Here is a 53,752-nt window from a genome sequence, read left to right as displayed (position 1 = left end):
TCCGCGCGGGGGTCGGTGACCCGTTCCCGGGCCACGCCCAGGAAGCCCATCGACGAATCCACCCCGACGACGCTCGCCGGTTCGGCCAGGGTCAACACCGCACCGGTCAGTGCGCCGGTGCCGCAGCCCACGTCGAGCCACTTCGCGCTGGGGCGTACGCCGAGCCAGGGCACGAAGACCGCGGCGACCACCCGGCTCCATCGGCCCACATAGGCCTCGTACGCGTCGCCCGCCGACCACACGTCCGTCATGACTGCCGACAGTACGCCTGCGTACCGGATCGTGAGAATCTCCGCTGTGGACGCAACTTATGGGAGCGCTTCCAGCGTCCTTCGCTCATGAAGCTCACGAAAGTGATCCCCTACGTCGCACTGCTGTCGGTGCTGGCGGTGTCCGCCTGCGGCGGCGATGACAAGCCCACGGCCGAACCCTCCGGTCCCCGGGCCGGCGGCAACTGCGAGGAGGCCGCCGCGGCCGGGCGGCCGGTCCACTTCGGCGGAGACGAGAGCGCCGACCTCTACGGTCTCGTCTTCGGCGACGGGCCGACCGGCATCGTCATCTCGCACATGAACGGCGGCGACGTCTGCCAAGGCATGCCGTACGCGAAGGAGCTGGCCGGGCGGGGCTACCGGGCGCTGGTCTTCGACTTCGCCGGGTTCGGCGCGTCGCCCGGATCGGCGGCCGTCCCGCAGGCGCGCCAGGTCGTCGCGGCCGCCACGTTCCTCCGCAAGGACGGGGCCTCCGCCATCGTCCTGATCGGCGGGTCGATGGGGGCGACCGCATCGGTGGCCGCCGCGCCGCAGCTGACCCCGCCGCCGAAGGCGGTGGTGAGCCTGTCCGCTCCGACCTCGTTCGGCGCGGACAACGCGTTGCCGGCCGCGGCCAAGCTCACGAGCCCGGTGTTCTACACCGCCGGCGAGTACGAGAGCAGCTTCGCCGACGCCGCCAAGCAGCTCTACGACGCCACGCCCACCAGCGTGCCGCGTACGCTGCTGCTCGGGGAGGCCTCGGCGAACCACGGGCTGTGGCTGACGGATCCGACGGTCGGCGTCCGGCCGCTGCGGGCGAAGATCGCCGAATTCTTGACGGTGAATGCCCCGGCCACCTGATGGTATAAGGGAACGATGGCCGAGGCCCGCCGTGATCCGCCCATCGGGCTGATCTTCGTCCTCACCGGACTGCTGCTCGTCGCGATCGGCACGTTCGCGTTGCCGTGGGCGGCGCCGGCGGAGCCCGCCGTGACCGTGACCTACGCCGACCTGATGTCACAGGCGATCGACGTCGCCGTGCAGACCTTCGCCGACCTGTACTTCTCGGTGCTGGGGCTGCTGCTGATGCTGCTGGTCGCGGTCTTCGGCGTACGCGGGACCTGGCCGTCGCGTTACGGCCAGCGCCGGCGGGTGCATCGGACGCTGGCCGCGATGGCGTGTGCCGTCGCGGTCAGCGCCCTCCTCACGGCGATCGCCGAGGTCGGCCGGCCCGGAATCGGAGCGGGGCTCGCCGCGACCGGCTACGTCTTCGTGGCGGTCGGCGTCATCGTCGGGCCGAGCCGACGGCGGACGACGCCGCGCCCACCCCGTCCGCCCCGCCCACCCCGTCCGCCGCGCGAACCCCGCCTGCCGCGGCCGCCTCATGCTCGGGCGCCGGAGGCTGACCCCCCGCTGGATCAGGGTTCTCGGTCGAATCTTGGAGAAAGATTCGACCCGGATCCCTGATCCAGCGCCGAAGAGCGCCGCGCCGAAGGGGCGGAGCGGGCGGAGGGGCGGAGCGGACGGAGAGGCGGAGCGGGCGGAGGGGCCTAGGAGGCGGTGGCCGCCGTCCGGGCTTCGGTGACCTGGCGGGCGATCTCGTCGGCCCCGGAGTCCCGGGCCAGCGTCTCAGCGTCGTCCAGGATGGACAGAGCGTCGTCGCGGCGGCCGTCGCCGAGCGCCAGGTAGGCCAGGCCGACCATGTTCGCCGCCACGCCGGACAGGAAGCCGAGTTCGCGGCGCAGCGCGGAGGACTGCTCCAGGAACTCCCGGGCCTCCGCGACCCGGCCCTGGGCGTGTGCGACGACGCCGAGGTGGCGCAGGGCGTACGACTGGGTCAGCTTGTCGCCCGTCGCCCTGGCCAGCTCCAATGACCGCTCGAACAGCGGTACGGCCGCCGCGCCGTCGTCCCGGACGACCTGATGGACGATGCCGATCCAGAACAGCGCCTCGCCTTCCCCGCGCTGGTCGCCGAGGGCGGCGTGCCGCGCCGCGGCCTGCTCGAACAGCACCATTTCCCGGGGATCCTCGACCCGGTCGGCGAAGAACCGCACGTTCAGCAGGCGTCCGCGCGCGAGTGCGGTGTCGGCCTCCAGACTGTCGAGGGCGCGCTCGGCGGCGGCGAGATCACCGACATCCCCGGCGAAGGTGCCCTTTTCGTACGCGATTCGAGCCTGGTCGAGCCGGTGATCAACGGTCATGGGCCCACGGTAGCCGGGCGGGGTGCTCCGGTCCTCCTTAGACTGTCCGGATGAGCGTGCGGATCGTGAAGCGCCCCGACCTCGGGGTGAGCGTGGTCGAGGTCGCCGGGGAGCTGGACATCGACAGCGCGCCCGCGTTCCGGGAGTGCCTGTCCGGTCTGGTCGGCGACGGCGTCGCCCGCATCGTGGTGGACGTTCGCCGACTCCGGTTCTGCGACTCGATCGGTCTGTCGGCGCTGGTCACGACGCAACAGGCGTGCGTCGCCCAAGGCGGCTTCCTCCGCCTCGCCGGCGCCGACCAGACGCTGCTCCGGCTGCTGCTCATCGTCGGGCTGTCCGACTACGTCCAGTCGTACGCCACGGTGGAGGCCGCCTCGTCGGGTGATCCCGTGGTGCGGGCGTACGCCGAGCACGCCCGCACCACCGAGGCCACCGCCTGACCGACTCGGCGCGAGCTGACGCGTCGGAAAAAGTTGACGCGTCGGGATTCTCCGACGTATCGTCGGACCGTGCCCGCCGACGTCTTCAGCGCTCTCGCCAACCCGGTCCGCCGCCAGATCCTGGAGGTGCTCCGGGAGGGCCCGCGACCGGTCAACGAGCTGGCCGCCCGGTTCGAGCTCGGCCGACCGGCCGTCTCCGAGCACCTGCAGGTGCTGCGGCAGGCGGAGTTGGTCCGCGAGGAGCCACGCGGGCGTCAGCGGTTCTATCACCTGCGACCGGAGCGGCTCGCCGAAGTCGGCGACTGGCTCCACCCGTTCGAGCACTACTGGCGTGGGCGCCTGCGTGCCCTGCGCGACCTTCTGGATGAGGAAACATCATGACCGACACCGCTACCGTCGCGATCGAATGCGACGAGTTCCTGCCCCACCCGCCGGCCGCCGTGTGGCGGGCGCTGACCGAGCCCGAGCTGTTCGCCCGCTGGTGGGTGCCCGGCGACGTGCGGCCGATCGTCGGCCACCGGTTCACCCTCGACATGGGCTCCTGGGGCGAGCAGCGCTGCGAGGTCGCCGCGGTCGAGCCGGAGCGCCTACTGCGTATCCAGTTCGCCGAAGGCGTCCTCGACACCACGCTGACCTGGCGGCTCGTCCCGGAGGGGACCGGCACCCGGCTCTTCTTCGAGCACGCCGGATTCGACCTGGACTCGCCGCTCGGGCGGCAGGCGTACGAGGGAATGGGCCGGGGCTGGCCCAAGGTGATCGCCCGGATCGCCCCGGCCCTCGCGAGCGTCTAGCTCAACACCGCCAAGCCACGGCGCTGGATCAGGGTTCCAGGTCGAATCTTGACCCATGATTCGACCTGGAACCCTGATCCAGCGCGCAAAAGGCCGGCGCCGTAAGCAAGCGACGGCGGCTCAGCGGACGCGGGCGGCGGCCGCGACCAGGTTGGTCAGCGCCGCCTCCACCTGGGCGTACGTCCGGGTCTTGAGCCCACAGTCGGGATTGGCCCAGACCCGTTCGGCCGGTAGGACCCCCAGGATTCTGCGCAGGTGCTCCTCGACCTCGGCGACGTCCGGTACGCGAGGCGAGTGGATGTCGTACACCCCGGGACCGAGTCCGCGGCCGTAGTCGGCGACCCCTGGTGCGGACAGGAGCGTACCGCCGGATCGGGCCGACTCGATCGTGGTGACGTCGGCGTCGAGGGCGTCGATCGCGGCCAGCACCTCACTGGCGTTCGAGTAGCACAGGTGCGTGTGGATTTGCGTCGTGTCGGACGCCCCGGCCGTCGCCCACCGGTACGCCCCGACCGACCATTCGAGGTACTCCGGCTGGGCGGCGTGCCGCAGGGGCAGCAGTTCTCGCAGGGCGGGCTCGTCCACCTGGATGATGCCGATCCCGGCCGCCTCCAGATCCTCGACCTCGCCCCGTAGCGCGTCGGCGACCTGCCAGACGACGTCTCGCAGCGGGATGTCCCGGCGGACGAAGGACCAGGCCACGATGGTCACCGGCCCGGTGAGCATCCCCTTGACCGGCCGGTCCGTCAGGGACTGGGCGTAGGTCGCCCAGCGTACGGTGATCGGCTCGGCCCGCTTGACGTCGGCGTGGATGATCGGCGGCCGGGTGCAGCGGGACCCGTACGACTGCACCCAGCCGTTCCGGGTCACCGCGCAGCCGTCGAGGTGCTCGGCGAAGTACTGCACCATGTCGTTGCGTTCGGGTTCGCCGTGGACGAGGACGTCCAGCCCGAGCCGTTCCTGCAGCCGGATGACGTGCTCGATCTCGGCGCGTACGCGGGTCTCGTACTCGGCCTCGTCCAGCGTGCCGGCGACGAGTGCCGCGCGCGCAGCCCGGAGATCGCCCGTCTGCGGGAACGATCCGATCGTCGTGGTGGGCACCGGCGGCAAACCGAGCCTGGCCTGCGCCTTCGCGCGTACCGCATAAGGAGAACGAGCCGCGGCCGCCGTGACTCCGAAACCGGCCGGGATCGGCGCGGACACCGGTCCCGCGAGCAGCGACCCGCGCGAGAGGGCGACGATCTCGCGGACCTTCTGCTCGGCGAAGGCGAGCCGGTCGCGCAGATCTGGATCGAGGTCGGTCTCCGCCTCGACGTCGTACGGGACGTGCAGGAGCGGGCAGGAGCTGCCGATCACGACCTGGGCGGCGTGCGGGCGCAACCGTTCGACGAGGGTGAGCACGTCCGGCGACGTACGCCACACGTCCCGCCCGGACACGACGCCCGCGACGACGGTCTTGCCTTCGAGCAGCCCCAGGTCGGGCAGTCCGCCCCGGACGAGGTCGAGGGCGATTCCGTCCACGGCGGACAGTGCGGGCAGCGCCTCGCCCAGGTCGCCGAAGTACCCCGCGACCAGGATCTTCGGCGTGGACGCAGCGAGCCGGTCGTACGCCCGCCGCACCGCTGCGAGCTGTTCGGCGGTCAGGTCGGTGACCAGCGCCGGCTCGTCGAGCTGCACCCAGGTGGCGCCCGCCTCGGCGAGCGCCTCCAGCACCGTGCCGTAGACCGTGAGCAGGTCGTCGAGCCGGTCGAGCGGCGTGAAGCCGGCGGGCGCTCCCGGAGCGGCCTGCGCCAGCAGCAGGAAGGTGATCGGGCCGAGCAGGACCGGCCGCGTGTCCACGCCGAGGGCGAGCGCCTCGCGGTACTCGGCCACCGGTTTGTCCGAGGCCGGCCGGAACGGGCTGGTCGCGTCGATCTCCGGCACCAGGTAGTGATAGTTGGTGTCGAACCACTTCGTCATCCGCAGGGGCGGCAGTTCCTGTGTGCCCCGGGCCATCGCGAAGTACCGGTCCAGCTCCGGCAGGTGACGGTAGCGCTCCGGTACGGCGTCGACGAGCGCCGCCGTGTCCAGCACGTGGTCGTAGAGCGAGAACGTGTTCGACGGGATGCCCTCCAGGCCCAGCTCCCGCAGGCGCAGCCAGGTCTCGGCCCGCAGCTGCGCCGCCGTCTCCAGCAGACGATCGGATGAGCCGTCCCAATAGGACTCCAGAGCGCGTTTGAGCTCGCGGCGAGGGCCGATGCGGGGATAGCCGAGGACGGTCGAGGGCGGGAAGTCAGTCATGCCGTCACAGATAGCCCGCTCGCCGCCACCGTCGCCGGGCCGATTCGCTTCGCTTATGGGGGCCGATGGCGCTCTTTGGCGCTGGACGCTGCGCTCTTTGGCGCTGGATCAGGGTCCTGGGTCGAATCTTGCGGCAAGATTCGACCGCGATCGCTGATCCAGCGCAAGAAGGCGGGGGAGCGGGAGGGCATACTGGGGCGTGCCCGCCGACCCGACGCTTCGCGACATCCGGTGCTTCACCGTGGTCGCGCGCCGGGCCGGGTTCTCCGCAGCCGCCGCCGAACTCGGGATCTCCCAACCCGCCGTCAGTCAGGCCATCGCTCGCCTGGAGAGCGCGCTCGGGGTGACTCTGCTGAGCCGGACCTCCGGCGTGGCCCTCACCGAGGCCGGCCGCGCCCTGCTCGCTCGTGCCGAGGCGGTGCTGGAGCAGGCCGGCCTGCTCGTCTCGGAGGCGGCGCGGCTCGCGACGCCGGACGCCGACGCTATTCGTCTCGCTTATGCGCCGCTCGTCGGCGGGCTCGCCGCCAAGATCGCCCGGCGGCTGCGCGACCGCAAGCCCGGCGTACCGGTGACGCTGGTCCCGGCGCACTGGGCGGCGGCCACCGCTGCCCTCACCGCGGGCACGGTCGGTGCGGCCCTCATGACCACGCCGTTTCCGCCTGGTCTGGCCTCCGCGGCCCGCTTCCGGATGCCCGTGACCCACGTCGCGGTCCGGGCGGGGGAGCGGCTCGCGACGGCTTCAGGGGTACGCGTGGCGCAGCTCTTCGGTCAGGAGCTGCTCATTCCCCGCATGCTGTGGTCGGCGATGCTGGCCGCCTTCCCCGGAGTCCACCAGCCCCGGGTGACCGTCGTGGACGACGACCTGTACGCGGGCTGCGACCTCGTCGCGGCCGGACGCGGAGTGCTGCCGGTCCCGCGCCTGCTGGCCGAGACCGTACGCCGGCCGGACGTGGTCTTCGTGCCGTTCGAGCCGCGCCTGCACTTCACGTACGCCCTGGTCTGGTCACCGTCGCGGGTGACGCCGGAGCTGGTGGCCCTGATCCAGGCGAGCCAGGAGGCCTTGCGCACCTTCCTCGCCTGAGGTCTTCCCGGACGGGCGCCCGTCAGGTGAGGACCTTCGTCAGGAAGCCGTCGAGTTTGCCGCGTAGCCGGTCGACCTGTTCCTCGACGGACAGCGTTTCGTCCAGCCGCCCGCCGGTGTGCGGCTTCTTGAGTCCGCGTACGTAGAGGGAGCAGGCCAGGTCGGTGCAGATGTAGAGGCCGACGGAGTTGCCTTGGCGTCCGGCGACTCCGGCCTTCCGCGCGGTCATCAGCGAAACGCCGTTGCCCGGATGCGTCGTCAGGCACAGCGAGCACATGCTGCGATGCAGCAGCCCGCGTTTCTGGGCGGCGAGCCGCAGAGCCACCCCGATGAGCTGCCCGCCCGGCTCGTCCGATTCGCCGGGTACGGCGGCCAGGGTCGGCTCGGTGACGAGGTACGCCCGGTCCGGCGCGGAGATGTCGGGCCAGGCCAGGAAGTCGAGGTCGGCCCAGGCCCGGTCGCCCAGATCGCGGGGGAGCGAGAGGCGTGCCGCCTCGCCTTTGGTGCAGTTGACGAAGGACGAGCGGATCTCCGCCTCGACGAGTGATCTCATAGGTCTACCGTATGATGCTAGGCAACTGACTTATCCCTCTAGGTTACCGGGAGCGTCGAGTGCCGCGAGCGGGTCTGAGCACGGAACGGGTCGTCCTGGCCGCCGCCGACCTCGCCGACGAGGTCGGCTTCGAGGCGGTGTCCGTCTCGGCGCTCGCCCGAGGGTTCGGCGTCAAGGACGCCAGCCTCTACTCACACGTCAAGAACCTGCAGGATCTGCGGGAACGGGTCGCGTTGAAGGCCAGCGAGGAGTTCGCCGACCGGATCGCGGCGGCGGTGGCCGGCCGAGCCGGGCGGGACGCGCTGGCCGCGTTCGCCGGGGCGTACCGGGACTTCGCGGTGCACCACCCCGGCCGGTACGCCGCCTCGCAGATGCCGCTCGAACCGGCCGTCCTCGAACGATCGTCCGGCCCCCGCCGGCTCATCGAGGCGACCGCCGCCGTCCTCCGGGCGTACGCACTGCCGGAACCGGACCAGACCGACGCGGTCCGGCTGCTGCGCAGCTTCTTCCACGGCTTCGCCGATCTGGAGGCGTCCGGGGCGTTCCACCATCCTCGGGGGCTCGACGACTCATGGGCGCGCATCGTCGACTCCCTGCACTTCCTGCTGGAGAAGTGGCCTCAGCGTGCGGACTAGCGGCGCAGTTCGTCGCGGTGCTCCCGCATCGAGGTCACCATCAGGCTCAGAAACCGGTGCACCGTCGCGAGATCCTCGTCGGTGAACTGCTTCATGACTTCTTCCGTACGCCGGGCCAGCGGCCGGAAGAACTCCCGGGCGACGGCGGCGCCGGGTTCGGCGTACCGGAGGAAGATCTTGCGGCGGTCGGCGGTGTCGCGATCGCGGTAGACGTGACCGGCCGCTTCCAGCCGGTCGATCACTCCGGTGACCGAGCCGGACGAGAAGTTCAGCTCCTCCCGGAGCGCGCCCGGGGTGATGGGCTGCCCGCTGAGTTCCGCTTCCATGATCAGGATCAGCGCGTGCAGGTCGGCGTTGCCCAGCTGATTCCGGGCGGCGAACGCGTCTCCGATGTGCTGCGAATGCGCCGAGTAGAGCCGCAGTTCGCTGATGATTTCGCTGATCAGCCTGGCCCGGGGGTCGTCGGCCCGCTGGAACACGCTGTCCGTCACGCCGGTCATGATAACCGCAGCTAACGGGCATCTCGCCAACCGAGAGATCAGCGCGGCGGGCGGATCATCCGCAGCGGGCCGCGCGGCCGCAGGGTCAATCCGGCCTGCGGCGTCGGGTCGCCGCTCACTTGGGTGAGGCGGCCGGTCAGGCACGGCCGGAGCGCGGCGCTCAGCATCGCGCGGGCCAGGTGGGCGCCCAGGCAGGTACGCCGTCCCGCGCTGAACGGCAGGAAACCCCAGGCCGGCCGGGCGGGCCCGGTGGCGGTGAATCGTTCGGGCCGGAACGCGCCGGGATCGGGCCACAGCTCGGGATCCCGGTGTGTCAGGTAAGGCGAGTAGAGCACCAGCGTCCCGGCCGGGATGCCGGCTCCCGCTACGGAGACGTCGGCCGCGGCGACCCGGCTGCCGATCCAGCCCGCCGGGTAGAGCCGCAGCACTTCGTCGAGCACGGCCGGCAGGGCGTCGGGCGTACGCCACTCGGGTGCGCCCGCCAGCTGCCAAGCCGCCCAGGCCAGGGTATGCGTCGTGGTGTCGTATCCGGCCGCGAGAGCGACTCGGATCTCCTCGACCGCGTCGGGCAGCCCGGCGAGGGCGGCGGCCAGCGTACCGGGCGGGGGATCGGCCAGGACGGCGGCGATGTGCTCGTCGACCCGGCGGAAGAGCCGGGGGCGAGGCAGCAGGGGATGCGGCATCGGCCGGTGCAACGGGACCAGGAAGGAGCGGAGCAGCCGGTCGGGGACCCGGCCGCCGAAGAAGGCGGCGTTGAGCAGGCGCCGCACGACGTCTGCGGCCCACTCCAGCGCCTCGAACTCGGCCGGGGGCGCGTACCGGGCGGCCACCTCGTCGAGCTGCCCGAGCAGGGCTGCGAGCGACCGGTTGTGGAAGTGCGGGTTGAGGGCTCGCCGCCGTTCGTCGTGCTCGGGGACGTCGGCATGCACGACTCCGCCGGACAGATACGGGGTCAGCCCGCTCAGGCTGCCCGCCGCGCGGAAGGCGGCGAGGTCGCCGAGGACCGCCCGATTCCACTCCGGACGGTAGCCCACGATGCCGCGCCGCCACAGGCGTAGCTCGAACACCGGCGCCGTGGCGGCCCGTTCGGTCAGCAGCGGGATCGGGTCGCGAGTCCAGCGCCACAGGTCGCCGATCACGGGTAGGTGCGGCCTTTCCAGCGAGCTTTCCGGCGCAGCGCGATCGCGTACACCGGCAGCGCCGCGAGCGGCGTGATCGGCACGAGCGCGGCTTCGGCGTACGCCCCGCGACCGGTCTTGGCGTTGGCGAGCAGCCGTTCGGTCAGACCCAGTACGGCCGCCGCTCGCCAGGCCGGTCCCCGTCGCCACAGCAGCCACGGCGCGGCGTACGCGAGGACGTGGAAGCCGGCGCTCGCGACGAGGACGGCGTCGCTGCCCAGATGGGCGGCCCGCAGACTCTTGCCCAGCCCGGCGACGGCCTGCCGGTAGCCGTCGTACATCCGGGCCTGGATCAGCTCCCCGCCCAGCGCGAGACCGAGTTTCAGCCCGAACCGGCGGGCCCGGCGGGCCAGGGCCACGTCCTCGACGATCCGGTCGTGGACGGCCTCGTGCCCGCCGAGGACCGCGTACGCCGTCCGCGTGAACGCCAGCAGCTGGCCGTTGGCGGTGGCGGCGGCGGGGATCGGCCGGTCGAGCAGCCGATGCGGCAGGAAGGCCAGCAGCGTCTCGTCGATCAGCGGCACCAGGAGGCGTTCGCCGAGGGTGCCGGTCAGCTGCCGGGGGAACACCGAGAAGACGTCGGCCCGCTGCCGTCGCAGTTCGTGCCGGACGGCGTCGAGCGCGCCCGGCTGCAGCACCACGTCGGCGTCGCAGAAGACGAGCAGATCCCCGGTCGCCGCCTGGCCAAGCTGGTGGCAGGCCCAGTTCTTGCCGATCCAGCCGTCCGGGCGCGGTTCGCCCGGCACCAGGCGCAGCCGTGGATCGGCGTGCGCCCGGACGACGTCGGCGGTGCCGTCGGTGGAGCCGTCGTCGAGGATCAGGATCTCGTCGGCGGGTTGCGCCAGGAGCCCGGGGAGCAGCCGGGGCAGTCGCAGCGCCTCGTCCCGGGCGGGTACGAGCAGCGAAATCCGCGGTGCGCTGTGGACGGACCTGACCGGCCGGCCCGGAGCGGGAGCCGGCGACGAAGCCGGTCGCAGGATGGGGAACATGGCGGTGTTGGCGACGAGGCCGGCCGTCTTCACCAGGTGGTAGGCGGCGATCGCCGCGCTCAGGATCACCATCGCAACCGCCTGGTCACCGCGTCGATGCGTTCGTCCCAGCTCCGCCGGCCGAGCAGGACGGGCCGGAACCCGGCCAATCCGGCTCGTGGATCGGCGACCGCGAGCTGCCGGTCCAGCGTGGACAGATCGTCGTGCAGCGTCCGGGCCAGGGAGCCGGTCAGGACGCCGACCTCGCCGGCCGGGTCCACCGCCGTGATCGACACGTACGCCTCCGGCGCCTGATGGCCGCGGAGCACCACCCGGACCGCGACGGCGGCCAGCGGCACCCCAGTGCGGTGGGCGTACCAGGCGGCGCCGTCGGCCAGCGGGCCGAGCGGACCCGGCGGGCGCAGCTCGCCTTCGGGGTAGACGATCAGCACCCGGCCCCCGGCCAGCTGACGCAGCCCCGTACGCAGCTCCCGTGAACCGAACACGCCCAGCCGCCGCGCGAAGGCGTACCGCTGGATGGTGTCCTGAAGCATGACGAGGCCGGCGGTTCGCCGCGCCCGCCGCAGCACCGCGGCCGCCACGAAGGGGTCCCACCAGCTGTGGTGGTTCGCGGCCCAGACGAACGCGCCGGCCGGCAGCCGGCCGCGCAGCCAGACGCCGCGCAGACCCCCGCGGACCAGCCGGTCGAACCCCGTGGTCAGCACACCGGCGACCGGGTCAGCCATGATCGCGCTCCGCCCGTAGCGTCTGCCGCCGCCACAGCAGCAAGGTCAAGGTGACCAGCGCGAACCCGAAGCCGAAGTCCTCGACCGGGATGTGCCAGGGAAACCGCACCCCGGAGGTCTCGGCCGCGCTGTAGCGGACGATCGGCCGGCCGGCCCGGGTGAGCCAGCCGTCGACCGGGATCTGGAAGGCCAGCGCGATCGCCAAGGTGATCCAGTAGCGCGCCTGCCCGAACAGGCCGGTCCGGAAGACCAACAGCTCCAGTCCGACGACGGCGGCCGGGGCGGCGACGGCGGCGATCGTGTACTCAGCGGCCACGCCGGATCACCTGCCGGGAACCGATCACTTCGTAGGTGAGCACCGCGCAGATCGGTACCACCAGGAAGAAGATCCACTCCTCGAGCGGTAGGCCGAGCAGGCGCACCCCGGTGACCTGATCGGTGCTCCACCACCAGTGGCCGCGGCGGGCGGCCAGCAGATCCCAGGCCGCGAAGACCACGACGACCGGTGCGAGGGTGAGCGCCAGCCGGGCCGGTCGCCGATAGACCCGCGCGCCGAGCACGACCTCCAGCGGCAGCGTGATCACCACACAGGCGGCGAGGGCGGCGGCGTACTGCCAGCGGTCCATCACATCGGCTCCGGTTCGGGCGCCAGCGAACCCTCGTAACGCAGCGCCCGGCGCTCGGCCTCCGGCAGCCGCCAGGGCTGATGCACCGCCTTCCCGGTGACGCCCGCCAGCTCGGGCACCCACCGGCGGACGTAGTCCCCCTCCGGATCGAACCGTTCGGCCTGGCGTACCGGGTTGAACCGCCGATACGGCTTGGTGTCGTTGCCCGTCCCGGCCACCCACTGCCAATTCCCGTTGTTGTCGGCCACGTCGGCGTCCAGCAGCAGGCTCGCGTACCACGCGGCGCCCGCGCGCCAGTCCAGGCCCAGCTGCTTGGTCAGGAAAGAAGCCGTGATCAGGCGCGCGCGATTGTGCATCCAGCCCTCGGCCGCGAGCTGCCGCATGCCCGCGTCCACGATCGGCACGCCGGTGCGCCCCGCACGCCACGCGTCCAGGGCGCTCTGGTCGTCGGCCCACTGCTCGTCGGCGTTCCGGCGATACGCCTTGTGGGGCAGCTCGGGAAAGTAGGCCAGCACCTGGTGATAGAAGTCGCGCCAGCACACCTGCCGCACGTACGCCTCGACGCCGCCTGCTTGATCGGCCACGGCGACTGGGGACACGCAGCCGAAATGCAGATAAGGGCTCATCCGGCTCGTCCGGTCGGCGGCCAGATCGTCGTGGATCTCGGCGTACTCGGCGGCGCTCCGGAGCCAGGCGGACAGACGGGCGCGGCCCTCGGTCTCTCCGCCGGGCATCAGGCCGGTCGCCGGGCCGCCGGCCGGAAGCCGTCCGGGCGTGATGCCGTCCGGGAGGCGTACCCGGTGGGGTGCGGGTAGCTCCGGCCGCCGGTGGAAGCCTTGCCACGCACGCCAGTACGGCGTGAAGACGCGGTAGTGATCACCGCCGCCGGAGGGTCGCAGCGCGCCGGGTGGCACCACCGTGACGGAGTCGAAGACCTTCAGCGACAATCGTTCCTCCGCACAGGCTCGGCGAAGCCGTTGTTCTCGGGCAGCCGCGAAGCCGCTCACGTCGGCGGCGAGGCTGATGCCGAACGCCCCGGTCTCCCGGGCGAGCTTGACCGCCTCGGTGACCGGATCGCCCTCGCGGAGCACGAGGTCGCCACCCCGGTGACGGAGTGATTCGCGGAGGTCGGCGAGGCTCTCGGCGAGGAACCGCCGCCGGTTCGGCGAGCCGGGCACGCCCGGATCGGCGACGAACAGCGGGACCACCTCGTCGGCGACCTCGCAGGCGGCGTGCAGCGCGGGATTGTCGGCGACCCGAAGGTCCCGGGTGAACAGCACGACGGCGGTACGCATCAGGCCCCCAGGGCGATCGAGCGAGGCGTCAGGCTGACACCCCGGCCGGTGGGAGTCAGCAGGCTCCGTGCGGTGACGAGTACCCGCCGATGGCGGGGAACCACCGCCCGGCGGGCGAACACGTCGAATCCCTGCCGCTCGATCTCGCCGAGGATGCCCGAGTAGAGGTGGAACGCCGTGCGAATGCACGCCTGGGCGGCCGGGGCCAGCATCGGTACGCCCGGCGCCGCCAGCGCGTAGTGCCGGCGAGCGCGCCCGGCCTCGAAGCGGATCAACGCCCTGACACGGTCGCCGCTGTGGCCGTCGGCCAGCGCCTGCTCCAGGTCCGACTCGGTGACGCCGAACCGATCGAGGTCTTCCTTCGGCAGATAGATCCGGCCCCGTTCGAGGTCCTCGCCGACGTCGCGGAGGAAGTTGGTGAGCTGGAAGGCCAGGCCCAGCTGGCGGGCGGGTTCCCGGGCCGCCGCCGGATCGGCCGGGCGCAGGATCGGCAGCATCATCGTGCCGATCACCGCCGCCGAGCCCTCCATGTACTCCAGCAGGTCGGCGTAGGTGCCGTAGGCAGTGACGTCGAGGTCCATCTCCATGCTGCGCAGGAACGACGCGAAGTCCGACCGGTCCATGTCGTGGACGGCGATGGTGTGCAGCACGGCAGGCAGGATCGGATCGTCGACGGGCGCGCCGGACAGGCCCGTCGCGAACGCCGTGCCCCAGGCGCGCAAGCGGCTGGCCCGTTCGGCGATGCCCAGCTCGGGCGTGGAGTCGACGATCTCGTCGGCGTAGCGGGTGAAGCCGTAGAGCGCGTGGACGTGCGGACGCAGCTCGGCCGGCAGCAGTTTCGTCGCCAGGTAGTAGGTCCGGCCGTGCCGCCGATGGAGCTTGCGGCACTCCTCGTACGCGGCGGCGAGGCGCTCGTCCACGATCTTCCCCTCTCGGCGGCGTACCCTCATGCTAATTCGACGCAAGAATCGACGCAACCTGCCGCGTCGGTTAGCCTCAAAGGGTGGCCGACACGACTCTGACCCTGACCGTCCCGCGACCTGCCGGTCCGCCGGGACCCGCCGCGCTCGCCGACGCCGTCGACGACCGGCTCGCCACGTTCGTCGCTGCCGAGGCGGCTGCGCTGGTCGCCCTCGATCCCCGGCTCGACCTGCTCGCCGCGACCGCGCGCGACGCCGTCCTGAGCGGCGGCAAACGGCTGCGGCCGCTGTTCGCGTACTGGGGGTGGCGGGCGTGCGGCGGCCGGGAGCCGGTGGAGCAGGTGCTTCCGGCCCTGGCCGCGCTCGAACTGCTGCACGCCTTCGCCCTCGTGCACGACGACGTCATGGACCGTTCCGAGACCCGGCGCGGCCGGCCCACGGCGCATCGGGCACTGGCGACCGCACACGGCCGGGCCGGTTTGACGGGCGACGCCGACCGGTTCGGCGACTCGATCGCCGTCCTCGTGGGCGATCTCTGCCTCGTCTGGGCGGATCGGCTCATGGCCCAGGCGTTGGTTCCGCCGGCCGCGCTGGCCGCCGCCCGGCGGGCGTACGACCTCATGCGGGTCGAGGCGATCGCCGGGCAGTATCTGGACGTGCTGGGCGAACACTCTCCGGTGTGGACGGTCGACCGGGCGCTGCGAGTGGCCCGGCTCAAGACGGCCGGATACACCGTCGTCCGGCCACTGCACTACGGCGGCAGTCTGGCGGGCCGGCTCGACTCCTCGGTCGCGGCGGCCTTCACCCGCTTCGGTACGCGTGTCGGGGAAGCGTTCCAGCTTCGCGACGACCTGCTCGGCGCGTTCGGCGACCCGGTGCACACGGGCAAGCCCGCCGGTGACGACCTGGTCCAGGGCAAGCCGACCGTCCTGCTGCAGCTAGCGCGGGCCACGGCGAACGTTCGCCGCCGGACTGAGCTCGATGCGCTGGTAAGCCGATTCAGGAGCGGGCCGCCGCCGGACTCCGCCGAGGTCCAGCGGCTCGGCGAGCTGATCCGGAGCACGGGAGCGCCGGAACGGGTCCGCGAGATGATCGCCGACCGGGTCGCCGAGGGCATCCGAGCGCTGGACACCGCCCCGATCGCCGACGACGCCCGGACCGCGCTCACCTCGCTGGCCGGTGCGGCCGCCTGGCGGTCGTCGTGAGCGCCGGGCGGATGTCCGGCCCGACGGATCGGGTAGTAGTCGTGGGGGCCGGGCTCGGCGGGCTGGCCTGCGCTCTCCACCTGGCCGGCGCGGGCCGCCAGGTGACGGTCCTAGAGAAGGCCGACCGGCCCGGCGGACGGGCCGGGCGGCTGTCGGTGGCCGGGTTCGACTTCGACACCGGCCCCACGGTGCTCACCATGCCCGACCTGATCGCCGAGGCGCTGGCGGCAGTGGGGGAGGACCTGCCGCGCTGGCTCACCCTGACCCCGCTCGACCCGGCGTACCGGGCGTGGTTCGCCGATGGCTCCCGGCTCGACGTGATCGCCGATCCCGACCGGATGGCCGACGAGATCGCCCGGGTCTGCGGCGTACGCGAGGCCGACGGCTACCGCCGCTTCGCCGCGTACGCCCGGCGACTGTGGGAGTTGCAACGGGCGGACTTCATCGACCGTAACTTCGACGGGCCGCGCGACCTGGTGACGCTCAACCTCCTCCGGCTACTCGGGCAAGGGGCGTTCGGCGGCCTCCAGCACCGCATCGACCGCTTCTTCCGCGACGACCGCACCCGGCGCGTCTTCTCCTTCCAGGCGATGTATGCCGGGCTCGCGCCGCAGGACGCCCGCGCGTTGTACGCCGTCATCGCGTACCTGGACACCGTCGCCGGGGTGTACTACCCGGCTGGGGGAATGCACGCCGTGCCGCTCGCGCTCGCCGGAGCGGCCGAGAAGCACGGCGTCGAGTTCCACTACGAGGCGGAGGCGACCAGCGTGGAGGTGCGCAACGGCCGGGCGGTCGCCGTGCGTACCGCGGACGGCCGGCGCTTCCCGGCCGACGCCGTCGTCCTCAACCCCGACACCGAGGCCGCCTTCGGTCTGCTGCCCGGCCGGGGACCCCGGCGGGCCCAGCGGTATTCGCCGTCGTGCGTCGTGCTGCACATCGGCTCCCGGCGGGCGTATCCGGAGACCGCCCACCACAACATCCACTTCGGACAGGCGTGGCGGCGTACCTTCGCCGAGGTGATTCGCCGGGGCGAGCTGATGAGCGACCCGTCGCTGCTGGTCACCAACCCCACCCGGACCGATCCGACGGCGGCGCCCGCCGGGCGAGAGACCTATTACGTGCTGGCCCCGGCGCCCAACCTGACGACGGGTCCGTTCGACTGGCGGGGCGGCCTGGCCGACCGGTACGCCGACGAGCTGATCGACGTTCTCGAAGCGCGCGGGTATGCCGGATTCGGCGACGCGGTGGTGACCCGGCACGTCGTGACCCCCGCCGACTGGGCGGCCGGCGGACTGGCCGCCGGAACCCCGTTCGCCGCCGCGCATACGCTGCGCCAGACCGGCCCGTTCCGATCGCCGAACCGGCATCCCGGTCTGGCCAATGTGGTGTTCGCCGGGTCGGGGACGACTCCCGGCGTCGGGGTGCCGATGGTGCTGATCTCCGGCAAGCTCGCCGCCCAGCGGATCGTCGGGGCCGATCGGCGGGGTCAATCCGGGTGATCGGCCCGTTCGGCGGTGCTGGCGATGTTGCGGGCCATCCCGCCGAAGATGACCGTGTGGAAGGGCGAGATCGCCCGCCAGTAGAGATGCCCGGACAGCCCGCGGGGGAGGAAGATCGCCCGTTGCCGGTAGACGCTGTCCGGGCCGGTGTCGTCGACGGCCATCTCCAGCCAGGCTCGGCCGGGCAGCAGCATCTCGGCGCGCAACCGCAGCAGCCGACCCGGTTCGATCTCCTCCACCCGCCAGAAGTCCAGTGCCTCGCCGACGTACAGCTCGGCCGGATCACGCCGCCCCCGGCGCAGCCCGACGCCGCCGAGCGCCCGGTCGAGCCAGCCCCGGACCGACCAGGCCAGCGGGAACGAGTACCAGCCGGTCTCGCCGCCGATGCCGGTGACCACCCGCCACAGCGCGGTCGACGACGCGTGCACCGGACGCTCGCGGCGGTCGACGTACGCCGTCCCGCCGGACCAGTCCGGGTCGGTGGGCAGGGGTTCGGCGGGAGCGCGCGTCCACTCGGCGGTCGACCAGCGGGTCTCCACGTCGGCGTCGCGTACCTTCGTCAGGGCGAGCCGAACCGCCTCGTCGAAACCCTTCAGCCCGCCGGGCGGGTCGGGCACGTAGCCGGCGATGTCGTGCTCCCGGCAGACGGCCTCGTGGATCAGGCTCTCGACCAGCGGCTTGGCGATCGCACCCGGCACCGGGGTCACCAGACCCACCCATTGCGAGCTGAGCCAGGGCGACAGCGTACGCACCGGCAGAATGAGGCGGGGCGGCAGTTTCGCGACGCGGGCGTACCGGCGCATCATCTCGGCGTAGGTGAGCACGTCCGGCCCGCCGATGTCGAAGGACCGGCTGACCTCGTCAGGGACGGTCGCCCAGCCGATCAGGTAGTGCAGCACGTCGCGGACGGCGATGGGCTGCAGCCGGTTGCCGACCCAGCGCGGGGTCACCATCACCGGCAGCCGCTCGGTCAGGTAGCGCAGCATCTCGAAGGAGGCGGAGCCGGAACCGAGGATGACCGCGGCACGCAGCACCACAGTCGGCACACCGGTCGAGCCCAGGACCGTGGCGACCTCCGACCGGGACCGCAGGTGTGCCGAGGCGTCCTCGTCGCCGGTGATTTCGGGACCGCCGAGATACACGATGCGGCGTACGCCCGCCGCCGCGGCCGCCTCGGCGAAGGCCCGTGCGGCCCGGCGGTCGCGGTCCTCGAAGTCCCGGGTGCCGAGCGAGTGCACGAGGTAGTACGCGATGTCGACGCCGTCGAAGACGTCGGTCAGCGAGCCGTCGCCGAGGAGGTCTCCCTCGACGACTTCGGCGTGGCGCGCCCAGGGGACGTCGCGCAGGCGGGCGCCGGACCGCGTGAGGCACCGGACCTCGTGGCCGGCCTCCAGGAGTCTCGGTGCCAGCCGGCCGCCGATGTAGCCGGTGGCCCCGGTGACCAGGCATCGCATACCCTTGACGGTACCAGTTGCATCGAAGTTTGCATCGTAAAATGGGAGCCCTGGCCTGCGTCACGGGCGGCCGGGCGGCCACTAGGCTTCTCGTGCGCGAGTGCCCGATTCGGCGGAAGGGAAACGACGATGGCGGAGGAGGCGTTGACGGCGAGCGAAGCCGCCCGGCTCGTCGGCGTCGCCGTCACGACCCTGCGGACCTGGGACCGCCGCTACGGGCTCGGGCCGCTCGGGCACGACGCCGGCAAGCACCGGCGCTACGGACCCGAGGACCTGCGGCGGCTAGCCGAGATGCAGCGCCTCGTCGGGCAGGGGGTGCCACCGGCGCGGGCCGCCGCCTGGGTGCTCGGCCGGACCATCCCGGCCGCCCGGCGTGACGGAGGTGGGTACGCGGTCGCGGTCGGCTCGGCCGGTCCGGCCGTCCGGGGGCTGACCCGGGCCGCACTGCGGCTCGACAGCGCGGAGCTGCGGCAGGTCATCGCCGAGACGCTGAACCGGGACGGGGTCGTCACGGCGTGGACGGAGTTGCTCGCGCCCGCCCTGATCCACATCGGACGTAAGCACGCCGCGACCGAGGCGCTGGTCGAGGTCGAGCATTTGATGTCGCGCGAGGTGTCCGTCGGGCTGGCCCAGGTCGAGCGGCCGGTCGGGGCGGCGCGCGTACTGCTCACGTGCACCGACGAGGAGCAGCACAGTCTGGCGCTGGAAGCCCTGGCGGCGGCGCTCGCCGAGGCGGGTGTGCCGAGCCGGCTGCTCGGCGCTCGGGTTCCGCCGTCGGCACTGCGCGAGGCGTTGCGCCGAGCCGGACCGGACATCGTGGTCCTCTGGTCGCAGACGGCGGCCACTGCCCACTTAGGACAGATAGCCGACGCCCTGGACGCCCGTCCGGCGCCCAAACTGGTGCTCGCCGCCGGACCGGGCTGGGCCGAGACGGAGCTGCCCGAGACGGTTCAGCGTCCCGACAGCCTGGCTGAGGCGGTCGACCTCGTGACCGGGCGTCACCCCACGGCCGCGTCACCGAGCGGCGTACGCCGATAGCGGATCTCGTGCCGGTGCCGTTCGCCGGTGACGAATCCGGCGTCGCGTAACACGGCCAGATGCTCGGAGACGGTCCCGGCGGCCAGTGCGTGCCGGTGGGCCAGGACGGTGGTGCTCGCCGGGGCGCCGAGGTCGGCCAGCAGAGCGGCGCGGGTCTTGCCCACGAGCCGGCCGAGCGCCGCCTGCCGATCCGTGGCGAGCGGCTGCCAGAGACCGCCGAGTCCCCGGGCCGGGTAGATGACGGTGGGCTGCCACGGCGGGTCGACGATGGCGACGACCTGGTCCCACTTGAACGCGCTCGGCACCAGGATCAGGCCCTCGCCCTGGAGGTCCCGGTGGTCGTCGTCGCCGTACTCCCGGGTCAAGACGCCGTTGCCCCAGCGCAGCCGGGGATGCAGCTCGGCGAACAGCCGGTCGAGGCCGCCTTCGGCCAGCCGCCGGGTCTGGAAGCTCACGTCGGCGTCGAGCAGTCCGCGTACCTGCGGCCACACCGGTTCGACGAGCACTTCCCAGGCCTGCCGGACCAGCTCGACCAGCATCGGCAGGACGCGCGCCGGGTCGCCCAGCAGCAGCCGCCCGGTCGGCGACTCCGCCGCGCCCGGGGTGTCCGCCAGCGACCTCCGCAGCTCTCGGCGTATCTGCTGATGATCAGTGGCGGCGACGGCCTGCAGCTCGTCGGCGAACCTGGCCTGCGGGCCGATCGGTGGCGGCGAGAGGAAGTCGGGCGTGTAGCCGCGGCGGGGCAGGAGCAGTAGGAGTGGGCGCAGGTCGAGGCCCTGCTTGTCGACGGTCGCGAGCCAGCGGCGATGCGGACCGGGGTCTTCGCGCGAGGAGAGCAGGCGGACCGCGGAGACCGTCTCGAACATCGGCGAGACGGCGAACCGGCAGCGCAGCAGGTCGTCCGGGCTGAACCGGAACGTGACCGCCACCCTGACCTCCCCGAGACATTCGGCACTCGCCGAATCACTAGCGCCGACTCTAGCCCGCCCCGCACAGTGATCACCGCACAGACGACAGCGAGGAGAACGACATGGACCGGGACTGGGAACAGCGCAGCGACGCCCTCTGGGCGGACTTCAACGCCGCGCCGGACACGTGGGACGAGGAGGAGTTCCGCGCCCGCGTCGGCGACCTGGCCGACGAGCTGGGACCCGGCCACCCGGTCGCGGCCTTCGAACGGGCCTGCGCGTGGGACTCGACGGGGCACTCCGACCGGGCCGTCCCGTTGTACCGCGAGGCGCTGCAGCTGGGGATTGACGGCATCCGGCGGCGGCGCTCGGTGATCCAGATGTCGAGCTCGCTGCGCAACACGGGACACGCCGACGAGAGCGTCCGGCTGCTGACCGAAGAGCGTGCGCAGGGCTCCGACGAGCTGGACGATGCGGTCGTCGCGACGCTCGCACTGGCGCTGACCAGCGTCGGCCGGGAGCGCGAAGCGGTGTCGCTGGCGGTCGGAGCGCTCGCCAAGCACCTGCCGCGCTATCAACGATCCATGGCGAATTACGCCCGGCTGCTGGTCGAGCCGGACGAGGACTGACCTACAACCAGCCGCGGCCTTCGTTGCCACGCAGGCTGCTGCTCCACAGGCGATCCTCCCGGCCGCCGCCCGCCCGCGCGGCGGCGTCGGCCGGGACCCGCTTGCCGTTGATCCGGGCCAGCGGCAGCGGTCCCTGCCCACCTCGGCCGTCGCCGGCGAGGATCAGGACGATCGGCAACCCGGAGCCGTCGGGGTCGACGCCGATGATGCGGCCGTACGCCTCGGCGCCGTGGTCGGCGAGCGCGACTTCGTCGCCGACGAACAGCCAGGTGCCGTCGAGGTCCCAGGAGGGGACCGGAGGTCTGTCGTTCTCGGGCATCACAGCGCTCCCGTCAGAGTCCCCGCGCCGATGTAGATCACCGACTGTCGCGCCTCGCTGACTGTAAGTAGACCATTGGGACGCGGCTGTGAATAGCATCAGGACTGTGAGTTGCGTTGCGCCGCCCGAGGCTTGGGCGCCGGATCAGGGTTCTCGGTCGAATCTTGGCCCAAGATTCGACCCGGAACCCTGATCCAGCGCTGGCGCGTCAGCGCTGGCGTGTCTTGCGGACGGCACGGCGTCCAGGTGGGCCCGCCAGTCCAGGATCATGGGCAGCGGCCGCCGCCGGCACCAGTCGGTCACGCCGGCCTTGGTCGCGGGGCGGATCTCCATGTCGGAGGATGCTGCCAGATCTTGGCGGAACCGCCCACAAGGCGAGAGATATTTCCGTACGGTGATGCAATGACTGAAATGTCCTCTAGCAAGCGGGCCTGGTCGGAAGGCGGCATGGTGTTCGCCGCCTGCATGATGGTTCTGCTGGGCGTCATGCAGTTCTTCCAGGGCCTCGCCGCGGTCATCAAGGACTCGTTCTACGTGGTCGCGCCGAACTACGTGTACGAGCTGGACACCACGGCCTGGGGCTGGATCCACCTGATCATGGGCGCTCTCGTCGCGATCACCGGTTTCTTCCTGTTCACCGGGGCCGACTGGGCGCGCGGCGTCGGCATCGCCCTCGCGGTGCTCTCCGCGATCTCGCAGTTCTTCTTCCTGCCGTACTACCCGATCTGGGCGCTGGTCATCATCGCGCTGGACGTCTTCGTGATCTGGGCGCTGACCGTCGCACCGCGGCCAACCGTCTGAGACGGATGGACCTGGTCGCCCGGATCTTCGAGTACATCGGCGTCGGCGTCCTCTGCGCCGGTCTGCTGTGGTCGGTCGTCGTCGCGGCGGGCGCCTGGCGGCGCGAGGGCGGGACGGCGGCGTACCAGAAGGTGCGGGCGACCTTCGGCGGAGTGCTGCTGCTCGGCCTGGAGATCCTGGTCGCCGCCGACCTCATCCGGACTGTCGCCGTGGCGCCCACTTTGGAGAACGTCGCCGTGCTCGGCGTGATCGTGCTGATCCGGACCTTCCTCAGCTTCTCGCTGCAGATCGAGATCGAGGGCCGGGTGCCGTGGAAACGGTCGGCCGGCCGCACCGACGTCAGGCTGTGAGCACGGAATCCAGCCACGGGCGCAGCACGGGCAGAACGTTGGCGGCCTGCATCGCGCCGGTGTGGTCGAGCCCGTCGAGGACACGGACGTCCCAACCCGCTGCGGACAGGTCGTCGCCCCGGCGGAGCAGCGGCCCGGCGATGTCCACGGTCACCCCGCCCCACTTCGGCCCGTACGCGATGACGTCGGCCGAGCCGGCGAAGCACAGCCGCGGCATCGACAGCTCGACGGCGGTGTCGGAGAAGGACTGCAATGCCTCGTAGAGCACGACGAATTGGCCGGTCTGCTCCGGCGAGAGGGTCATCTCCGCCGAGTCCCAGACCGAGTCGGCCGGACCCGTCCACGACGACGGGTCGACCGCGAGATCATGGGTCGCCTTCGTCACCGTCAGCATCGGCGCGTACGGGCCGTCGAGGGGCGGGAAGCCGCCCATGACCAGGGCGGTGAGCCGGTCGGTCCGCAGGGCGAGCTGGAGCCCGGCGAGGGCGAGCCAGGAGTAGCCGTAATAGGCGAACCGCTCCACCCCGGCGGCGTCGGCCACGTCGAGAAGGTCCTGCGCGAGCCGGTCCGGAGTCAGGTCGGTGGGGTGGGCGAGCCGGTGCCCCTCGTAGTCGAACGCCACGACGCGGTAGGCGTCGGCGAGGCCGGCGATGAGATCGCGGCCGTTGGCCGGATTGACGCCCCAGGCCCGCATCTCGTCGGCCTTCGCTCCCTCGATCGGCTCCGGATTGACCGGTAGCAGGAGGGCGGGGCCGGTTCCGTGCACCTCGTACGCGACCATGGCAAGATCTCCTTATCCTGTAAGCTGTTCCAGATTAGTTTACGGCGTAAGGAGATGCAAGTGGGCGTCTACGCAAGTCAGGGCGATCCGGCCTGGTCTATCTCCGCGCTGTGGCGGGACCGGCCGGCTCCGCGTACGCAGCCGGGGCCGAAACGCGCCTTGAGCCTGGCGGAGATCGTCCGGGTGGCGACCGAGATCGCCGACCGGGACGGGCTGGCCGGGCTGTCGATGCGGGCGGTCGGCGAGCGCCTCGGCCGGACGGCGATGTCGCTCTACACCTATGTCCCCGGCAAGAACGAACTCGTCGACGTGATGTACGACGGGGCGCACGCGGAGCTGCCGGTCGCCTACGACCTGGCGGACGGCTGGCGGACCGCGATCACGGCCTGGGCCGGTGACCTGCTGGAGTTCCATCTGCGGCATCCGTGGACGGTGGAGGTCTCGTTCGCCCGGCCGGTGCTCGGCCCGCACGAGCAGGTGGTGCTGGAGAACCTGGCGGGCCTGCTCCGCGCGACCGGATTGCCCGCCGATCGGGTCCGCCCGCTGGTGACCGCACTCTTCCACCTCGTCCGGGGCAGTGCCCAGACGATCACGGAGGCGCGCAAGGCGGCCGAGATCACCGGTACGCCCGACGAGCAGTGGTGGTCGGCGCGCAGCGCGCGGCTCCTCGAGGAGGTGCCCGACTTCGCCAGGCGGTTCCCCGAGTCGGTCTGGCTCAGCACCCGGGAAGCCACCGGCGACGCCCAGCCGTACTCGCTGGAGGCGACCGCCCGGGAAGCCTTCGCAGGTGGGCTGGACCTGCTGCTCAACGGCCTTTCTGCCGCGATCGGAGCCGATCATCCGTCAGACTCGGGAGCATGTTCACCCGGCTGATGGAGTACTGGACGCTCGTCATGCCCCCGCTGGCGATCGTCGTCCTGGCGGGGGTGTGGCACCGCGATCTGCCGCCGTTCGCCGTCGCCGTGGCCGCGCTGGTGCTGGCCGGAGCCGTGCTCGCCGCGGTGCACCACGCCGAGGTGATCGCGCACCGGGTGGGCGAGCCGTTCGGGTCGCTCGTCCTGGCCGTGGCGGTGACGATCATCGAGGTCGGGCTGATCGTGTCCCTGATGATCGGGGGCGGCGAGAAGAACGCCGCGTTGGCCCGCGACACCGTGTTCGCCGCGGTGATGATCACCTGCAACGGCATCTTCGGGCTCTGCCTGCTCGTCGGGGCACTGCGGCGGCGGGTCGCGGTCTTCAACCCCGAGGGCACCGGCGCCGCCCTGGCCAGCGTCGCGACCGTCGCCACCCTGAGCCTGGTCGAGCCGACCTTCACCACCAGCGCCCCCGGCCCGCAGTTCTCGACGCCGCAGCTCGTCTTCGCCGCGGTGTCGGCCCTTCTCCTGTACGCCCTGTTCGTCACGACGCAGACGGTCCGGCACCGGGACTACTTCCTGCCGATCACCTCCAAGGGCGAGGTCATCGACGAGGAGACGCACGCCGATCCGCCCTCGGTCCGGCAGACCTGGCTGAGCCTCGGTCTGCTGCTGGTCGCCCTGGTGGCCGTGGTCGGCCTGGCGAAGTCCATCTCGCCCGCGATCGAATCCGGCGTCGCCCAGGCAGGCCTGCCCGCCTCGGTGGTGGGCGTCGTCATCGCCATGCTCGTCCTGCTGCCCGAAAGCATCGCCGCCGTCCGGGCGGCCCGGCGGGACCGCGTACAGACCAGCCTCAACCTGGCCCTCGGCTCGGCGATGGCCAGCATCGGGCTGACCATCCCGGCGGTCGCGGTCGCGTCGTTCTGGCTGAACGACCGGCTGGTGCTCGGGCTCGGCTCGACGCACATCGTGCTGCTCGCCTTGACCGTCATCGTCGGGACGCTCACCGTCATCCCCGGCCGGGCGACTCCCCTGCAGGGCGGCGTGCACCTGTCGATCCTGGCCGCGTACCTGGTCCTGGCGGTATCGCCCTGACTCGCGCTGCGGTGCCAACATCGCGCATGCGCATATGTATGCCTCATGTAGGTGGTATGTACTCCGGGCTGCGAGCGTTGTCGGTGATCGCCCACACCGACGAGGAGGATCGATGCTCGGAAGAAAGCTCGGCGCCACCCTGGCCGTGGTGCCCGCCGTCGTCACGGCAGTCGTGTTCGCCGTGAGCTCGCCGGCTGCCGCCGCCTGTAGCACCCACTCGTGGTCTGACAAGGACCCCGCGGACGCGAACGAGTACACCGAGGAGTCCGCGCCGTTGCGTACGGGCCCGTACGAGGACTGCTCGGCCATCACGACGCTGCCGACGTCGACGGCGCTCAACTACCACTGCTTCGTCACGAACAGCTACGGCAACACGTGGACCCACGTCAAGGTGAAGGGCCGGGACCTCTCCGGCTGGATCTGGGACAACCACCTGAAGAACAACGGCAGCCCCTACCGCTGCTAGTCCGTCCCGCCGAGAGCGCGGACGGGCGAATCCCGTCCGCGCTTTCGCCCGGCAGGTGGGCGATCGCGCCGAACGCGGCCACAATCGAGGGAACTGATCGCTAAGGAGCTGCCCTCATGACCGCAGGCGAAGCCGCCGTCGAGCCCCGCCGGTCCTCGCGCGCCCTCTTCTTCGTATCGGCGCTGGTCGTCGTGCTGGCGCTGTTGTTCGGCGTACCGTGGTGGACCCTGATCGCCGCGCCCGGCTGGTCGACTCCGGTCGAGGTGCTGGGCAGCGTCGTCTTCGTCGTCGCGCTCGCGGCGTTCCCCGGCTTCATGTTCCTCGGGCACGGCCGGGGCCGCGACTGGGCCGCCCGCGCCGGCGACGTCATGCTCGGCGTGATCTGGGTGCTCTTCACCTGGTCCGTCCTCGGGACGCTGCTGCGCGGGGCGCTGGCGCTCGGTGGGATCGACGGCCAGGTGGGCGCACGGCTGGCGGCCGGGTCGGTCGCGGCCGTCTCGCTCCTGCTCCTCCTCTACGGCTACGCCGAAGCGATGCGGGTGCCCCGGGTGCGCCGCGTCGACGTGACGATTCCGCGGCTCGGCGCCGGTTTCGACGGGACCCGGGTCGTCTTGATCACCGACACCCACTACGGCCCGATCAACCGGGCACGCTGGTCGGCCAAGGTCACCGACGCCGTCAACGCGCTGGAGCCGGACGTCGTCTGCCACACCGGCGACATCGCCGACGGCACCGCCGAGGCGCGGCGGGAGCAGTCTGAGCCGCTGGGCCGGATTCGCGCCGCGCTCGCCCGGACTTACGTCACCGGCAACCACGAGTACTACAGCCAGGCCCAAGGCTGGGTCGAACGGATGCGGGAGCTGGGCTGGGAGGCCCTGCGCAACCGGCATGTCGTCGTCGAACGGGGCGGTGACCGGCTCGTCGTCGCGGGCGTGGACGACGTCACCGCCGCCGGCTCCGGGCTGCCCGGCCATGGCGAGGACCTCGGCGCCGCCCTGACCGGGGCCGACCCGGCGCTGCCGGTGCTGCTGCTCGCGCACCAGCCCAAGCAGATCCGGCACGCCGTCGAGCACGGCGTCGATCTGCAGCTGTCGGGCCACACCCACGGCGGCCAGATCTGGCCGTTCCACTACCTCGTCCGGGTCGACCAGCCCGCGGTCGCCGGGCTGAGCCGGCACGGCGAGCGTACGCAGCTCTACACCAGCCGGGGCACCGGCTTCTGGGGGCCGCCGTTCCGGGTGTTCGCGCCGAGCGAGATCACTCTGCTCACCCTTCGTTCGGGGAACTAGGGCCGAGCAGGTCCCACTTGTTCCCGGCGATGTCACGGAACACCGCGACGCGCCCGTACGCCTCGTCGCGTGGCTGCGTGAGGAACTCGACGCCGGCGGCCGTCATGTGGGCGTACGCCGAGTCGAAGTCGTCGACGCGCAGGAAGAACCCCACGCGCCCGGCGACCTGATCGCCCACGGCGGCGGACTGTCGTTCGCCGTCGGCCTGGGCGAGCAGGATACCCGTACGCGCGCCCGGCGGGCGTACCACGACCCAGCGCTTCGGCCGACCGTCGTTTGTGGTCGACGGGACGTCTTCGACGAGGTCGAAACCGAGGACGTCCACGAAAAAGCGGATGGCCGCGTCGTACTCCGCGACGATGATCGTGATCAACTCGACATGCATCGTGACAGCATAGAAACCGAGTTGCCGATGGTCGTTAGAGTGCACCGCATGTCAACACCCACCATCGAGGTCAGCGACCTGCGAAAGGCGTACGGCGAGGTGAAGGCCGTCGACGGGGTCTCGTTCGAGGTCCGGTCCGGCGAGTTCTTCGGCATCCTCGGCCCGAACGGCGCTGGCAAGACCACCACTCTGGAGATGATCGAGGGTCTCCGGGAGCCGGACTCGGGCCGGATCGCCGTCCTCGGCGAGAGCCCGTGGCCGCGCAATCCGAAGCTGTTGCCGCGCATCGGCGTACAGCTGCAGGCGAGCGCGTTCTTCGAGCGGCTCACCGCACGCGAGCAGATCCGGACCTTCGCCTCGCTGTACGGCGTATCGGCGAAGCAGGCCGACGAGTGGCTGGCGATCGTGGGTCTGGAGGACATGGGCGACCTCCGGCACGAGAAGTTGTCGGGCGGGCAGCAGCAGCGGCTGTCGATCGCCTGCGCGCTGGCCCACGGTCCGGACGTGGTGTTCCTCGACGAGCCGACGTCGGGCCTGGATCCGCAGGCGCGCCGCAATCTGTGGGACGTCCTGCGCGACATCAATCAGCAGGGCCGCACGGTCGTGCTGACGACGCACTATCTGGACGAGGCCGAGTCGCTCTGCGACCGGGTCGCCATCATGGACCACGGCCAGATCCTCCAATCAGGCCCGCCCGCGGTGCTGGTACGCGAGCTGGACGCGCCGACCCGGATCGCCATCGAGAGCGGCACGATCTCCCTGGTCGACGCCCAGGCGCTGGCGAACGGCGCCGATCTGGACGACGACGGCGTCTCGCTGACCTTCGCCACCCGGCAGCCGGCCCCGATCCTCGCGGCGCTCGCCGAGCGCGACGCTCTCCGCGGGCTCTCGGTACGCGGCGCGACCCTCGAAGACGTCTTCCTCAACCTGACCGGACGGGAGTACCGCGCGTGACCAGTTTCGTCAGCCTGTCCAAGGCGATGGCGCTCGGCTTCGTGCGCGACAAGACCGCCACCTTCTTCACCATCCTGTTCCCGCTGATGTTCCTCATCGTCTTCGGCGCGCTGTTCAAGGACGCCGGGACGTCGAAGACCGACGTGCTCCAGGTCGGCTCGGTCGCGGTGCTGGATCAGATCCCGGCCGAGGGTCGTGCCGACCTGGATCAAGTCCTCAAGATCACGAAGACCGACGACCTGGCCACCGCGCTGGAGAAGGTTCGCGCCGGCGACTCCGACGCTGCCATCGAGCAGCAGGGCGGGAAGGTCGTCGTGCACTACTCGGCGGCCGACCAGGTCAAGGCGGCGACCGTACGCGGGATCATGGAGAGCATCGTCCAGCAGGGCAACCTGGCCATGGCCGGGGTCACGACGCCCCCGCTGTCCTTGTCGGCCGAGCCGGTCGAGGACAAGTCGATGAAGACGATCCAGTACATGACGCCGGGCCTGCTCGGCTGGGCGATCGCCAGCGGCGCGACCTTCGGGGCGGCCTTGACGCTGGTGTCCTGGCGGCAGAAGAAGATCCTGCGGCGGCTGCGCCTCTCGCCGGTCTCGGTCGGCTCCATCGTGACCGCCCGGGTCGGCGTCAGCATCGGCATCGCACTGCTGCAGTCGGCGATCTTCATCGGGGTCGCCCTGCTACCGGCCTTCGGCTTACAACTGTCGTCCTACTGGTGGGCGTTCATTCCCATCATGATCGCGGGCACCCTGGCCTTCCTCTCGATCGGCCTGCTCGCCGGCGCGGTGTCCAAGACGCCCGAGGCGGCCAGCGCCATCGCCAACCTGATCGTGCTGCCGATGGCCTTCCTGTCGGGCTCGTTCTTCCCCCTCGACAGCGCGCCCGGCTGGCTGAAGACGGTGTCGAACTTCCTGCCGCTCAAGCACCTGGTCACCTCGATGCAGGACGTGATGGTCCGGGGCCAGTCGCCCTCGGTGACGCTGCCCGCGATCGGCATCCTGCTCGGCTTCACCGTGGTGGTGACCGGCGCGGCCGCCCTGCTCTTCAAGTGGGACGACGTCTAGTGGGACGATGTCTGACGTGCTGACGTACTACGACGACCAGTCCGGTGAGCGGATCTCGCTGTCGGCCGCCGACCTCGGGGTCTGGGCCGCGCGTACGGCGGATCTGCTCACCGGCGAGTGCCGGCTGCGTAAGGGCGACCGGGCGGGCGTACTGCTCCCGCCGCACTGGCTGACCGCCGTCGTGCTGCTCGGAACCTGGTCGGCCGGGATCAGCGTGGACTATCGCGGGTACGCGACCGCCGGGCTCGGTGAGCCCGGCGGCCCCTATGACGTCGTGTTCGCCTCGCCGGACCGCATCCGCAGCATCCTCGAGGACGTGCCCGACGCGAACTGGCGCTTCGCCGTCGGCGACGTCGGCGAAGCGGTTCCGGAGGGCTACCTCGACTTCGTCGCGCTGGCCGAGCAGCGCGACGCGGTGACGCCGGCCTATCAGGAGATCCTCGGCAGCGACGCCGCGAGCGTCGACGGGACGACCTACGGGGCGTGGGAGGAACTGGCCCGGGGCACGGCGGAGGCGATGGGCGTCCGGCCGGGCGACCGGGTGCTGATCGACGCGGCCGAGCACGACCATCCGGTGAAGTGGCTACTGGCCCCGATGACGGTCGGCGCGTCCGTCGTCCTGTGTGCGAACCTCGACCCGGCCCTGGTCGCGAGCCGGGTCGAGGCCGAGGGGATCACCCGGGTGCTCGGAACCGCACCGGCGACGTCCCGTCTCTGATCAGCTCGCGGGGCGTACCGGTGCCGTCGGCGGGGACGGCGAAGATCGCGCCGCCGCGGGCGTACGCCACCGTCGCGGGATCGAGCCAGACCGCCTGGTCGTCCACGCCGTGCGGCTCGGCCAGGGTCACCGTCCGCAGGCTGCTCAGCTCCATGACCGCCAGCCGCCAAGGTGCTCCGGAGGCGGCGTCGTCGCGTCGCTTGTAGACGATCCGAGTGCCGTCCGGCGACAGCGACGGGCATTCGACGCCGGTGGTCAGGGTATGCGCCTCCCATTGTGCGTAGTCGCCTCGGACGAGATACGTCCGGCCGCGGGTCGACGCCGTCGCGTAGAAGGTCGTGTCGTCGGCGGCGAACGTGACGCCCCAGTAGTTCACGTCGGGGGAGTGGTACCGCCGTCCATCGATGAACAGATGGATGTTCTCCATGTTCACGACGGCGTACCCGGTGCGGGTGTCCAGGATGCCGGTCCAGGTGGAGAAGCCGCTCGCCCGGTAGGAGTCGCCGGTCACGAACACGGTCCACGAGATCATCCGGCCGCTACGAGACACCTGGGCCCGGCTCGGGATCCCGGCCAGGTGGATCCGCCGGGTCTCGTGCAGGTCGCGGTCGAGGATCAGCGCGGTCGTCGTCGGCAGGCCCGCCCCCGCGTCCCCGGTCAGGCAGATCGCGCTGGTCGCGGCGGCCGCGAAGCGGTCGCAGCGCAGGCCGAGCGGCTCGCGGTCGCCGCTCGGGTCGGTTGTGCGTACCGAGGAGACCCGGCCCGCCGAGTCGCGGAAGTAGATCCGGTCCTCGGCCAGCGCCACCGGAGCGGTCGCGGGGGCGGCGGGCTGCCGGACGCTCACGGCGTAACCGGTCGCCGCGCCCGCGAGCACCAGCGCGACCGCCGCCGTCAGCCAGGCCCGCCTCATCGCAACACCCGGGCCGCGCCCGCGATCGCGGCTGTCAGACCGATCGCCATCACCAGGAGCGCGGTCCGCTCACCCCACGCGGTCCACAACGCGCCGACCGCGAGCGAGGAGACGAACCGCGCGGCCGCCTGCGCCGTCTGGATCACCGCCAATCCAGTGGTACGCCCATCGGCGGGCAACCGCGGAGCCGCCAGCGCCATGAGCACGCCGTCGGTGGCCGCGTAGAAGAGCCCGTGGAGGGCCAGCACACCGACGAGCGCGGCCGCTGCTTTCGGCGTACCAGCCAGGAGAAGCGTGGCGGCGACCAGGGCGAGATGCCCACCGAGCAGGACCCGGACGCGGCGGGTGTCGGCCAGGCGGCCGAGCGGCACCGCGAACAGCAGGTAGACCGCGGCCGTGCCGAGGGGCAGCAGCGGGAAGTACCGGATCGGCACCGCGCCGGAGCGTTGCAGCATTAGGTAGACGAAGAAGTCGCTGACGGTGAAGAGCCCGAGCCCGGCGGCGGCCAGGCAGACCCGCCGCAGCGACCGGTCACGCAAGACCGCCCACATCGGCGGCGGCGCATCCATCCGCTGTGGACTGTCGCGCACATGCAGGACCAGTACGCCGACGCCGAACACGGCGACGCAGAAGCTCACGCCGAACACCGCCCGATACGAGCCGCCGGTCGCGGCCAGGACGGCGAGCGCGGCCAGCGGACCGAGCAGCGCGCCCAGCGTGTCCATCGCCCGATGGACGCCGAACGCCGTCCCCTGCCGTTCCGGTGGCACCGCTCGGGCGATCATGGCGTCCCGGGGCGCGGTACGCAGGCCCTTGCCGGTGCGATCTGCGACGATCGCCGCGGCCAGCGGCCCGACCGCGGCCCCGGCGACCAGTACGCCGACCTTCGCGACGGCGGACAGCGCGTAGCCGAAGACGGCGACCGGCTTGGCCCGCCACCGGTCGGAGATCCGGCCGCCGATCGGCCGGAGCACCGCCGTGACGCCGAAGGACAGCGCGTCGGCCAGGCCGAGCTGCAGCGGGGTGAGACCGAGCGTGAGTGCGAGATAGAGCGGCAGTACCGCGGTCACCATCTCCGACGAGACGTCGGTGACGAGGCTGACCGCGCCGAGGGCGACCACGGTGGCCGGGACGGCGCGCAGCGCACGCCGTCCCGGTGCCGGGAGATCCCGGTCGACGGTGACGTACATCAGTGGCAGGTGTACGTCGGGCTGGTGTCCTTGACCGTGCCGTCGGTCCCGATCAACTGCCACGAGAAGGTCGTGTCGGTGAACGAGAGCTTCAGCACGCCGAAGGTGCCGGAGAGGCGCTTCTGGCTGTTCGGCTGCACGTTGACGATGTCGTACGGCGAGGCCCCGCCCATGCCGCCGAGCACCTCGACGAGGCCGAACGGGTCGGCGGCCGCCGTCGGGCTCTGCGGGCCGAACCGCTCGTAGTGGTGATCGTGACCGTTGAGGACCAGGTCGGCGTGGGCGGCGTACAGCAGTTGCCAGGCCTGCCGGCTGACCGGGTCGTTGCCGTGCTCGCCCGAACTGAACAGCGGATGATGCCAGTACGCCGCGACGCAGCCCTTCGTCGTGGCGGCCAGGTCGTTCTGCAGCCAGGTCAGCTGGGCCGAATCGGTCAGCGTGTTGGAGTCGAGCGCGATGAAATGCCAGTTGCCGTAGTCGTAGCTGTAGTACGGCTTGCCCTGCGGGTACGCGGTGCTCCCGAAGTAGGACTTGTAGCCGGCCATGGACCCGGCCGGGTCGTAGGTCTCGTGGTTGCCGGGCGCGGGATGCATCTTGGGCTTGAAGACGCCCCAGGTCTTGTCGAAGTAGTTCTGGAAGTCCGACAGGCGGGCGTCGTCGTACTGGTTGTCGCCCATCGTGAGGACGAACGCCGGGTTCATCGCCGTCACCAGGGCGGCCGTCTTCGGGTGCTGGCACGAACTGCTGGACGCGGTGCACTGCTCGGCGATGTCCCCGGCGGCGGCCACGGTGAACGGGGTTCCCGGGCTGGTCGTCGGACTCGGGCTGCCGGTCGGGCTCGCGCTGCCGGTCGGGCTCGCGCTGCCGGTCGGGCTCGGGCTGCCGGTTGTCGCGACGGTGAGCTTGTCGACGTTCGGGCCGCCCGTGCTCGCCGTGGCGGTCGCGCGTACGGTGTTGGTCCCGGCGTTGAGCGTGGCAGTGACGGACTGCGTCGTCCAGGTGTCCCAGTTCGCGGTGGGGTTGAAGGCCACGCCGGTCGCCACGGTCGCCCCGTTGACCGCGAAGTCGAGCGGACGGTTCGCGGTGGTGCCGTTGGCGTACCGGACGGTGAGGGTCGCCGGTCCGGCGGCGGAGGCGCTGACCGTCCACTGTATCCAGCCACCGGCGACGTTCACGTAGTCCACGAAACCGGTGCCGGTGAAACCGGTGTGATTGGCGGCGACCGCCGCCTGCGACAGGGACGCGTCCTCGGCCTGGTAGTCGGCGCTGCTCTGCCCGCCCGGCCCGTAGACCTCGAACTCGAACAGGGAATACCCGTACGCGGTGCCGCGCTGGGTTCCGTACATCCGCACATACCTGGCGGTGGCCGATAGTCCGGTGTGATCGTCGGTGCCGCCGTTCTGCCCGGACACCGACGTGATCGTGGTCCACGTGGTGGCGTCGGCCGACGCCTCCAGCCGATACGCCGACGCGTACGCGGCCTCCCAGACCAGCCGGACCCGGGAGATCGGCACAGCGGAACCGAGATCGACCCGGATCCACTGCGGATCGGAACCCTCGGCGCTCGCCCAGCGAGAGGCGGCGTCCCCGTCGACCGCGTACTGAGCGGCGTACGCGGACGACTCGACCGACGACGCCGCGGTCGGCTTGTTGCGGGACAGGAGGACGTCGGCGGCCGACGCCCGCTGGGCGACGATCGCCAGGGACGCGGCCAGCAGAGCGGCGGCCAAGGCTGCGAGATGTCGTTTCGACGGCACGGTGGGCTCCTCGGATAGGGAGAGTCACCGGCCGGGACAGTTCACACTGAGCGCGTCACGTGGTTGGAGTACGCCGCGCCAAGCCGCTTCGTTTGCACGAGTCTCGATGTCTGGGGGTTCGTTGTCAAGGTCTGGGCCGGAACTGTTGAGGCGCTGGATCAGGGTTCCCGGTCGAATCATGGTCCAAGATTCGACCGAGAACCCTGATCCAGCGCGCTGGCTGGGTGGCGTGGGGGCGGGTTAGAAGCGCTTGGCCAGGTCGGTGACGGCGGCGCGGGCCAGGTCTCGGCCGGCGGCGGCGTCGGCGGTGACGAGGTTGGGGCGGAAGGCGACCTCGGCGATGTCGGAGATCCCGGCCCACTCGAGCCAGTCGTGGAGGAACGGCTGCTGGTGATCGGTGCCGAAGGCGCGGCCGCGGCCCTCGCCGTACACCGCGCCCGTGTAGATCACGGCGGCCTTCTTCCCGGTGAGCAGCCCGGTGTAACCGGTGACCGGGTCGAAGGAGAAGGCCATCCCGGGCTGGCTCACGACGTCGATGAACTGCTTGAGGATGTAGGGCACCCCGCTGTTCCACATCGGAACGGTGAACAGATACCGGTCGTACGCGTCGAATCGCTGGAACGCGTCGCGGGCGGCGTCCCAGGCGGCGGCCTGGTCGCCGGTCGGCGTGCCGCCGCCGAAGATGGTCATCTTGGCGTGCGCGGCGGCCGGTCCGAAGTGCGGCAGCGAGCCGTCCCAGAGGTCCCAGGCGTCGATCTCGGCACCGGGGTTCGCGTCGCGGTAGGTCGTCAGGAACGTCTCGCCGAGGGCGAGCGACTCGGACCGGTCGCCCCGGGGCGAGGCGGAGATGTGCAGCAGCTTGCTCACGGAAACCCTCCTCAGATGCGGACCGCAGTCCGATTGCTCCGTGAACTGTAGCGGACTGTGGTCCGGATCGCCCAGGGGTGTGCGACGCAGGTCACGTTCCTGCGATGCAGATCGATGCTTGTGCCGCCGACGGCGTGCGTCCACACTGGACGCCTCGGAGGTGGCAGATGCGCGCGATCGCGGTGACGGCGCTGGGCGGACCAGAGGTCCTGCACGTCGTGGACTTGCCGGACCCGGTCGCCGGCCCGGGTCAGGTGCTGGTCCGGGTGCGGGCGGCGTGCGTACAGCCGGCCGACGCGGCGGCGCGAACCGGTCGGATCCCGGGCGGCCCGGTGCCGCCGCCCTTCGTGCCGGGCTGGGACTTCGCCGGTGATGTGGTCGCCGTGGGCGCCGCGGACGGCCGGTTCCACGTCGGCGACCGCGTCGTCGGCCTCGTGCCCTGGCACCTCACTCGCGGCGCACCCGGCGCCTATGCCCAGCTCCTGGCAGCCGACGTCGACTGGCTCACCGAACTGCCCACCGCGCTCGACTATGCGACCGCGGCGACCCTGCCGCTCAACGCGCAGACCGCGAGCCAGGCCGTGCGTCTGCTCGCGGGCGACGGTCCGCTGCTGGTGGTGGGCGCGAGCGGCGGGGTGGGCGGCTTCGCGGTCCAGCTCGCCCACCAGGCCGGCCGGCGCGTCCTGGCCGTGGCCAACGATCATGATCAAGATTGGGTACGCGAGATCGGCGCGGACGAGGTCGTCGCCCGGTCAGCGGGGCCGGCGGCGGTCGGTCAGGTGCCTGCGGTGTTCGACGCGGTCCCGGTCGGCGAGGCGGCGGCGAACGCCACCAAGGACGGCGGAGTGCTCGTGACGACCCGGCTGGCCGAGCCGATCGACCCGGCGCGGGGCGTACGCCGGCAGGTCGTGCTGATCCGCCCGGACCAGCGGACGCTGCGCGACCTGGTGACGGCGGCGGCCGTCGGGCGGCTGCGTACGCGGGTGGCGGCGACGATCCCGTTCGAACGGGCGGCCGAGGCGCACCGGATCATGGCGACCGGTGGGCTGCCCGGCAAGGTCGTGCTCACCTTCTAGCCAGCCGCTCCAGCGTCCGCGCGTTGTCGATCGCGGCGGCGCCCGGATCGTTGTTGAAGTAGACGTAAACGGTCTGCTCGTCGAACGCGTCCTCGATCCGGCCGAGCCACGACTTCAGCGCCGTACGCCCGTAGTGCGGCCGGGGATCGGCCCGTCCCTCGTGCAGCCGCAGATAGCCGAAGTCGGCCGTACGCCACAGCGGCGTGACCGGGCGGCCACGGCGATCCGCCCAACTCAGGGCGGCGTTGTGCTTCTCGAGAACCCGCCGGATGTCGTCGGTCCACCACGACGCGTGCCGAGGCTCGACGGCGACCCGTACGTCCTTGGGGAACCGCCGCAGCGTCTCGGCGAGCGCTTCGGCGTCGGCCCGGAGTGTCGGCGGCAGTTGCAGCAGGACCGGACCGAGCCGGTCGCCGAGTGCGTCCGCCCGGCCCAGGAACCGGGCGACCGGCTCGGCCGGCTCGTTCAGCCGCTTGATGTGGGTCAGATAGCGGCTCATCTTCACCGCGACGCAGAACCCGTCCGGCGTACGCGCTCGCCACTGCTCGAAGGTCGACCGCTCGGGCAGCCGGTAGAACGCGTTGTTGACCTCCACGGTGGCGAACTGCCCGGCGTAGTACTCCAGCCAGCGGGCCTGCGCGAGGCCCTCCGGGTAGAACCGGCCCCGCCAGTCCCGGTACTGCCAGCCCGACGTCCCGATGAGGAGCACGACCCCTGCGTACCCCTGAAGCGGCGGGATAAGCCGCGGTTACCGGCGTCCGCCGCCGAACGCCCAGCGTCGCTGCAGCGGATAGTTGATCAAAGGGAACACCACGATGACGATGCCCTGTGCCAGCAGCACGGGCGCGCCGGCCACCTCGACGAGCAGGGGCATGGTGACCAGACCGAAGACCAGCGCCCAGAGGCAGGTCGCGTAGAACCGCAGGAATTGGGCGAACCCGCCCTGCCGGGCTTGGTAGACGCCGTGCTGATAGATCGGATATGCCGTGACGGTGGTGAGGAAGTTCGCGACCGTCAGCGTCACCAGGTAATGGACGTGGTGGCCGACGAGCAGGAACAACCCGGAGAAGTACGCGTATGAGATGACGGCGGTGATCCCGCCCGCGAGCAGGTAGCGCACGCGGGGGTCGTTCAGCAGCGTGACCGCGAGCCGCCCGATCCCGGGCACCCGCTCGAGCCAGGCGGGAATCCACGGATGCCGGTCAGGTGCCGGTGGCGCGGCCGCGATCGGCCGGCTGGTCTGGGTCAAGGGTTCCTCGCTCAGCGGACGACCGTGCGCTCGGCTTCGCGAGGCGACGGGGCCGGAGTCAGGCCGACCCGGTCGCGGATCACGTAGGTGGGCCGGCCCATGCCGTGCGAATGGATGCGCCCGACATACTCGCCGAGCACGCCGATCGCGATCATCTGCACCGAGGCGAAGATGGCGACCACGGTCGCGATGGTGGTGAACCCGGCGACGGTGGTGTTCCCGGCGAAGTACAGCCACAGCAGCCGGCCGACGAGGACGAGGCCGCCCAGGCCGACGAGGAACCCGACATACGTGACGATCCGCAGCGGTCGCACCGAGTAGCCCACGGCGATGTCGATCGCCCGGGCGATCAGCGTACGCAGCGTGTAGCCGGATTCGCCCTCCTGCCGGTGCTCCATCCGGACCTCGACGCCCACGATCCGCGTCGTGGTCCAGGACAACGCCACGTCGATGGACAGGTGCGGGCCGGTGATGAGGTCGAACCCGCTGCGCAGGAAGGACCGGAAGGCCCGGAACGCGCTGAGGTTACGGGCGTCCGGTACGCCGAGCCCGACGGTCAGGGCCGCCTTGAGCCCCCGGGATCCGATGTTGCGCCCGGCCTTGTGCTCTTCCTCGACGGAGACGCCGTAAACCAGGTCTACGTCGTCCTGCAACGCCGTGAGCAGCTTGGGGATCTCCTCCGGCGGGTGCTGGAGGTCGTCGTCCATCGTGACGATCACGTCGAACCGGGCGGCCCGTACGCCCGCGACGATCGCGTTGTGCTGACCGTAGTTGCGGGCGAGCCGGATCGCGCGGGTGTGCTCGTGCAGCTGGGCGAGGTCGGCCGCGACCTGCCAGGTGTTGTCGGGGCTGCCGTCCACGACGAGGATGATCTCGTAGCCGCCGGGCTGCTGGGCCAGGACCGGATGGAGGCGCTCGACCAGGGCGGGGAGCGTCTTCTCCGACCGGTAGCACGGGATGACGACAGATACGGACATGTAACAACCTTTCGCGGCGCAGCGCGCCAACACCCTACTCCCCAGACGGCGGATCCGGCGAAATGACCGCTCGATCGCCGGGGAGTCGTCAGCGGACGCGGAACTCCAGGACCGCCTCGGTGATCCGCTCCAGCTCCGCCGGACGCATCCCGGCGAACAGCGGCAGGCGCAGCAGTCGGTCGGCGGTCGCGTCGGTGACCGGGCAGCCCGCCTCGGGCGCCCGGCCGTACTGAACGCCGGCCGGCGCCGAGTGCAACGGCTGATAGTGGAAGGTGGCCTGAACGCCCCGCTCCTTCAAATGCCCGAGCATGGCCTGCCGATTGTCGAGGTCCGGCAGCAGCAGGTAGTAGAGGTGCGCCGGGTGCACCCGGTCGCCGGGGACCGTGGGCTGGGCGATGCTCTGCTCGCGGGCCCAGCCGGCCAGCTCGGCGTGGTAGTGGTTCCAGACCGCCATGCGCTGCGTCTGGATCTCCTTGAACTCCTCCAGCTGCGCGCACAGGAACGCCGCGAGCAGGTCGGAGGGCAGGTAACTGGAGCCGACGTCGATCCACCGGTATTTGTCGACCATGCCGCGGAAGAACTGGCCCCGATTGGTGCCCTTCTCCCGGATGATCTCCGCGCGATCGTGGAACTCGGGGTCGCCGAAGACCAGCGCGCCGCCCTCGCCGCAGTGGACGTTCTTCGTCTCGTGGAAGCTCTGCGTGGCCATCGCGCTGAGCGAACCCAGCGGCCGCCCGTGATAGGTGCCGCCCAGGCCGTGCGCGTTGTCCTCGATCACCACCAGGCCGTGCCGACGGGCGATGTCGCCGATCACGTCCATCTCGCAGGCCACCCCGGCGTAGTGGACGACGACGATCGCCTTCGTCCGCTCCGTGATCGCCGCCTCGATCAGACGCTCGTCGATGTTGAGGGTGTCCGGGCGGCAGTCCACGAAGACCGGGACCGCGCCGCGCAGGGCGTACGCGTTGGCGGTCGAGCAGAACGTGAACGAGGGCAGGATCACCTCGTCGCCCGGCCGCAGATCGAGCAGGAGGGCCGACATCTCCAGCGCATGCGTGCACGAGGTCGTCAGCAGGGCCGACGAGACCCCGACGATCTCGGTCAGCAGCGCCGACGCCCGCTTGGTGAACGGGCCGTCGCCAGACAGCGGCCCGTGGGTCATCGCTTCGGTCATGTACGCCGTCTCATGTCCGGTGATGAACGGCCGGTTGAACGGGATCGGCGACGGGATCTCCTGCACGGGAATGGACCCTAGCAACAATCTGGGCGAGGTGAGAGGTAGCATCCACCGTTGTTTGATCTGACAGGGAGACGAGGATGCTTGTCGAGGCGACCGTAGCCGATCTCGCCCTGATCAGGACCTGGCGTAATCATCCGCGCGTCCGGGACACCCACTTCTACACCCGGGAGATCACCGCCGAGCAGCATCTCGGCTGGTGGGCGTCGGTGGAGCGGGGCGACCGCAAGGTTCTCGTGTTCCACTACGGCGATCGGCCGGCCGGAGTCGTTCATTTCGGGCATTTCGACCCGGAGGAGGGGTCGGCCCACTGGGGTTTCTTCCTCGACATCGAGGGCCTGGAGGAGCGCCGGGAGCTGCTCGGCGCCTGGCTCCAGCTCGAACAGGAGGCCGTGGACTACGCCTTCGACGTGCTCGGACTCACCTGGCTGCGCGGCGAGACGCTCACCGACAACACGGTCGTCCGCCAGCTGCACAAGCGGTTCGGCTTCACGGAGAGCCCGGTCTTCGAACGAGAGGTCGACGGCGTGACCCACCAGGCCGTCATGACGGAGATGCACGCCGACGCTCGATCGGCCCGTCGCCGGTGAGCCCGGCCATCACCGGCGTGGCGCGATCCGCGCGACGCCTGCCGGTCTCTGGCTGGCTGCCCGCCGCCCTGACCGCGGTGTTCGCCGTGGCGGTGCTGAAGGCGTACTCGGTCCCGCTGGCCGACGTGGCCGCGTTCGGCGGCTACCTGGTCGTGGTCGTGGCCCTGCCCGGCCTCCTCCTGTGGCGGGCTCTGCGGGCCAAGGCCGGTCCGATCGCGCTCGACGTCGCCGCCGGTCTCGCGCTGGGCTACCCCCTGAGTGTCTTCATCTACGTCGCCGCCCGGGCAGCCGGCGTACCGCAGCTCGCAGTCGTGCCGTCGATCCTGGTAGTGGCGGCTTTCGTGCTCGTGCCCAGGCTGCGCCGTCACTGGCGCGGATCGGGCGAGCGGGCTCCTCTGTGGTGGTCCTGGGCGCTGTCCGCCTTCGTCGTCCTCCTTTTCTGCTGGAGCGCGATCGACTTCTTCCGGCGCAACGGGCTCCGCTGGCCGGGCAACAGCCAGCCCTATCAGGACATGGTCTTCCACCTCGCGCTGGCCGCCGAGTTCAAGCACCACTTCCCGGCGATGATCCCCTATGTCGTGGACGAGCCGCTGCACTATCACTGGTACTTCCACGCCCACCTGGCCGCGGCGAGCTGGGGAAGCGGCGTCGAGCTGGAGACACTGCTGTACCGGCTGGGTCTCATGCCGGTGCTGGCAGGATTCGTCGTGCTGACGGCGTACACCGCCCGGGCGGTCGTCAAGACCTGGTGGTCGGGGCCGGTCGCGGTGTTCTTCACGCTGCTCGGGTCGGCCTGGTACAACACCGTCAACAGCGGGTGGATGCTGGTCAACCTCTGGATCAGCCCGACCCAGGTCTTCGCGGCGATGATCTTCGGCGCGTTGGCGTACCTGGTGGTCGACATCCTGCCGCGCGCCGCGACCAAGCGGGAGTGGCTGCTGTTCGTGCTCTTGGCGGCCGGCGTCGCCGGGGCGAAGGCGACCTTCGTGCCGATGCTGCTCGCCGCGGGCGCGTTCGTCGCCGCGGTCGGCCTGGTCTTCCGCCGGCGGCTCGATCGCACGGCGCTGATCGCCACCGGCCTGACCGCGGCGGTCTTCGTCGCGGCCATGCTGCTGTTGTTCCGGGGCGGCTCCGCGGGGATGCGGATCGAGCCGTTCGCGTTGCGCGGGCTGCATGAGTCCTACCTCGCGATGGCCCTCCGGCTTGCCGTCGGGTGGCTCGGCGTCTGGGCCGGCGTACTGGGCCTCGTGGTGGTGGGGCGCCGGCTGCTGGACCGCGCGGTCCTGTTCTGCCTCGGGTTGGGGCTGGCGGCGATCGTGGTCGTGATGCTGACGTCCCAGCCCGGCGGCAGCCAGATGTATTTCATGTCGTCGGCCAAGCCGTACCTGGTGATAGCCGCTCTCGCCGGGGTCGCCGCGCTGCTGGGTGAACCGGCCCGCTGGTGGCGGAAGGCACTGGCCTTCGTACTTCTCGCGGTGATGCTCGGCGGCGCGTTGACGATCGTGAACGTGTACACCAAGCCGATCGAGGAGACGGCGGCAACCGGCGCCCGGGGCTATCCTCGCCGCGGCGGCCAGATTCCGGGCGGTGGCGTCGAGGCCATGCGCTGGCTGCGCGACCACTCCTCCCCGGACGACTTGATCGCGACGAACGTCCACTGCTTGCCGGTCACGAGCCCGCCCTGCGACAGCCGCAGCTTCTGGGTGGCGGCGTACGCCGAGCGCCGCGTGCTCGTCGAGGGCTGGGTCTACACCGACTCGGCGATGAAGATGGCGGGCAAGCGGAAGGATTACCAGCGGGCGCCCTATTGGAGTCCGGAGATCCTCGCCGCCAACGACCGGGCCTTCACCGCGCCCACTGGTGAGACGGTCGACGTGCTGCGCGACGAGTACGGCGTCCGGTGGCTCGCCGTGGATCGCCGGGTGCCGGCCGACATCATCGGTCTGGCCGCGGTCGCCGACCTGCGGTTCGCCGACCGGAACTGCCTCGTATTCGAGATCCGGCGGTAGCGACGCCGGATCTCGGTCCGCCGCTGGATCAGCCCGGGCGATGGGCGCGCATCATCAGGGAGACGCCCGGCAGCGAGCCGACCGGCAGGAAGCGTTCCGCCTTGATGATCGCGCCGAGGCCCAGGTTCACCACCGGGGACACCGCCGTCACGTCGCCTACCGTGTCGTCCACCGCGGCAGTCTTGCGCCGCAGCTTGACCACCGGTCGCAGCAGCACGTTCCAGCTGCGCAGGGAGTCGATGGTCAGGCCCGCGCCGGAGATCAGCTCGGTGAGCGTCTCCCGCGTGTACCGCCGGAAATGATGGCTGGCCTCGTCGTACGCCGACCAGAGCGCCATGTCGCACGGGACGGCGATCAGGGCGGTGCCACCGGGCCGGAGAACGCGGAAGATCTCCGCGGCCGCCTCGCGATCCTGCTCGATGTGCTCGAGGACGTCGAAGGCCACGAACAGATCCTGCGACTGGTCGTCCAGCGGCAGCTGGGTGGCGTCGGCCTGCAGCGCGTTCAGCCCGCGCTCCTTGGCGATGCGTACGCCCGCCTCGGTGTATTCGGTCGCGAGCACGTCCCAGCCGAGCTCCTTGAGCACCAACGAGTTGCCGCCCCCGCCGGCGCCGATCTCCACGGCTTTTCCTGGCCGCAGGTCCCGAACCTCCTTGGCGATGATCGCCCGGCGTTCGCGGTACCACCAGTGCCTGTCCTCAGCTTGCGTGAACGCGATCACTTCTGCGTCTTGCACCGGTACCCTCCGTCTGACCGCTTTGTCGCCAGCACGCCATGGTAGTGACGAACGGCGCTCTCGGGAAGGCGGCGGTGCCGTCGCGGGGCCGATTACCTGGTGGACGGTGTACGCCACTAAGGTGGTCGGGTGACTTCTACGATCCTTGTGACCGGCGGAGCCGGGTTCGTCGGCGGCAACCTGATCAAGCTCCTGCTGACCGAGCGCCCGGACGCCCAGATCATCTCCGTGGACAACTACTTCACGGGGTCGGTCGAGAAGCACGTCACCGACGCGAGGGTCCGCTACCTGACCGGGTCGACGGTCGACATCCGCAAGATCTGGGCCGAGCAGGGTCTGTCCGGCCCGGACACGGTCTTCCACCTCGGTGAGTACTCCCGGATCGTGCAGTCCTTCGACGACATCGACCTCACCTGGGAGTTCAACCTCCACGGGACCAAGGAGGTCGTGAAGTTCGCCCACGAGCACGGCGCGAAGCTGGTGTACGCCGGGTCCAGCTCGAAGTTCGGCAACGACGGGGCGGACGAGAACCTCAACCCGTACGCCTGGACCAAGGCGAAGAACATCGAGTACATCAAGAACTTCGCGGCCTGGTACGGGCTGGACTTCGCGATCACGTACTTCTACAACGCGTACGGGCCGATGCACATCACCGAGGGGCGCTACGCGACCGTCATCGGCATCTTCGAGCGGCAGTACCTCGCGGGCGAGCCGCTGACCGTCGTCGAGCCCGGCACGCAGACCCGCGACTTCACTCACGTGGACGACATCGTCCGGGGTGTCGTGCTGGCGGCCGAGAAGGGCTCCGGTGACGGCTACCTGCTCGGCACCGGGCGGGAGTGGCCGCTGCTGGAGGTCGCGCGCATGTTCGGCGCCGAGATCGAGATGGTGCCCGCGCTGCGCGGCGAGCGTACGCGGGGCCGGGCCGACACCAGCAAGGCGGCCACGCTGGGCTGGGAGCCGACGGTGAAGCTGAACGAGTACATCGCGGACTTCGTCGCCCGCCACCCGCGCGGCTGAGCCGGGACCGCGGCTAATCGAGCAGGTCGCGCAGTTTCAGCACGGTGTTCCAGTTCCGGGCGGTCGCGACCAGCCCGGGCAGCCGCTTCTTCCACCAGCCCGGCGTGAGCTTGGTGTTGGCCTGCCCGTTGGGGTGCCACGAGTGGATCTCCCGCTCGCCGGCCAGCACCACCTCCGGGGCGTACGCGGCGGTGTCGTCGTCGGCGAAGAGCTTCGCGTCGGGCTTGCCGTTGAGGAAGGTGACGAGCTGGTAGGAGGGCTTGTCGGCGATCCCGGCCAGGGGATTGGCGGCCACGATGCGGTCCAGGTCGGCCCGGGTCACCACGACGCAGCCGATCACCCGGCCGTAGCGCTCCTCGAGGGCCTGCTCGATCTGCCCGGCGAGCTTCTCCGGGGTTCCCTTCGGGGCGTCGAAGACGGCGTTGCCGCTCTGGAGCAGGGTCTTCACGTTCGTGAAGCCGAGACCTTCGAGCAGCGTCCGGAGGTCGGCCATCGCGACCTTGTTGCTGCCGCCGACGTTGATGCCCCGCAGGAGGACCGCGAACTTCGCCATGGACGCGATCATCCCACGCGCACCCGGTGTCACCCCTATGGCCTACGGTGGGGTCATGCGACTGGCGACCTGGAACGTCAATTCGGTCAATGCCCGCCTGCCGCGGTTGCTCGAGTGGCTGGAGTCCGTCCACCCCGACGTCGTCTGCCTGCAGGAGACGAAGACGGCCGAGTTCCCGGTCGCCGAGGTGGAAAAGCTCGGCTACGAGACGGCCGCCCACGGGCTGAGCCGGTGGAACGGGGTCGCCGTGCTGTCGCGGGTCGGCCTGGCCGACGTGTCGGTCGGCTTCCCCGGCGAGCCGGGCTTCCCCGACCCGGAGGCCCGCGCGCTCGGCGCGACCTGCGGCGGCGTACGGGTGTGGTCGGTCTACGTGCCGAACGGGCGGACCCCCGACGACCCGCATTACGCGTACAAGCTGACCTGGCTGGCGGCGCTGCGGTCCGCACTCGGCGACGAACTGGGACAGCACGCGGAGCTCGCGGTGTGCGGTGACTTCAACGTGGCGCCGACCGACGCGGACGTCTGGGATCCCGCGCAGTTCATCGGCGCGACCCATGTGACGCCGCCGGAGCGCGACGCGCTACGGCAGCTGCTCGACCTCGGCCTGCACGACATCGTGCCCAAGCCGATGAAAGGACCGAATCCGTTCACCTACTGGGACTACCGGGCCGGGATGTTCCATCAGGACAAGGGCATGCGCATCGACCTCGTGTACGCGACCAAGCCGCTGGCCGACCGGGTGACCCAGGCCTACATCGACCGCGAGGCCCGCAAGGGCAAGGGTCCCTCCGACCACGCCCCCATCGTGGTGGATCTCGGCTGATGGGCGAGATCATCCGCAGGCGGGTCGTCGTCGCCGGCCTCGTGCAGGGCGTCTATTTCCGGGACACGTGCCGCCGGCAGGCGCTCGCGCACAACGTCTCCGGCTGGGTCCGCAACCGTCGAGACGGCGCGGTCGAGGCCGCCTTCGAGGGCGCGCCCGACGACGTCGAGCGGCTGTTGCGCTGGGCGAAGCGGGGCCCGGAGGACGCCGTGGTGAAGAGCGTGACGGTGGATGAGGAAGAACCGGTGGGCGACACCGGCTTCCTCATCCTCCCGACGGCCTAGAAGTCCTGCCGGCGGCCTAGAAGTCCTCCCGGCGGCGTGGGAGCTGATCGACTGGGGGGAGCGGCACGCGGAGGGCATCGCGCACGCCCGAGTCCGCTGCGACGCCACCGCCCAGCCGGGTGTGCCGCCTACCCCTTGATCGCTCCGCTCGTCAGTCCCTTCACGAACTGGCGCTGGAAGGCGAGGAAGGCGATCACCGAGGGCAGCAACGCGAGCATCGCCGCCGCCAGCAGCACGCCGATGCCGACCTCCTCGTCCGACCGCAGCGTCCGCAGCGCGATCGGCAGCGTGTACTGCGACGGCTCGGTCGCCACGATGAGCGGCAGCAGGTACTGGTCCCAGATCATCGTGAAGCCGAAGACGCCGATGACGCCCAACGCCGGCCGGCACAACGGCAGGATGATCGAGAAGAAGGTACGCAGCTCGCCGGCTCCGTCGATGCGGGCCGCCTCCTCCAGCTCGACCGGCACCTCCTTCATGAACTCCGTCATGACGAGGATCGAGAAGCCCCAGGCGCCGACCGGCAGGATCATCCCGGCGTACGTGCCGATCAGGTTGACGTCGAACGGCGGCACGTCGGCGAGGACCACCGACAGCGGGATCGCGATGACCTCCTCGGGCAGCATCATCGTCGCCAGGATGGCCAGCATGATCAGGGCGGCGAATCGCATCCGGTGCCGGGCCAGGGCGTACGCGGCGAAGACGCTCACCAGCATCTGCAGCAGCAGCCCGAAGCCCACCACCACGAACGAGTTGACCAGGTAGTGGTAGACGTCGCGGTCGGCGGCGGCCACGAAGTTGCGGAGGGTGAAGCCGCCCTCGGGGATCAAGGAGAACCCAGTCGGGTCGACGACCTTGGAGAACGCGCCGATCATCAGCGCCACCAACGGTCCGGCGAAGACGATCACCAGGAGTGCGTACAACAGGACGACGCCGATCCGAGCCGCGAACCCACGCCGGTACGCGAGCCCGAGGACGGTGTCGAAGCGTTCGGCGCTCATCTAGACCTCCCGTCTGCGCAGTAGGCGCACTGCGACCGTGAGCACGACAGTGGCCGCGAACAGCACGATCGACCCGGAGGCCGCGATGCCGAGTTCGCCCTGCTGGAGGCCGAGCTTGTAGATGAGGGTCATCAGCACCTCGGTCGAGCCGTTGGGTGCGCCGTTGGTGAGCAGGAAGACCTCGGTGAACACCCGGATGCCGCGGATCGCCGCGAGGGTGACCAGGATGACGAGGACCGGGCGCAGCGCGGGCAGCGTCACGTGGCGGAACCGGCGCCAGGTGCCCGCACCGTCCACTGCGGACGACTCGTAGAGGGTGCGGTCGACCCCGGCCAACCCGGCCAGGAAGATCATCATGTCGTACGGCGCGCCCCGCCAGATCCCCACCGCCATGATGGACAGCAGGGAACTGTGCTCGTCGGCCAGGAACGGCTGCGGCGAGACGGCGAACCAGCCCAGGATCGTGTTGAGCGGACCGTTCGCCGCGGGGTGGTAGAGGATCCGCCACACCTCGGCGACGACCGCGATCGTGGTGACCACGGGCAGGAAGGCCGCCGTCCGGACGAACCACAGGACGCGCGAGCTGCCCTCCAGCAACAGCGCCAGGAGCAGCCCGAGGACCATCGAGCCGACGGTCGTCCCGATCGCCAGCACGACGCTGTGCCAGAGCGCGGCGGTGAACTGGTCGTCGGTGACGATCTCCTGATAGTTCCGGCCGCCGGCCCACTGATCGCCGAGGTACCCCCGGACCTCGTAGAAGCTCATCCGCAGGCCGTCGGCCATCGGCAGGTACTTGAAGTAGAACAGCAGGATCAAGGCCGGGGCCAGGAACAGCCACGGCACGACGGGGGAGCGCCGCCGCGAACGGCGGCGCTCCGAGATCGTGCGGGGTAGCTCGGTGGTTCCGCCGGTGCGGCGGGACTCCACGGTTCGAAGTGCCATCAGGCCCGCGCGTTCTGCTTCGCCAGCAGGTCTCCGAGCTGGCCGGCCAGTTTGCCCATCGCCGCCTGAACGTCGGCGCCGCAGTCGGCCATCACCGCGTTGATGGCGTCGGCCGCGGTCTGCCGGAACGGCGCCCAGTTCGGCACCGGCGGGCTGTAGACGCCGGCGTCGTCGTAGACCTTCTTGAAGGTCAGCCACCGGGGATCCTGCCGGACCGAGGCCATGTCGACGCTGGTGTTCACCGGCAGCCGGACGATCGCCCCCGGGTTGTCGGCGTTCATCCCGACCTTCTGCCCCTCCACCGACGTGGCGAACTCGGCGAACTTCTGCTGTCCGGCCTCGTTGTCCGAGCCGGCCATCAGATAGACGTTCTCGCCCTCGGCCAGCGCGCCGGGGCCGCCGGAGGGCCCGGCCGGCAGCGCGATCGCCTCGACCTTGTCGCTGCCCAGGCTCTTCACGAACCGGGCCAGCACGTACGGGCCGACGAGGTAGATGCCCGCCTGGTTCTTCTCGAAGACCTCGTGCGCGGTGGTGGTGTTGACGTTCACCGCGCCGGGGTTCACCGACTTGTCCACGCAGAACCGGTCCTGCAGCCATTTGACCGCCTCGACCGATTTGGCGTTGTCGATTGCCGGCTTCCATTTGCCGGTTCCCGCCGGCTCCAGGAAGTCGCCGCCGTTGCCCCAGATGTAGGAGGAGGCGTACCAGGACATGTAGCCGCGCTGGGTGGTTCCCGGGATGTCGAACCCGGCGGTGTCGGCCTTGCCGTTGCCGTCCGGGTCGTTCTTCGTGAAGGCCGCGCCGAGGGCGGCCAGGTCGGCCCAGGTCTTGGGCTCGGGCAGGTTCAGCTTCTTCCGCCAGTCCGCGCGGACCAGCAGCAGGAAGGCCTGGGCGGAGAACGGTACGCCGTAGTACTTGCCGTCCGTCGCGACCGCTGCTTTCCAGGCCCGCTCGGAGATCTTGTCGGCTCCGGCGAAGGTGGACTTGTCCACCTGCCGCAGCCAGCCCTGCGACTGCATGTTGCCGAGCTGGGCGGTGTCGTTGATGACGATGTCGGGCAGCTTGTGCTGGGCGCCCTGCTGCTGCAGCTTGGTCTCGAAGTCGTCGAAGATCGCCACGACCTTCGTGGGGATGCCGCTCGACTGGGTGAACGCCTGGGCCAGGCGCTCGGCCGTCTTCGCCGAGTCGGAACCGGCCGCCTGCCGGATCCAGATCTCCAGCTCTCCCTTGGCGTTCTGCTTCGTGCCGTCGTCGCCGCCGCACGCGGTGGCCGACAACGCGGTGGCCACGGCGAGGAGCGCGGCGGCGTACCGGAGTCTCTTCACGGTCACTCCTTGAGGGAAGGTGTTCGGGGCACGGGATCGAGTTCACGTATGTAGACAGATGTTGCTCAGGCGTCCGTGGTTCACGTGAAGATATCCACGGTGTTAAGGGCGCGTCAACGATTCATCCCTCTATTCCGGTCTTTCGACCACCACCTCTTCCCGATATCGACGGACTGCTCTATCGTGATGCGACGGTTAGTCAGATTACCTAACAGAAAGCAGAAGGGAAGCGCATGAAGAGACACGCCCTCGGGCGGGCGGCCGTCCTCGCCTCCGCGCTGCTGGTCACCGCGATCTGGGCGCCGGACGCGACAGCCGCCCCGACCCGGTACGAGGCGGAAAACGGCGTCTGCGACGGCACGATCGACGCCAACTGGGCCGGGTTCTCCGGAACCGGGTTCTGCAACACCACGAACGCCGTCGGTGGCTCGGTGACCTGGACCGTCACCGCGGCCACGGCGGGCACTGCCACTCTCGGAATCCGGTACGCCAACGGCACGACCACCGACCGCCCGGCGAACGTCGTCGTCAACGGCGTGACGGCGGGGTCCACCGTGTCCTTCCCGGGGACCGGGGCATGGACGACGTGGGTCACCAAGACGGTGACCGTGCCCGTCGTCGCCGGGTCGAACACGATCCAGCTGGCGGCGACCACCGCCAACGGCGACGCGAACATCGACTACCTGGACTTCGAGGCCGCCGCCACCCCGGTCAGCGACGTCTACCAGGCCGAGGACTGCACGATCTCCCAAGGCGTCGTGGAGGCGAACCACACCGGGTTCACCGGCACCGGGTTCGTGAACTACGACAACGCGACCGGATCCTTCGTGGAGTGCTCGGTGACGGTGGCCAACGCGGGGGCGTACACGCTGACCTTCCGGGCGTCCAACGGCACCACGGCCTCGCGGCCGCTGTCGGTGGTGGTCAACGGAGCGAACGTCAACAGCTCGCTGGCCTTCGCGTCCACGGCGAACTGGGACACCTGGGCCGACGTCCCGCAAGCCGTGACCCTGAACGCCGGGGCCAACACCGTACGCGCGACCGCGACGACGATCAACGGCGGCCCCAACCTGGACAAGATCACCGTCTCCAGTGGAGGGACGACGCCTCCGGCGAACCCGATGGCCGCCGCGCCGTACGAGTATCTCGGTTGGGGCAGCCCGCAGGACCCGGTCACGGTCATGAACACCACCGGGATCAAGTGGTTCACCCTCGCGTTCATCCTCTCCGACGGCACCTGCAACCCGGCCTGGGACGGCAGCCGCCCGCTGACCGGCGGCAACGACCAGACCCAGATCAACCGCATCCGGGCCAACGGCGGCGACGTCATGGTGTCCATCGGCGGCTGGTCCGGCAACAAGCTCGGCGAGAAGTGCACGAGCGCCTCGTCGCTGGCCGGGGCGTACCAGAAGGTGATCAACGCGTACGGGCTGAAGGCGATCGACATCGACATCGAGGCCACGGAGTGGTCGAGTGCCACCGTCCGGCAGCGGGTCGTCGACGCCCTGAAGATCGTCAAGACCAACAATCCGGGCGTCAAGACGATCATCACCTTCGGCACCACGCCGACCGGCCCCGACAGCACCGGCCTCGACATGATCGCGCGGGGTGCGAACTCCGGGCTCGCCAACGACGTGTGGGCGATCATGCCCTTCGACTACGGCGGCTTCTCCGGCGACATGGGCGACGCCACCATCGCCGCCACCGACGGGCTCAAGAACGCGGTCAAGAACGCGTACGGGTATTCGGACGCGGTCGCGTACTCGCACGTCGGGTTCTCATCGATGAACGGCAAGACCGACGAGGCCGGCGAGACCGTCACGGTCGCGGACTTCCAGCAGATGCTCACCTACGCCAAGAGCAGGCATCTCGGGCGCTTCGCGTACTGGTCGATCAATAGGGACCGCGCTTGCGGCTCGGGCACCGACGCCGACGCCTGCAGCGGGATCTCCCAACAGCCCTACGACTTCACGAAGATCGTCGCGCAGTATCAGGGCTAGCGCACCTCGGGCCACGAGCCGGAACCGAAGGCGGGCTGGGCCACGGTCAGGTCACCCACCGTGGTCAGCGTCGGTTCCGGCTCGCGGCCCGCCAGCTGTTCGCGCGGCGGAAGTTCCAAGAGCCATTTACCGGTACGCGCAAGGCAGAGCTCGGCGACGTGACCAGCGCCAGTGGCGACCTGTTCGGCCAACGCGCGCAGCACGGCCGCTGCGAGGAGGTAGCCGGTGCCATGATCGAGCGCCTGTGCCGGCAGTACGCCGGGTCTGTCCACCGTGCCCTCGATGAGCGCGATGCCGGTGGCCGCCTGCACCAGGCTGTCGAAGCCACGTCGGCCGGACCAGGGTCCTTCGGCGCCCCAGGCCGACAGCCGTGCGACGACCAGGCCGGGCCGCCGGTCGAGCAGGGCGGCGGGGGACAGGCCGAACCGGTCCAGCGCGCCCGGCCGGTAGCCGGTCACCACCACGTCGGTGTCTGCCAGCAGCTCCTCGAAGGCGGCGTGATCCGTAGGACGAGCCAGGTCGAGCTGTATGGAACGTTTGCCGATTCCGGTGTCCAGCCACTGTCCTTCCAGCTCCGGCAGCTGGGGCGGATCGATCCGGAGGACGTCGGCGCCCAGGAAGGCGAGCGTACGCGTGGCGACCGGGCCGGCGATCACCCGCGTCAGGTCCAGCACTCGGTATCCGGCGGCCGGCCGATCACCGGTGAGCGCGGGACGCTGCTTTCGGCGTATCCCTGGGTCGGCGTGCCACCCGATCAGCGGCAAGCGGGCGACGGCCTGACCGGGCGCGGACGCCGCCCAGTCTTCGGCGGTACGCACGGCGACCGCCAAGCCGCCCGCGGCCAGCACCTGCTCCTCCACCTCGCGCGCGGGCCGTTCGGCGACGGCCGCCGCGATGTCGGAGCCGAGGACGTGGTGGAGTCGTTCGCGATGATGCGGGTAGTTCGCGTGAGTACGCACCCAGCCGTCGGCGGCCCGGAAGAACGCCGACTCGGGCGCGAACGTCCCGAAGGACTGCCCGGCGCGGCGCAGGTGCCGTTCGCTGGTGAACGCGGTCGCCACCCGGGCGGCGTCGATGTTCGCCTCGGGTGCGCGGGTTCCACGGGCACGCATCAGCTCCGCGGCCGCGCAGGCGCACGCGGCCACCGTCGCCAACGCGAGGTCGGCGACGGGCAGCGCGGCGGCCAGCACCGGCTGATCGCCGACGGTGTACACGGGCGCGGACCCGCCGCCGAGCGCCGCCCAAGCCTGTTCGAACGCTGTGCGCACGCGTTCGAGGGTATGCGCCCGATCAGCCTGGACCGGTGCGGCCCTCCGGCGACGGACGCAACCGCCGGCCCTCGACCGAATTCGGATCGGGATCGCCCTTCTCGTGATCCTGCAACGCCCAGGGCTGCTCGCCGAACTCCTCCTCGGCCCCGGCGTCCTCGCCGGTCACGTCGTCGGCCTGACCGTCCGAAGAGTATGTCGCCAAAGCCCGGTCCAGCTCGGAGAGCGGCAACGACTCCGGATCCCGCCACAGGTCGGCGTCCTCCTCCGGCAACGCCTTGAGCAGGCCCTCCCGGGTGTACTCGCCCTCCGGCACCAGGTCGAGCCGGGCCAGCAGCCCGGACGGCGCCTTCTCCCGTTCGGCCTCGGAACGCAGCTCGGTCGTGCTCTTCTTGCCGCCGTCGCGGTACGCGCTGTCGAGCAGGCGGTCGAGCGCGGCGGACCTCTCTTCCTTCGCCATACCCTCTGCATACCCTTTTCCGCCGCTTTCGCCCCCGCCTTTCCGCGCGATCATGAGCTAACGGGCGTGATCGACCGGTGTGTCGTGGCTGAAACTCCATGATCAATGCCCGGGCGACGTGATCAACGCGTGGCGTGCATCGGGGGCGGTGTCGGTGGGGTCTGGTATCAACGGGGCATGCGGACGATCACCGTCGCCGAGCGGCGAGCACGACTGGCCCGGCGGCATCGGCTCAGCACCCCGGCGGCGTCGATCGACGAAGCGGTGCGGGCGGTGGGCGTACTGCACGCCACCGATCCGGCGACGGTGTATCTGTCGGTCTTCGCGCGCTGGCCCGGCGTCACCGTGGACGCCCTCGACCAAGTGTTGTACGCCGATCGCACGCTCCTGCGCCTGCACGGCATGCGGCGTACGCTGTTCGTCGCCCCGCTCGACCTCGTCCCGGCGATCCAGCGGTCCTGCGGAGTCGCCGTGGCGGCGCAGTCCCGCAAGACGTACGTCAAGCTGTTGACCGAGGCGGGCGTGGGGGACGCGACGTGGCTCGCGGAGCTGGAAGAGGCCGCGTTGGCGGCGCTGGCCGCACGCGGCGAGGCGACGGCGGCGCAGCTGTCCGTCGACGAGCCGAGACTGCGTACGCAGATCACCATCGCGCCCGGCAAGCCGTACGCGAGTACGCAGACGATCACCGCCTGGATTCTGTTCCTGCTCGCCGCCGAGGGCCGGATCGCCCGGGGCCGTCCCGCCGGGGGCACGTGGACGAACACGCAGTGGACCTGGTCACCCATGGAGAAGTGGGTGCCGGGCGGCGTACCGGAGGTGGGGGAGGACGAGGCCCGGGCGGAGCTGGCCCGGCGGTGGCTGGCCGCGTTCGGCCCGGCGCCCGCGTCCGACCTGAAATGGTGGGCCGGCTGGACGCTCACCCAGGCGCGCAAGGCGCTGGCCGCGATCGGCGCGGTCGAGGTGGACCTCGACGGCCAGCCCGGTTTCCTCCTCCCGGAGGACGCCGATCCGGTGCCGGAGCCGGAGCCGTGGGTCGCGCTGCTGCCCGCGCTCGACCCGACGCCGATGGGCTGGTCGACGCGGGAGTGGTACCTCGGCGAGCACTCCGGTGCGGTGTTCGACCGCACGGGCAACGTGGGGCCGACAGTGTGGAGCGACGGGCGGATCGTCGGCGGCTGGGCGCAGCGCCCGGACGGCGAGATCGTGT

At 70.9% G+C, this 53,752-nt stretch carries 60 protein-coding genes (2 of these 60 only partly in view); 28 read left to right on the top strand and 32 right to left on the bottom strand.

Features of this window, described 5'->3' with window-relative positions:
• Window positions 1-251: the 5' end (the start) of a class I SAM-dependent methyltransferase gene (locus AB0H43_RS16200; RefSeq protein ID WP_360000129.1), read on the bottom strand. It extends 526 nt beyond the left edge of the window; only the first 251 of its 777 coding nucleotides appear in the window; the start codon lies at window positions 249-251; the stop codon falls past the left edge of the window.
• Window positions 252-338: 87 nt separating this feature from the next.
• Here AB0H43_RS16200 and AB0H43_RS16195 point away from each other — a divergent pair, with 87 nt between their 5' ends.
• Together AB0H43_RS16195 and AB0H43_RS16190 are read left to right on the top strand one after the other, a co-directional pair.
• On the top strand, window positions 339-1,109 hold the full coding sequence (locus tag AB0H43_RS16195; protein ID WP_360000128.1) for an alpha/beta fold hydrolase: 771 nt from the start codon (window positions 339-341) through the stop codon (window positions 1,107-1,109).
• A 15-nt stretch (window positions 1,110-1,124) separates the two neighbouring features.
• Complete coding sequence (locus tag AB0H43_RS16190) at window positions 1,125-1,715, top strand: hypothetical protein (RefSeq protein WP_360000127.1); 591 nt, start codon at window positions 1,125-1,127, stop codon at window positions 1,713-1,715.
• An 83-nt stretch (window positions 1,716-1,798) separates the two neighbouring features.
• Here AB0H43_RS16190 and AB0H43_RS16185 read toward each other — a convergent pair whose 3' ends face one another.
• A complete protein-coding gene (locus AB0H43_RS16185) occupies window positions 1,799-2,449 on the bottom strand; it encodes a tetratricopeptide repeat protein (protein WP_360000126.1) in 651 nt (216 codons plus the stop codon).
• Window positions 2,450-2,499: 50 nt separating this feature from the next.
• On the opposite strand from AB0H43_RS16185, the gene AB0H43_RS16180 reads away from it, so the two are divergent.
• From AB0H43_RS16180 to AB0H43_RS16170, 3 genes are all read left to right on the top strand, one after another.
• Complete coding sequence (locus AB0H43_RS16180) at window positions 2,500-2,889, top strand: STAS domain-containing protein (RefSeq protein ID WP_360000125.1); 390 nt, start codon at window positions 2,500-2,502, stop codon at window positions 2,887-2,889.
• A gap of 69 nt (window positions 2,890-2,958) precedes the next feature.
• Window positions 2,959-3,270, top strand: coding sequence for a metalloregulator ArsR/SmtB family transcription factor (locus AB0H43_RS16175; protein WP_360000124.1), 312 nt, complete (start codon window positions 2,959-2,961; stop codon window positions 3,268-3,270).
• The gene (locus AB0H43_RS16170) at window positions 3,267-3,680 is read left to right on the top strand and encodes an SRPBCC domain-containing protein (RefSeq protein ID WP_360000123.1); all 414 of its coding nucleotides are present in this window, start codon (window positions 3,267-3,269) and stop codon (window positions 3,678-3,680) included. The genes AB0H43_RS16175 and AB0H43_RS16170 overlap by 4 nt, the downstream gene beginning before the upstream one ends.
• 120 nt (window positions 3,681-3,800) lie before the next feature.
• Here the strand turns inward: AB0H43_RS16170 and metE are convergent, their stop codons facing one another.
• Window positions 3,801-5,960 carry a 5-methyltetrahydropteroyltriglutamate--homocysteine S-methyltransferase gene (metE, locus tag AB0H43_RS16165; protein WP_360000122.1) on the bottom strand — a complete coding sequence of 720 codons (2,160 nt, stop codon included), beginning with the start codon at window positions 5,958-5,960 and terminating at the stop codon, window positions 3,801-3,803.
• A gap of 199 nt (window positions 5,961-6,159) precedes the next feature.
• Here metE and AB0H43_RS16160 point away from each other — a divergent pair, with 199 nt between their 5' ends.
• Window positions 6,160-7,041 carry a LysR family transcriptional regulator gene (locus AB0H43_RS16160; RefSeq protein ID WP_360000121.1) on the top strand — a complete coding sequence of 294 codons (882 nt, stop codon included), beginning with the start codon at window positions 6,160-6,162 and terminating at the stop codon, window positions 7,039-7,041.
• 22 nt (window positions 7,042-7,063) lie between these two features.
• Here the strand turns inward: AB0H43_RS16160 and AB0H43_RS16155 are convergent, their stop codons facing one another.
• Window positions 7,064-7,594 (bottom strand): FBP domain-containing protein, encoded by a 531-nt coding sequence (locus AB0H43_RS16155; RefSeq protein ID WP_360000120.1) that lies wholly within the window; start codon window positions 7,592-7,594, stop codon window positions 7,064-7,066.
• Window positions 7,595-7,653: 59 nt separating this feature from the next.
• Between AB0H43_RS16155 and AB0H43_RS16150 the strand changes: the two genes are divergently transcribed.
• On the top strand, window positions 7,654-8,229 hold the full coding sequence (locus tag AB0H43_RS16150) for a WHG domain-containing protein (protein ID WP_360000119.1): 576 nt from the start codon (window positions 7,654-7,656) through the stop codon (window positions 8,227-8,229).
• Here the strand turns inward: AB0H43_RS16150 and AB0H43_RS16145 are convergent.
• The 8 genes from AB0H43_RS16145 to AB0H43_RS16110 are packed head-to-tail and all read right to left on the bottom strand — an operon-like array spanning window position 8,226 to window position 14,462.
• Complete coding sequence (locus AB0H43_RS16145; RefSeq protein ID WP_360000363.1) at window positions 8,226-8,708, bottom strand: MarR family transcriptional regulator; 483 nt, start codon at window positions 8,706-8,708, stop codon at window positions 8,226-8,228. The two genes, AB0H43_RS16150 and AB0H43_RS16145, sit on opposite strands and share 4 nt — an antisense overlap.
• A 59-nt stretch (window positions 8,709-8,767) precedes the next feature.
• The gene (locus AB0H43_RS16140; protein WP_360000118.1) at window positions 8,768-9,868 is read right to left on the bottom strand and encodes a cytochrome P450; all 1,101 of its coding nucleotides are present in this window, start codon (window positions 9,866-9,868) and stop codon (window positions 8,768-8,770) included.
• On the bottom strand, window positions 9,865-10,968 hold the full coding sequence (locus tag AB0H43_RS16135; RefSeq protein WP_360000117.1) for a glycosyltransferase: 1,104 nt from the start codon (window positions 10,966-10,968) through the stop codon (window positions 9,865-9,867). Before AB0H43_RS16135 ends, AB0H43_RS16140 begins: the two co-directional genes overlap by 4 nt.
• Window positions 10,962-11,621 (bottom strand): 1-acyl-sn-glycerol-3-phosphate acyltransferase, encoded by a 660-nt coding sequence (locus tag AB0H43_RS16130; protein WP_360000116.1) that lies wholly within the window; start codon window positions 11,619-11,621, stop codon window positions 10,962-10,964. Before AB0H43_RS16130 ends, AB0H43_RS16135 begins: the two co-directional genes overlap by 7 nt.
• Entirely contained in the window at window positions 11,614-11,937 is a 324-nt protein-coding gene (locus tag AB0H43_RS16125; RefSeq protein ID WP_360000115.1) for a lycopene cyclase domain-containing protein, read from the bottom strand. The genes AB0H43_RS16130 and AB0H43_RS16125 overlap by 8 nt, the downstream gene beginning before the upstream one ends.
• The gene (locus AB0H43_RS16120) at window positions 11,927-12,247 is read right to left on the bottom strand and encodes a lycopene cyclase domain-containing protein (RefSeq protein WP_360000114.1); all 321 of its coding nucleotides are present in this window, start codon (window positions 12,245-12,247) and stop codon (window positions 11,927-11,929) included. The genes AB0H43_RS16125 and AB0H43_RS16120 overlap by 11 nt, the downstream gene beginning before the upstream one ends.
• Window positions 12,247-13,542, bottom strand: a complete 1,296-nt coding sequence (locus tag AB0H43_RS16115; protein ID WP_360000113.1) for a deoxyribodipyrimidine photo-lyase — start codon at window positions 13,540-13,542, stop codon at window positions 12,247-12,249. The genes AB0H43_RS16120 and AB0H43_RS16115 overlap by 1 nt, the downstream gene beginning before the upstream one ends.
• A complete protein-coding gene (locus AB0H43_RS16110) occupies window positions 13,542-14,462 on the bottom strand; it encodes a phytoene/squalene synthase family protein (RefSeq protein ID WP_360000112.1) in 921 nt (306 codons plus the stop codon). The genes AB0H43_RS16115 and AB0H43_RS16110 overlap by 1 nt, the downstream gene beginning before the upstream one ends.
• Window positions 14,463-14,560: 98 nt before the next feature.
• Here AB0H43_RS16110 and AB0H43_RS16105 point away from each other — a divergent pair, with 98 nt between their 5' ends.
• Both AB0H43_RS16105 and crtI read left to right on the top strand, forming a co-directional pair.
• Window positions 14,561-15,667, top strand: coding sequence for a polyprenyl synthetase family protein (locus AB0H43_RS16105; RefSeq protein ID WP_360000362.1), 1,107 nt, complete (start codon window positions 14,561-14,563; stop codon window positions 15,665-15,667).
• Window positions 15,668-15,678: 11 nt separating this feature from the next.
• Entirely contained in the window at window positions 15,679-17,166 is a 1,488-nt protein-coding gene (crtI, locus tag AB0H43_RS16100) for a phytoene desaturase family protein (protein ID WP_360000361.1), read from the top strand.
• Here crtI and AB0H43_RS16095 read toward each other — a convergent pair.
• Window positions 17,154-18,620, bottom strand: a complete 1,467-nt coding sequence (locus tag AB0H43_RS16095; protein WP_360000111.1) for an SDR family oxidoreductase — start codon at window positions 18,618-18,620, stop codon at window positions 17,154-17,156. The two genes, crtI and AB0H43_RS16095, sit on opposite strands and share 13 nt — an antisense overlap.
• Before the next feature lie 129 nt (window positions 18,621-18,749).
• Between AB0H43_RS16095 and AB0H43_RS16090 the strand changes: the two genes are divergently transcribed.
• Window positions 18,750-19,658 (top strand): MerR family transcriptional regulator, encoded by a 909-nt coding sequence (locus tag AB0H43_RS16090; RefSeq protein WP_360000110.1) that lies wholly within the window; start codon window positions 18,750-18,752, stop codon window positions 19,656-19,658.
• Here the strand turns inward: AB0H43_RS16090 and AB0H43_RS16085 are convergent.
• The gene (locus AB0H43_RS16085) at window positions 19,619-20,587 is read right to left on the bottom strand and encodes a DUF5937 family protein (RefSeq protein ID WP_360000109.1); all 969 of its coding nucleotides are present in this window, start codon (window positions 20,585-20,587) and stop codon (window positions 19,619-19,621) included. The two genes, AB0H43_RS16090 and AB0H43_RS16085, sit on opposite strands and share 40 nt — an antisense overlap.
• 101 nt (window positions 20,588-20,688) lie before the next feature.
• Between AB0H43_RS16085 and AB0H43_RS16080 the strand changes: the two genes are divergently transcribed.
• The gene (locus AB0H43_RS16080) at window positions 20,689-21,195 is read left to right on the top strand and encodes a tetratricopeptide repeat protein (RefSeq protein ID WP_360000108.1); all 507 of its coding nucleotides are present in this window, start codon (window positions 20,689-20,691) and stop codon (window positions 21,193-21,195) included.
• A gap of 1 nt (window position 21,196) precedes the next feature.
• Here the strand turns inward: AB0H43_RS16080 and AB0H43_RS16075 are convergent, their stop codons facing one another.
• A complete protein-coding gene (locus AB0H43_RS16075; protein ID WP_360000107.1) occupies window positions 21,197-21,514 on the bottom strand; it encodes a hypothetical protein in 318 nt (105 codons plus the stop codon).
• A 411-nt stretch (window positions 21,515-21,925) separates the two neighbouring features.
• Between AB0H43_RS16075 and AB0H43_RS16070 the strand changes: the two genes are divergently transcribed.
• Together AB0H43_RS16070 and AB0H43_RS16065 are read left to right on the top strand one after the other, a co-directional pair.
• Window positions 21,926-22,315 carry a hypothetical protein gene (locus tag AB0H43_RS16070; RefSeq protein WP_360000106.1) on the top strand — a complete coding sequence of 130 codons (390 nt, stop codon included), beginning with the start codon at window positions 21,926-21,928 and terminating at the stop codon, window positions 22,313-22,315.
• A gap of 5 nt (window positions 22,316-22,320) precedes the next feature.
• Window positions 22,321-22,665 carry a DUF1622 domain-containing protein gene (locus AB0H43_RS16065; RefSeq protein WP_360000105.1) on the top strand — a complete coding sequence of 115 codons (345 nt, stop codon included), beginning with the start codon at window positions 22,321-22,323 and terminating at the stop codon, window positions 22,663-22,665.
• On the opposite strand, the gene AB0H43_RS16060 is transcribed toward AB0H43_RS16065, so the two are convergent.
• Window positions 22,655-23,446: an alpha/beta hydrolase gene (locus AB0H43_RS16060; RefSeq protein ID WP_360000104.1), complete on the bottom strand. Its 792-nt coding sequence runs from the start codon at window positions 23,444-23,446 to the stop codon at window positions 22,655-22,657. The genes AB0H43_RS16065 and AB0H43_RS16060 overlap by 11 nt on opposite strands.
• A gap of 60 nt (window positions 23,447-23,506) precedes the next feature.
• Here AB0H43_RS16060 and AB0H43_RS16055 point away from each other — a divergent pair, with 60 nt between their 5' ends.
• From AB0H43_RS16055 to AB0H43_RS16040, 4 genes are all read left to right on the top strand, one after another.
• The gene (locus AB0H43_RS16055) at window positions 23,507-24,319 is read left to right on the top strand and encodes a TetR/AcrR family transcriptional regulator C-terminal domain-containing protein (protein WP_360000103.1); all 813 of its coding nucleotides are present in this window, start codon (window positions 23,507-23,509) and stop codon (window positions 24,317-24,319) included.
• Window positions 24,304-25,395: an ionic transporter y4hA gene (locus AB0H43_RS16050; RefSeq protein WP_360000102.1), complete on the top strand. Its 1,092-nt coding sequence runs from the start codon at window positions 24,304-24,306 to the stop codon at window positions 25,393-25,395. The genes AB0H43_RS16055 and AB0H43_RS16050 overlap by 16 nt, the downstream gene beginning before the upstream one ends.
• 112 nt (window positions 25,396-25,507) lie before the next feature.
• Window positions 25,508-25,861: a hypothetical protein gene (locus AB0H43_RS16045; protein WP_360000101.1), complete on the top strand. Its 354-nt coding sequence runs from the start codon at window positions 25,508-25,510 to the stop codon at window positions 25,859-25,861.
• Window positions 25,862-25,977: 116 nt separating this feature from the next.
• Window positions 25,978-27,150 carry a metallophosphoesterase gene (locus AB0H43_RS16040; protein WP_360000100.1) on the top strand — a complete coding sequence of 391 codons (1,173 nt, stop codon included), beginning with the start codon at window positions 25,978-25,980 and terminating at the stop codon, window positions 27,148-27,150.
• Here AB0H43_RS16040 and AB0H43_RS16035 read toward each other — a convergent pair.
• Complete coding sequence (locus AB0H43_RS16035) at window positions 27,128-27,535, bottom strand: VOC family protein (protein WP_360000099.1); 408 nt, start codon at window positions 27,533-27,535, stop codon at window positions 27,128-27,130. The two genes, AB0H43_RS16040 and AB0H43_RS16035, sit on opposite strands and share 23 nt — an antisense overlap.
• 48 nt (window positions 27,536-27,583) lie before the next feature.
• On the opposite strand from AB0H43_RS16035, the gene AB0H43_RS16030 reads away from it, so the two are divergent.
• The 3 genes from AB0H43_RS16030 to AB0H43_RS16020 are packed head-to-tail and all read left to right on the top strand — an operon-like array spanning window position 27,584 to window position 30,271.
• Window positions 27,584-28,489, top strand: a complete 906-nt coding sequence (locus AB0H43_RS16030) for an ABC transporter ATP-binding protein (protein WP_360000098.1) — start codon at window positions 27,584-27,586, stop codon at window positions 28,487-28,489.
• A complete protein-coding gene (locus AB0H43_RS16025; RefSeq protein WP_360000097.1) occupies window positions 28,486-29,553 on the top strand; it encodes an ABC transporter permease in 1,068 nt (355 codons plus the stop codon). Before AB0H43_RS16030 ends, AB0H43_RS16025 begins: the two co-directional genes overlap by 4 nt.
• 7 nt (window positions 29,554-29,560) lie before the next feature.
• A complete protein-coding gene (locus tag AB0H43_RS16020) occupies window positions 29,561-30,271 on the top strand; it encodes a TIGR03089 family protein (RefSeq protein ID WP_360000096.1) in 711 nt (236 codons plus the stop codon).
• On the opposite strand, the gene AB0H43_RS16015 is transcribed toward AB0H43_RS16020, so the two are convergent.
• The 4 genes from AB0H43_RS16015 to AB0H43_RS16000 all read right to left on the bottom strand — a co-directional run bounded on the left by AB0H43_RS16015 (window position 30,228) and on the right by AB0H43_RS16000 (window position 34,995).
• Window positions 30,228-31,181 (bottom strand): hypothetical protein, encoded by a 954-nt coding sequence (locus tag AB0H43_RS16015; RefSeq protein WP_360000095.1) that lies wholly within the window; start codon window positions 31,179-31,181, stop codon window positions 30,228-30,230. The genes AB0H43_RS16020 and AB0H43_RS16015 overlap by 44 nt on opposite strands.
• Window positions 31,178-32,371 carry an MFS transporter gene (locus AB0H43_RS16010; protein WP_360000094.1) on the bottom strand — a complete coding sequence of 398 codons (1,194 nt, stop codon included), beginning with the start codon at window positions 32,369-32,371 and terminating at the stop codon, window positions 31,178-31,180. Before AB0H43_RS16010 ends, AB0H43_RS16015 begins: the two co-directional genes overlap by 4 nt.
• Window positions 32,371-34,128, bottom strand: coding sequence for a discoidin domain-containing protein (locus AB0H43_RS16005; RefSeq protein ID WP_360000093.1), 1,758 nt, complete (start codon window positions 34,126-34,128; stop codon window positions 32,371-32,373). Before AB0H43_RS16005 ends, AB0H43_RS16010 begins: the two co-directional genes overlap by 1 nt.
• 240 nt (window positions 34,129-34,368) lie before the next feature.
• Window positions 34,369-34,995, bottom strand: coding sequence for an NAD(P)H-dependent oxidoreductase (locus AB0H43_RS16000; RefSeq protein ID WP_360000092.1), 627 nt, complete (start codon window positions 34,993-34,995; stop codon window positions 34,369-34,371).
• Window positions 34,996-35,099: 104 nt separating this feature from the next.
• Here AB0H43_RS16000 and AB0H43_RS15995 point away from each other — a divergent pair, with 104 nt between their 5' ends.
• A complete protein-coding gene (locus tag AB0H43_RS15995; RefSeq protein ID WP_360000091.1) occupies window positions 35,100-36,071 on the top strand; it encodes an NADP-dependent oxidoreductase in 972 nt (323 codons plus the stop codon).
• Here AB0H43_RS15995 and AB0H43_RS15990 read toward each other — a convergent pair.
• From AB0H43_RS15990 to rffA, 4 genes are all read right to left on the bottom strand, one after another.
• A complete protein-coding gene (locus AB0H43_RS15990) occupies window positions 36,061-36,780 on the bottom strand; it encodes a DUF72 domain-containing protein (RefSeq protein WP_360000090.1) in 720 nt (239 codons plus the stop codon). The genes AB0H43_RS15995 and AB0H43_RS15990 overlap by 11 nt on opposite strands.
• 39 nt (window positions 36,781-36,819) lie before the next feature.
• Window positions 36,820-37,320 (bottom strand): GtrA family protein, encoded by a 501-nt coding sequence (locus AB0H43_RS15985; RefSeq protein WP_360000089.1) that lies wholly within the window; start codon window positions 37,318-37,320, stop codon window positions 36,820-36,822.
• A gap of 11 nt (window positions 37,321-37,331) precedes the next feature.
• Entirely contained in the window at window positions 37,332-38,297 is a 966-nt protein-coding gene (locus AB0H43_RS15980; RefSeq protein ID WP_360000088.1) for a glycosyltransferase family 2 protein, read from the bottom strand.
• A gap of 88 nt (window positions 38,298-38,385) precedes the next feature.
• Window positions 38,386-39,537: a dTDP-4-amino-4,6-dideoxygalactose transaminase gene (gene rffA / locus AB0H43_RS15975; protein WP_360000087.1), complete on the bottom strand. Its 1,152-nt coding sequence runs from the start codon at window positions 39,535-39,537 to the stop codon at window positions 38,386-38,388.
• Between the two features lie 77 nt (window positions 39,538-39,614).
• Here rffA and AB0H43_RS15970 point away from each other — a divergent pair, with 77 nt between their 5' ends.
• Window positions 39,615-40,124, top strand: coding sequence for a GNAT family N-acetyltransferase (locus AB0H43_RS15970; protein ID WP_360000086.1), 510 nt, complete (start codon window positions 39,615-39,617; stop codon window positions 40,122-40,124).
• Window positions 40,125-40,141: 17 nt separating this feature from the next.
• Window positions 40,142-42,133, top strand: a complete 1,992-nt coding sequence (locus tag AB0H43_RS15965) for a hypothetical protein (protein WP_360000085.1) — start codon at window positions 40,142-40,144, stop codon at window positions 42,131-42,133.
• A gap of 28 nt (window positions 42,134-42,161) precedes the next feature.
• Here AB0H43_RS15965 and AB0H43_RS15960 read toward each other — a convergent pair whose 3' ends face one another.
• Window positions 42,162-42,869 carry a class I SAM-dependent methyltransferase gene (locus AB0H43_RS15960; RefSeq protein ID WP_360000084.1) on the bottom strand — a complete coding sequence of 236 codons (708 nt, stop codon included), beginning with the start codon at window positions 42,867-42,869 and terminating at the stop codon, window positions 42,162-42,164.
• 129 nt (window positions 42,870-42,998) lie between these two features.
• Here AB0H43_RS15960 and AB0H43_RS15955 point away from each other — a divergent pair, with 129 nt between their 5' ends.
• Entirely contained in the window at window positions 42,999-43,889 is an 891-nt protein-coding gene (locus AB0H43_RS15955; protein ID WP_360000083.1) for an NAD-dependent epimerase/dehydratase family protein, read from the top strand.
• A 13-nt stretch (window positions 43,890-43,902) separates the two neighbouring features.
• Here AB0H43_RS15955 and AB0H43_RS15950 read toward each other — a convergent pair whose 3' ends face one another.
• Window positions 43,903-44,442 (bottom strand): DUF1697 domain-containing protein, encoded by a 540-nt coding sequence (locus AB0H43_RS15950; RefSeq protein ID WP_360000082.1) that lies wholly within the window; start codon window positions 44,440-44,442, stop codon window positions 43,903-43,905.
• A gap of 55 nt (window positions 44,443-44,497) precedes the next feature.
• Between AB0H43_RS15950 and AB0H43_RS15945 the strand changes: the two genes are divergently transcribed.
• Both AB0H43_RS15945 and AB0H43_RS15940 read left to right on the top strand, forming a co-directional pair.
• Window positions 44,498-45,265 (top strand): exodeoxyribonuclease III, encoded by a 768-nt coding sequence (locus AB0H43_RS15945; protein WP_360000081.1) that lies wholly within the window; start codon window positions 44,498-44,500, stop codon window positions 45,263-45,265.
• Entirely contained in the window at window positions 45,265-45,549 is a 285-nt protein-coding gene (locus AB0H43_RS15940) for an acylphosphatase (protein WP_360000080.1), read from the top strand. Before AB0H43_RS15945 ends, AB0H43_RS15940 begins: the two co-directional genes overlap by 1 nt.
• Before the next feature lie 128 nt (window positions 45,550-45,677).
• On the opposite strand, the gene AB0H43_RS15935 is transcribed toward AB0H43_RS15940, so the two are convergent.
• Genes AB0H43_RS15935 through AB0H43_RS15925 form a run of 3 tightly spaced genes read right to left on the bottom strand, consistent with a single transcriptional unit; the run spans window position 45,678 to window position 48,817 of the window.
• Entirely contained in the window at window positions 45,678-46,550 is an 873-nt protein-coding gene (locus tag AB0H43_RS15935) for a carbohydrate ABC transporter permease (RefSeq protein ID WP_360000079.1), read from the bottom strand.
• Entirely contained in the window at window positions 46,551-47,492 is a 942-nt protein-coding gene (locus tag AB0H43_RS15930) for a sugar ABC transporter permease (RefSeq protein ID WP_360000078.1), read from the bottom strand.
• Window positions 47,492-48,817 (bottom strand): sugar ABC transporter substrate-binding protein, encoded by a 1,326-nt coding sequence (locus AB0H43_RS15925; RefSeq protein WP_360000077.1) that lies wholly within the window; start codon window positions 48,815-48,817, stop codon window positions 47,492-47,494. Before AB0H43_RS15925 ends, AB0H43_RS15930 begins: the two co-directional genes overlap by 1 nt.
• A 233-nt stretch (window positions 48,818-49,050) precedes the next feature.
• Between AB0H43_RS15925 and AB0H43_RS15920 the strand changes: the two genes are divergently transcribed.
• Window positions 49,051-50,817, top strand: coding sequence for a carbohydrate-binding protein (locus AB0H43_RS15920; protein ID WP_360000076.1), 1,767 nt, complete (start codon window positions 49,051-49,053; stop codon window positions 50,815-50,817).
• Here AB0H43_RS15920 and AB0H43_RS15915 read toward each other — a convergent pair.
• Together AB0H43_RS15915 and AB0H43_RS15910 are read right to left on the bottom strand one after the other, a co-directional pair.
• Window positions 50,814-52,085, bottom strand: coding sequence for a CoA transferase (locus AB0H43_RS15915; protein ID WP_360000075.1), 1,272 nt, complete (start codon window positions 52,083-52,085; stop codon window positions 50,814-50,816). The genes AB0H43_RS15920 and AB0H43_RS15915 overlap by 4 nt on opposite strands.
• Before the next feature lie 22 nt (window positions 52,086-52,107).
• Complete coding sequence (locus AB0H43_RS15910) at window positions 52,108-52,359, bottom strand: hypothetical protein (protein WP_360000360.1); 252 nt, start codon at window positions 52,357-52,359, stop codon at window positions 52,108-52,110.
• A 363-nt stretch (window positions 52,360-52,722) separates the two neighbouring features.
• Here AB0H43_RS15910 and AB0H43_RS15905 point away from each other — a divergent pair, with 363 nt between their 5' ends.
• On the top strand, window positions 52,723-53,752 hold the 5' portion of the coding sequence (locus AB0H43_RS15905; RefSeq protein WP_360000074.1) for a winged helix DNA-binding domain-containing protein. Its footprint extends 143 nt past the window's final position; only the first 1,030 of its 1,173 coding nucleotides appear in the window; it begins with the start codon at window positions 52,723-52,725; its stop codon lies beyond the right edge, outside the window.

This window comes from Hamadaea sp. NPDC050747 (genome assembly GCF_040654195.1).
Taxonomy (GTDB): domain Bacteria; phylum Actinomycetota; class Actinomycetes; order Mycobacteriales; family Micromonosporaceae; genus Hamadaea.
Note: the sequence above shows the minus strand (reverse complement) of the source record. Positions and strands in the feature narration are given on the sequence as shown.

What these genes read in the sequence shown, in the direction of transcription:
- AB0H43_RS16195 (WP_360000128.1), top strand. Translation starts at nt 339, where the DNA reads ATGAAGCTCACGAAAGTGATCCCCTACGTCGCACTGCTGTCGGTGCTG.
- AB0H43_RS16190 (WP_360000127.1), top strand. Translation starts at nt 1,125, where the DNA reads ATGGCCGAGGCCCGCCGTGATCCGCCCATCGGGCTGATCTTCGTCCTC.
- AB0H43_RS16185 (WP_360000126.1), bottom strand. Translation starts at nt 2,449, where the DNA reads ATGACCGTTGATCACCGGCTCGACCAGGCTCGAATCGCGTACGAAAAG.
- AB0H43_RS16180 (WP_360000125.1), top strand. Translation starts at nt 2,500, where the DNA reads ATGAGCGTGCGGATCGTGAAGCGCCCCGACCTCGGGGTGAGCGTGGTC.
- AB0H43_RS16170 (WP_360000123.1), top strand. Translation starts at nt 3,267, where the DNA reads ATGACCGACACCGCTACCGTCGCGATCGAATGCGACGAGTTCCTGCCC.
- metE (WP_360000122.1), bottom strand. Translation starts at nt 5,960, where the DNA reads ATGACTGACTTCCCGCCCTCGACCGTCCTCGGCTATCCCCGCATCGGC.
- AB0H43_RS16155 (WP_360000120.1), bottom strand. Translation starts at nt 7,594, where the DNA reads ATGAGATCACTCGTCGAGGCGGAGATCCGCTCGTCCTTCGTCAACTGC.
- AB0H43_RS16135 (WP_360000117.1), bottom strand. Translation starts at nt 10,968, where the DNA reads ATGGTGATCCTGAGCGCGGCGATCGCCGCCTACCACCTGGTGAAGACG.
- AB0H43_RS16130 (WP_360000116.1), bottom strand. Translation starts at nt 11,621, where the DNA reads ATGGCTGACCCGGTCGCCGGTGTGCTGACCACGGGGTTCGACCGGCTG.
- AB0H43_RS16120 (WP_360000114.1), bottom strand. Translation starts at nt 12,247, where the DNA reads ATGGACCGCTGGCAGTACGCCGCCGCCCTCGCCGCCTGTGTGGTGATC.
- AB0H43_RS16115 (WP_360000113.1), bottom strand. Translation starts at nt 13,542, where the DNA reads ATGCGTACCGCCGTCGTGCTGTTCACCCGGGACCTTCGGGTCGCCGAC.
- crtI (WP_360000361.1), top strand. Translation starts at nt 15,679, where the DNA reads ATGTCCGGCCCGACGGATCGGGTAGTAGTCGTGGGGGCCGGGCTCGGC.
- AB0H43_RS16095 (WP_360000111.1), bottom strand. Translation starts at nt 18,620, where the DNA reads ATGCGATGCCTGGTCACCGGGGCCACCGGCTACATCGGCGGCCGGCTG.
- AB0H43_RS16090 (WP_360000110.1), top strand. Translation starts at nt 18,750, where the DNA reads ATGGCGGAGGAGGCGTTGACGGCGAGCGAAGCCGCCCGGCTCGTCGGC.
- AB0H43_RS16080 (WP_360000108.1), top strand. Translation starts at nt 20,689, where the DNA reads ATGGACCGGGACTGGGAACAGCGCAGCGACGCCCTCTGGGCGGACTTC.
- AB0H43_RS16075 (WP_360000107.1), bottom strand. Translation starts at nt 21,514, where the DNA reads ATGCCCGAGAACGACAGACCTCCGGTCCCCTCCTGGGACCTCGACGGC.
- AB0H43_RS16070 (WP_360000106.1), top strand. Translation starts at nt 21,926, where the DNA reads ATGTCCTCTAGCAAGCGGGCCTGGTCGGAAGGCGGCATGGTGTTCGCC.
- AB0H43_RS16065 (WP_360000105.1), top strand. Translation starts at nt 22,321, where the DNA reads ATGGACCTGGTCGCCCGGATCTTCGAGTACATCGGCGTCGGCGTCCTC.
- AB0H43_RS16060 (WP_360000104.1), bottom strand. Translation starts at nt 23,446, where the DNA reads ATGGTCGCGTACGAGGTGCACGGAACCGGCCCCGCCCTCCTGCTACCG.
- AB0H43_RS16050 (WP_360000102.1), top strand. Translation starts at nt 24,304, where the DNA reads ATGTTCACCCGGCTGATGGAGTACTGGACGCTCGTCATGCCCCCGCTG.
- AB0H43_RS16045 (WP_360000101.1), top strand. Translation starts at nt 25,508, where the DNA reads ATGCTCGGAAGAAAGCTCGGCGCCACCCTGGCCGTGGTGCCCGCCGTC.
- AB0H43_RS16040 (WP_360000100.1), top strand. Translation starts at nt 25,978, where the DNA reads ATGACCGCAGGCGAAGCCGCCGTCGAGCCCCGCCGGTCCTCGCGCGCC.
- AB0H43_RS16035 (WP_360000099.1), bottom strand. Translation starts at nt 27,535, where the DNA reads ATGCATGTCGAGTTGATCACGATCATCGTCGCGGAGTACGACGCGGCC.
- AB0H43_RS16030 (WP_360000098.1), top strand. Translation starts at nt 27,584, where the DNA reads ATGTCAACACCCACCATCGAGGTCAGCGACCTGCGAAAGGCGTACGGC.
- AB0H43_RS16020 (WP_360000096.1), top strand. Translation starts at nt 29,561, where the DNA reads ATGTCTGACGTGCTGACGTACTACGACGACCAGTCCGGTGAGCGGATC.
- AB0H43_RS16015 (WP_360000095.1), bottom strand. Translation starts at nt 31,181, where the DNA reads ATGAGGCGGGCCTGGCTGACGGCGGCGGTCGCGCTGGTGCTCGCGGGC.
- AB0H43_RS16010 (WP_360000094.1), bottom strand. Translation starts at nt 32,371, where the DNA reads ATGTACGTCACCGTCGACCGGGATCTCCCGGCACCGGGACGGCGTGCG.
- AB0H43_RS15995 (WP_360000091.1), top strand. Translation starts at nt 35,100, where the DNA reads ATGCAGATCGATGCTTGTGCCGCCGACGGCGTGCGTCCACACTGGACG.
- AB0H43_RS15980 (WP_360000088.1), bottom strand. Translation starts at nt 38,297, where the DNA reads ATGTCCGTATCTGTCGTCATCCCGTGCTACCGGTCGGAGAAGACGCTC.
- AB0H43_RS15970 (WP_360000086.1), top strand. Translation starts at nt 39,615, where the DNA reads ATGCTTGTCGAGGCGACCGTAGCCGATCTCGCCCTGATCAGGACCTGG.
- AB0H43_RS15950 (WP_360000082.1), bottom strand. Translation starts at nt 44,442, where the DNA reads ATGGCGAAGTTCGCGGTCCTCCTGCGGGGCATCAACGTCGGCGGCAGC.
- AB0H43_RS15945 (WP_360000081.1), top strand. Translation starts at nt 44,498, where the DNA reads ATGCGACTGGCGACCTGGAACGTCAATTCGGTCAATGCCCGCCTGCCG.
- AB0H43_RS15940 (WP_360000080.1), top strand. Translation starts at nt 45,265, where the DNA reads ATGGGCGAGATCATCCGCAGGCGGGTCGTCGTCGCCGGCCTCGTGCAG.
- AB0H43_RS15935 (WP_360000079.1), bottom strand. Translation starts at nt 46,550, where the DNA reads ATGAGCGCCGAACGCTTCGACACCGTCCTCGGGCTCGCGTACCGGCGT.
- AB0H43_RS15930 (WP_360000078.1), bottom strand. Translation starts at nt 47,492, where the DNA reads ATGGCACTTCGAACCGTGGAGTCCCGCCGCACCGGCGGAACCACCGAG.
- AB0H43_RS15920 (WP_360000076.1), top strand. Translation starts at nt 49,051, where the DNA reads ATGAAGAGACACGCCCTCGGGCGGGCGGCCGTCCTCGCCTCCGCGCTG.